This window comes from Kosakonia sp. BYX6 (genome assembly GCF_038449125.1).
GTDB classification, from domain to species: domain Bacteria; phylum Pseudomonadota; class Gammaproteobacteria; order Enterobacterales; family Enterobacteriaceae; genus Kosakonia; species Kosakonia calanthes.
Window position 1 is genome coordinate 1,832,055 of sequence record NZ_CP151800.1, and the last position, 54,912, is coordinate 1,886,966.

Sequence of the window (54,912 nt, forward strand, 5' to 3'; positions counted from 1 at the left end):
AAGGCGCTGCGCTATATCGACGCCCATTTGTCCGATGAGTTGCGGCTCGAAGACGTTGCCGCGCATGTTTATCTCAGCCCTTACTATTTCAGCAAGTTGTTTAAAAAATATCAGGGCATTGGCTTTAACGCGTGGGTCAACCAGCAACGTATGGCTAGCGCGCGGGAAATGCTCCGTCATAGCGACTGGAGCATCGCCAGTATTGCCCGTAATTTAGGTTTTTCGCAAACCAGCTATTTTTGCAAAGTTTTTCGGCAGACCTATCAGGTAACGCCGCAGGTATTTCGTTTGCAGAATAATGCAAACTATGACGGCGATTAAATTTCTGATGACAATAAATTGTTATTTGAAACGCCAGTAAGCTCTTTCTCAAGCCTTAATAGATAAGGTATTTGTGAATGGTCTGAGCAATAAATTGTTATAGCGCAACAAAATAGTGTTCATGCAAAGATAAACTGAACCAGTTTTTATTTCCCTGCTGCGATATAGTGCTTGCAGGGAAACATCGCGGGGAATAAGTACTCACCGTGATAAACAATCCAACAGGTTACGCCACGATAATGTTGTGGCAGGGAAGGGGGTGAGAATCCCCCGCAGCCCCCGCTGCTGTGAAGCTGACGACCCCGTAATCACCACTGATCGTACGATCGGGAAGGACGGGCGAGGACGACGCGAAGCCAGAAGACCGACCTGATGGACATCTATCAACAACTTCGGTGGGAAGTGGGTTGCTCAGAAGCGTACGGTCGAAAGACCGGGTAAACGCGCGTCCTGACTTCATCTTTTCCACCCGCAATGGGGCTTCAGGAATGTCAGACAGGCGCAGCGCCTTTATCCTTGCCGGAACCGGCAGCGGCTGTGGGAAAACCACCGTCACGCTGGGACTGCTTACTGCGTTGCAGCGCCGGGGCTTGCGCGTACAGCCCTTCAAAATCGGGCCGGACTATCTCGATACCGCCTGGCACAGCGCCATTTCCGGCGTGCCTTCCCGCAACCTCGACAGCTTTATGCTGCCGGAAGCCACACTGAATGCCCTCTTTACTGAACACCTGCTCGCCGCCGACGTCGCTGTGATCGAAGGCGTGATGGGGCTTTATGACGGCTACGGCACCGACCCCCACTATTGCAGCAGCGCCGCGCTGGCAAAACAGCTTGGCGTGCCGGTCATTTTATTGGTCGATGGCAAAGCGGTTTCCACCTCCATTGCCGCCACGGTGATGGGCTTTCAACACTTCGACCCGCAGTTGTCCATTGCCGGGGTGATCGTTAATCGCGTCAACAGCGACAGCCACTTTCAGTTACTCAAACTGGCCATTGAACACTACTGCGATGTGCCGGTGCTGGGTTATGTGCCGGTCGCGCCGGATGTGTCGCTGCCGGAGCGCCACCTTGGGCTCGTCACCGCCCGCGAATCGGGGGTGGCAATGCAGCCGTGGCAGAGCTTCGCGGACCTGTTGGCGCAAACGCTGGATATTGACCGCTTGCTTAATGTGAGCAAGCTTTCCTCTCTTCCCGCAGGGGAATGGCCGAAATGCCCGTCTGAACAGGCGGGCGCCGGGCTGACGCTGGCGTTAGCCGAGGATGAAGCCTTCAACTTTTATTACCCCGATAACCTGCAATTGCTGGAGCGCGCGGGCGTACGCATTGTGCGTTTTAGCCCGCTGCATGACCGCGAACTGCCCGATTGCCAGATGATGTGGCTCGGCGGCGGCTACCCGGAACTACACGCCCGCGCGTTGTCTGCAAACCAGCCGATGCTGGCGGCCATTCGCGCGGCGCACCAGCGCGGCGTGGCGATCTACGCCGAATGCGGCGGCCTGATGTATCTCGGTGATTCACTGTGCGATGCCGATGGCAACGCATGGCCAATGGTCGGTGTGATCCCCGGTCGCAGTCAAATGGGCAAACGGCTGACCCGCTTTGGCTACTGCGAAGCCCGCGCTATGCAGCAGACGTTGCTGGCCGCGCCCGGTGAAACGCTCCGCGGGCATGAATTTCACTACTCGGACTTTACCCCGGCAGTGGATGCCGTACTGGATTGCCACAAAACCCGTGATGGCGAAGAACTCAAACGCTGGCAGGGCGGTTGGCAGGTCGGCAACACCTTCGCCAGCTATTTGCATCTGCATTTTGGCCAGCGCCCGCACATGCTCAACCACTGGTTTGCCGCCGCAAGGAGTGTGCAATGACGTTGCTGGCCTGGTGTGTGGCTTTTTTACTCGATGGTCTGCTTGGCGACCCGCCGCACTGGCCGCATCCGGTGCGCTGGATTGGCGCGTTTATCAGCTTGACGCAGCGCGCCGTGCGCAAAGTGTGCCGCAGCGAGAGCACATTACGCCTTGGCGGCGGGGTGATGTGGTTGCTGGTGGTTGGTGTGACCTGGGCCGTAGCCTGGGGTGTGCTGGCGCTGGCGAATGCGATTCACCCGTGGTTCGGCTGGTGTGTGGAAGTGTGGATGATTTACACCACGCTCGCGACGCGCTGCCTGGCGGATATGGCGCGCGAGGTGGAAAAAGCGCTGCGCCACGGCTCGCTCGCCGAAAGCCGCGAAAAACTATCGTGGATTGTCGGGCGCGATACCGCGCAACTTCAGCCGCCGCAGATCACCCGCGCGGTGGTCGAAACCGTGGCGGAAAACACCGTCGATGGGGTGATCGCCCCGCTGTTCTTTTTGCTGCTCGGCGGCGCGCCGCTGGCGATGGCCTACAAAGCGGTGAACACGCTCGATTCAATGGTTGGCTACAAACACGAAAAATACCGCGCTATCGGTATGGTCAGCGCGCGGCTGGATGATGTCGCCAACTTTATTCCGGCGCGCCTGAGCTGGCTGCTATTGAGCGTGGCAGCGTGGTTTGCGCGCAACAACGCCCGCGCGGCATGGCGCATTGGTTTTCGCGACCGACGCAACCACAGCAGCCCGAACTGCGCCTGGCCGGAAGGTACTGTCGCCGGTGCGCTCGGCGTGCGCTTAGGCGGGCCAAATGACTACTTCGGCGAACGCGTCGAGAAACCCTGGATCGGCGATGGCATCCGCGCGATAGACGTGGATGACATTCCCCGAACCCTTCGATTGATGTGGCTGGCCTCCACGCTGGCGCTGGCGCTGTTTGCGCTGACGCGCTACGTACTGGCAGGAGCATGAGGATGAAAGAGATGGATTACTTACAGCAACCACAGGCTATTGAGGCCAAAAGCTTTGTCATTATCGGCGAGGAGATCCGCCGCACCCGCCCTGATTACCGCTTCGCCAGCCCGTTGCATGAGGCGGTGGTCAAACGCGTGATCCACACCACCGCCGATTTCGACTGGCTGGACATTCTCTGGTTTTCCGACGATGCGCTGGAAAGTTTATGCGCCGCCATTAAACAGGGCTGCACGCTCTACACCGACACCACGATGGCGCTTTCCGGCATCAACAAAACCCTGCTCGCGCAGTTCGGCGGCGAAGTGCGCTGCTACATCGCCGATCCTCGTGTGGCGCGCAAAGCCAAAATGGAAGGCATTACCCGTTCGATGGCGGCGGTCGACCTGGCGCTAACCGAAGAGGGCGACAAAGTGTTTGTTTTTGGCAACGCGCCGACGGCGCTGTTCCGCCTGCTGGAACATAAAGCGCAGGTCAATGGCGTGGTAGGCGTACCGGTCGGTTTTGTGGGGGCGGAAGAGTCAAAAGAGGCGCTGGTGGCGAGTTGTTTACCCGGCATTGCCGCGCGCGGGCGTAAAGGCGGCAGCAATGTGGCGGCGGCGATCATCAATGCGCTGCTCTATAAACTGCGGGAGGAACAATGAGCGAACAGGCCTTCGACGACCCGGTGTGGCACAACGGCAAAGCCTTGCGCAAGGGTTACACCACCGGCTCCTGCGCCACGGCGGCGGCGAAAGTCGCCGCGCTGATGGTGTTGCGCCAGCACATTATTCACCAGGTCTCGATTGTTACGCCTTCCGGCGTCACGCTGCGCCTTAATGTTGAATCGCCGCACATTGAAGGCCAGCAGGGCATGGCGGCGATCCGCAAAGATGGTGGCGACGATGTGGACGCCACCCACGGTATGCTGATTTTCGCCCGTGTCACCCTGAACGACGACGGCGACATCCGGCTGTGTGGCGGCGAAGGGGTTGGCACCGTCACGCGCAAAGGCATTGGCCTGGCAGTGGGGGAAGCCGCCATCAACCGCACGCCGCGCCAGACCATCGAAGCCGCCGTGCGCGAAGTGATTGGCCCGACGCGCGGCGCGCAGGTGGAAATTTTTGCCCCGGAAGGTGAAGAGCGGGCAAAGAAAACCTACAACGGCAGGCTTGGCATTCTTGGCGGGATTTCCATCATCGGCACCACCGGCATTGTCACGCCGATGTCGGAAGAGAGCTGGAAACGCTCGCTGGCGATGGAGCTGGAGCTGAAACGCGCCGCCGGGCTGGAGCGGGTGATCCTTGTGCCGGGTAATCATGGCGAACGCTTTGTGCGCGAACAAATGGGCGTGTCCGGCGAGCTGGTCGTCACCATGAGTAACTTTGTCGGCTACATGATTGAAGAGGCGGTGCGCCTCGGTTACCGGCACATTGTGCTGGTCGGCCACCCTGGCAAACTGGTGAAAATCGCCGCCGGTATTTTTCACACCCACAGCCATATTGCCGATGCGCGCATGGAAACGTTGGTCGCACATCTCGCGCTACTCGGCGCGCCGCACGATTTACTGCTGGCGGTGAGCGAGTGCGACACCACCGAAGCGGCCATGGAGCATATCGACGCCGCCGGGTTCAGCCATCTTTACGATCACCTGGCGCAACGCATTTGCCAGCGCATCGAACAGATGCTGCGCTTCACCAAAACCCCGCCGCAGTGTGACGCCATCATGTTCTCGTTTGATAACAAGGTGTTGGGCGCGAACCGCCCAATTGAGGCGATTGCCAGGGCGTTGCAATGTTGACCGTCGCAGGGATGGGGCCGGGTAACCTCGCATTAATGACGCCGATGGCGCTGGACGCCGTTTCACAGGCAGACGTGCTGGTCGGCGGCAAGCGTCACCTGGCGCAGTTCCCGGACTTTGCGGGAGAAATTAAAGCGCTGGACGCGGATATTCCGGCGTTGCTGGCGTGGCTTGAGCAACAACGCGCGCGGCGCGTGGTGGTGCTGGCCTCCGGCGACCCGCTGTTTTACGGCATTGGCACCCGCCTGGTGGCGCATTTTGGTTTGCAACAGGTGCGCATTATTCCCGGCATCAGCGCCGTGCAGTATCTCTGTTCGCGCACCGGCATTGACATGAATGATATCTGGCTAACCAGCAGCCACGGGCGAGCGGTAGATTTCGCCGCGCTGGCGAGTGTGCCCAAAGTGGCGATGGTTACCGACGCGCGATGCGGGCCAAAAACGATTGCCGATGCGCTGCTGGCGCGAGGTGCCGAAAAAAGCTGGCTGGTGATTGGTGAAAACCTCGGCATGGACAACGAGCGCATTCACCGGCTGCGCCCGGCGGATGTGCAGGCGCAATACGACATGAATGTGGTGGTGATCCTCAATGAAAGATGAGCTGTTCAAACGCACGGAAAAAGTCCCGATGACCAAAGAAGCGGTGCGCGCGCTGGCGCTGTCGAAGCTACAACTGCACCAGGCGCACCATCTGATTGATATTGGCGCGGGCACCGGCAGTGTTTGCATCGAAGCGGCGTTGATGCACCCGCAGTTGCAGGTGACCGCCATTGAGCGCAGCCCGGCGGCGCTGAGCCTGCTGGAAGAGAACTGTCTGCACTTCGATTGCCGCAATATCGCCATTGTCTCCGGCGTCGCGCCGCTGTTTGTCGACCAGCTTGCGGACGCCGTGTTTATGGGCGGCAGCGGCGGCAATCTCACACAATTAATTGACTGGTCGCTGGCGCAGCTTCACCCCGGCGGTCGGCTGGTGATGACCTTTATCTTGCAGGAAAACCTCAGCACGGCGCTGGCGCACCTCGAAAGCCGCCAGGTTGCCGCGCTGGACTGCCAGCAAATCCAGGTTTCGTTGCTGACGAAACTTGGCAGCGGTCACTACTTCAAACCCAATAATCCCGTTTTTTTGATTTCCTGCGAAAAGGAGAACACCCATGGCTGACAACATCGGGGCGCAACCCGTCTGGTTTGTCGGAGCAGGGCCAGGCGACCGCGAGCTGATCACCCTCAAAGGCTACCGTTTGTTGCAAAAAGCGCAGGTGGTGATTTACGCCGGGTCGCTCATCAATACCGAACTGCTGGAATATTGCCCGCCCGACGCCGAGTGCCACGACAGTGCCGAACTGCATCTGGAGCAGATCCTCGATCTGATGGAAGCCGGTGTGAACGCCGGTAAAACCGTGGTGCGCCTGCAAACGGGCGATGTCTCGCTGTACGGCTCGGTGCGCGAACAAGGCGAAGAGTTGACGAAGCGCGGCATCCGCTGGGAAGTGGTGCCGGGCGTCAGTGCCTTTTTGGGGGCGGCGGCGGAACTGGGTGTTGAGTACACCGTGCCGGAAGTGTCGCAAAGCCTGATTATCACGCGGCTGGAAGGGCGCACCCCGGTGCCGCCGCGCGAGCAACTGGAGTCGTTTGCCAGCCATCAGACCTCAATGGCGATTTACCTCTCCGTGCAGCGCATTCACCGCGTGGCCGAGCGCTTAATCGACGGCGGTTACCCGGCGACCACCCCGGTGGCGGTCATCTATAAAGCCACCTGGGCGGAGAGCCAGACGGTACGCGGGACGCTGGCGGATATTGCTGACAAGGTGCGCGACGCCGGGATCCGCAAAACCGCGCTGATCCTCGTCGGCGCATTTCTGGGCGAGGAGTACCACTACTCGCGACTCTATGCGGCGGACTTTAGCCATGAATACCGTAAAGCCTGAATCCATTGCGCTGTTTTGCCTGACGCCGGGCGGTGTGGCGCTGGCCGGTCGCCTGAAACAGGCGTTGCCGATGACCTGTTTTACCAGTGAAAAACTGCTGAGCGATGGCTTTCAGGCCTTTGAAGGTGGTTTCGCGCAGACATTGCGTGAAGCGTTTAGCCATTTTTCGGCGGTGGTGTTTATCGGCGCGACAGGTATTGCTGTGCGGGTGATTGCGCCGCTGGTCAATGACAAGTTTATTGACCCGGCGGTGATCGTCATTGATGAGCGCGGCCAGCATGTCATCAGCCTGCTTTCCGGGCACTACGGCGGCGCCAATGCGCTGGCGCGTTATCTGGCGGGCGTGCTGGATGCCGATCCGGTGATTACCACCGCAACGGACGTGAACGAACTGGCGGCGCTGGACACGCTGGCAAGCCAGCTTGATGCGCGCATGGAGGATTTTCGCGGCGCGGTAAAGACCATTAACCACATGCTGGTGAGCGGTAAACGCATCGGCCTGTGGTGTGAAGACGCGATGCGCGATGAACTGGCGGGCTGCGACACGCGCGGCTTTGTGGCGGTCGACTCGCTCACGGCGTTGCCGGATCTTGACGCGCTGGTCTGTATCACCACGCAGGCGCAACTGCCTGCGCTGGCGCTTCCGGTGTTCAAACTGGTGCCGAAGCGCGTCGTCGCTGGAATCGGCTGTCGGCGCGACACGCCGTTCACCTTGCTTGCGGCTTTGCTGCACCGCCAGTTACAGGCGCAAGCCCTCGACCCGCTGGCGCTGCGGGCGATTGGCAGCATCACCTTGAAGCAGGACGAGAAAGGCCTGGCGCAACTTGCCCAGTCGTTTCGCGTGCCGTTTGAAATTTTTACCGCCGACGCCCTGCGTCAGCATGAACACCGTTTTCCCGCGTCCGACTTTGTGCGACATACCGCCGGGGTTGGCAGCGTATCCGGCCCGGCGGCCTGGCTGATGAGCCAGGGGCAACTGGTTGGCGAGACTCTGCGCGAGCAGGGCGTGACTATCACTTTGGGAGTTTCACACTGATGTTAACGGTAATCGGGATTGGTCCAGGCTCACAGGCAATGATGACCATGGAGGCCATTGACGCGCTCCAGGCGGCGGACATTGTGGTCGGTTACAAAACTTACACCCATCTGGTGAAGGCGTTTACCGGTGATAAGCAGGTGATCAAAACCGGCATGTGCAAAGAGATTGAGCGCTGCCAGGCGGCGATTGAACTGGCGCAGGCCGGGCACAACGTCGCGCTTATCAGCAGCGGCGACGCCGGCATTTACGGCATGGCCGGGCTGGTGCTGGAGCTAGTCGGCAAACAGCAATTGGATGTCGAGGTGCGGCTGGTGCCGGGTATGACCGCCAGCATCGCCGCCGCCGCGCTGCTCGGCGCGCCGTTGATGCATGACTTTTGCCACATCAGCCTCAGCGACTTAATGACGCCGTGGCCGGTGATTGAAAAACGCATTGTCGCCGCCGGGGAAGCGGATTTCGTTATCTGCTTCTACAACCCGCGCAGCCGGGGGCGTGAAGGCCACCTGGCCAGAGCGTTTGAACTGCTGGCCGCCAGCAAGCACGCCGATACGCCGGTCGGCGTGGTGAAATCCGCCGGGCGTAAAAAAGAGGAAAAATGGCTAACCACCCTCGGCGAGATGGATTTTGAACCCGTCGATATGACAAGCCTGGTGATTGTCGGCAACCGCGCGACCTACGTGCAAAACGGCCTGATGATCACGCCCAGAGGTTACACCCTGTGAATGCGGGGGCGGTGCTGGTGATTGGCGGCACTAGCGATGCGCGGCAAATTTGCCAGCAACTGGACGGTGCGAACGTGCCCTACACCTTGTCGGTGGCGACGCCGACCGGGGAGCAACTGGCGGGGGATATTCGCGGGCAGGTGCGCTGTGGCCGGTTAGAGATGGACGAGATGATCGGCTGGCTGCAGCACAATCGCACCCGCTGGGTGATTGATGCGTCGCACCCCTACGCCGACATTGTCAGCCGCAATATTGCGCGGGCCTGCGAACAGGCACAGGTGCTGTTGAGCCGCTATCAGCGCCCGGAACAATTGGCAGATCTCACACATCCGCTGCTGATACACGTCGCAACGCTGGAGGAGGCCTGTGAAAAAGTGCGCGACCTTGGCGAGCGCATTTTGTTGACCACCGGCAGTAAAGAATTAGCCCGCTGGCGCGCCGGGCTGCCGGGCAAAACCCTGTTGGCGCGCGTCTTACCGGTGCCGGATGTCGTTGCCCAGTGCGCCGAACTCGGTTTTGGCGTCGGTGAAATTTTCGCCCTTTGCGGGCCGTTTAGCGCCGAGTTCAATGCCGCTTTTTATCGCCAGTGCCGCGTGGAGGTGGTGATCACCAAAGCCTCTGGCGCGGAAGGTGGTTACCAGCAAAAAGTACAGCCCGCGCTGGATGCCGGGATCCCCTGCATTGTGATTGCCCGCCCACAGCCCACAGTCACGGGTGACGAGTTACTGAACAGTCAGGAGGCCTTCGCGCGGCGGTTGCAGCGCTGGCTGGCGACACGACACGGTGAGGAAATGAGGAAACAAAAATGAAAAAAGCCCTTCTGGTGGTGAGCTTCGGCACCAGCTATCACGACACCTGTGAGAAAAACATTGTCGCCTGCGAACGTGAGCTGGCGGCCAGTTGCCCGGATCGCACGCTGTTTCGCGCGTTCACCTCCGGCATGATCATCCGCAAGCTGAAACAGCGTGACAATCTGCATATCGACACGCCGCTTGACGCCCTGCAAAAGCTGGCGGATGCCGGGTATCAGGATGTGGCGATCCAGTCGCTGCACATTATCAACGGTGACGAATACGAAAAAATCGTCCGCGAAGTACAAACCCTGCGCCCGCTATTTCAGCGGCTGGTGATTGGCGCGCCGTTGCTCAGCAGCCATGAAGATTACTTGCATTTGATGCAGGCGCTCTCGCGCCAGATGCCGCAGGTCGCCGCCGATGAACGTGTGGTGTTTATGGGCCACGGCGCCAGCCATCACGCCTTTGCCGCTTACGCTTGCCTTGACCATATGATGGCGGCGCACCGCTTTCCGGCGCGGGTTGGCGCAGTAGAAAGTTACCCGGAAATCAACATCGTTATCGACAGCCTGCGCCACGAAGGTGTTCACGCGGTTCACCTGATGCCGCTGATGCTGGTGGCGGGCGATCATGCGATTAACGACATGGCCTCTGACGAAGACGATTCGTGGAAAACCCAGTTTGAACGTGCGGGTATTGCTGCCACGCCGTGGTTGCAGGGGCTTGGCGAAAACGCCGCCATCCGCGCGATGTTTGTCGCGCATCTGCACCAGGCGCTGGCACAGAATATGGAGGCCGCAGCATGAGTGGCAAACTCTACGCGATCAGCACCGGCCCCGGTGCGGCGGATCTGATCACCGTTCGCGGCGCGCGCATTCTCGGCAAACTCGATGTGCTTTACGCCCCGGCGGGGCGCAAGGGCGGCGACAGCCTGGCGCTCTCGATCGTTCGCGAATACCTTGGCGAGCACACCGAGGTGCGCTGTTGCCACTTCCCGATGAGCGCCGACAGCGCGGAGAAAGAGGTGGTGTGGGAGGAAGTGGCCCGCGCGCTGGACGCCGAAGTACAGGCCGGTAAGCAGGTCGGATTTATCACCCTCGGCGACGCGATGCTGTTCAGCACCTGGGTGTTCTTGCTGCAACGCTTGTCGCACCCGGAGTGTGTGGAAATTGTCCCCGGCGTGACGTCGTTCGCCGCAATCGCCGCGCGCGCGCAAACCCCATTGGCGATGGAACAACAGTCGCTGGCGGTGATCGCTTGCACCGCGCTGGAAAGTGACATCCGCCAGGCACTGGCGCAACACGACAGCCTGGTGCTGATGAAAGTCTATGGCCGTTTCGCCCGCATCAAAGCGCTGCTGGATGACGCCGGGTTGCTTGATTGCGCCCTGATGATGGCGGAAGCCACGCTGCCGGGCGAGCAGTGCTGGCGGCAACTGCGTGAGGTCAGTGACGACCAGCCACTGCCCTATTTTTCGACCATTCTGGTGAATAAACAGTGGGAGAGGGTATGAAAGAGCAATTACTGAAACAGTTGTCATTCAGCGGGCTGGCCGCGGCGCTGCTGTTGATGGTGGTGCCGCAGGACGCCTTCGCGATGCACATCATGGAAGGCTTCCTGCCGCCGATGTGGGCGCTGGCCTGGTGGGTGCTGTTCCTGCCATGTTTATGGTACGGGCTGGTGCGCCTGCGCCGTATTGTGGCGGAAGATAACAACCAGAAAGTGCTGCTGGCATTGTGCGGCGCGTTTATTTTCGTGCTCTCGGCGCTGAAAATCCCGTCCGTCACCGGCAGTTGCTCGCACCCGACCGGCGTGGGATTAGCGGTGATTTTGTTTGGCCCTGGCGTGGTGGCGCTGCTTGGCGCCATCGTGCTGCTGTTCCAGGCGCTGCTGCTGGCGCACGGCGGGTTAACCACCCTTGGCGCAAACGGCATGTCGATGGCGGTGATTGGCCCGGTGGTCGGTTACCTGGTGTGGAAACTGGCCTGTCGCGCCGGGTTTCGCCGCGACATTGCCGTCTTTCTTTGCGCGATGCTGGCGGATCTGGTGACCTACTTTGTCACCTCGGTGCAGCTTGGCGTCGCGTTCCCGGACCCGCAACACGGCGCAACTGGCTCGATCGTCAAATTTATGGGCATCTTCTGTTTAACCCAGATCCCGATTGCCATCGCCGAAGGGCTACTCACCGTCATGATTTACGACCAGCTCACCAAACGTCAGTTGATTACCGCACAGGGGCATTGAGATGAAAAAGACACTGATTCTGCTGGCGATGGTGATTGCGCTCGTGATCCTGCCGTTCTTTATCAATCACGGCGGGGAATATGGCGGCTCTGACGGGGAAGCCGAAAGCCAGATCCAGGTGGTCGCGCCGCATTATGTGCCGTGGTTCCAGCCGCTGTATGAACCGGCGAGCGGCGAAATCGAAAGCCTGCTGTTCACCTTGCAAGGCTCGATTGGCGCGGCGGTGATTTTTTATATTCTCGGTTATATGAAAGGCAGACAGCGTGATAGCGAACGGTCTTGACCGGCTAAGCTACCAGAGCCGCTGGTTTTCCGTTGCGCCAGAGCGCAAGTTTGGCTGCTGGCTGGTGATGATGGTGCTGGCGTTTTCCCTGCCGCCACTCGGGCAGGGGATATTGCTGGTGCTGCTGGCGGCGTTTACCTGCTGGCTGCTGCGTGTGTCGTTCTGGCGCTGGTTACGCTGGATGGCGATCCCGATGGGCTTTTTGCTGGTCGGCGTGGTGACGATTCTGTTCAACATTACCCGCGAACCGCAGCATCTGCTGGTTGGCGTGCATCTGGGTAACGTCTGGCTGGGCGTCATGCCACAAGGGCTGGCGGCGGCGAACACCACGCTGTGGCGCAGCCTGGCGGCACTTTCCGCCACGTTCTGGCTGGTGCTTAATTTGCCGTTTCCGCAATTGATCATGTTGCTCAAACGCGCGCGCGCGCCGCACCTGCTGACGGAGCAAATCCTGCTGACCTGGCGGTTTATCTTTATTCTGCTGGAAGAGGCGGCGGCGATTCACCGCGCGCAGACGCTGCGCTTTGGCTACCGCACCTTGCCGCAGGGTTACCGCTCGCTGGCGATGCTGGTCGGCCTGTTATTTACCCGCGTGTTGCTGCGCTACAAAGCGATGGCGACGACGCTGGATGTCAAACTTTACCAGGGTGATTTTCACCTGTAAGGATGTTGCATGCTGGTCACCGAAAACCTGTGGTTCAGTTACCAGGATGAGCCGACGCTAAAAGGGTTAACGCTCGATTTTTCCCGCCAGCCGGTAACCGGGCTGGTGGGGGCGAATGGCTGCGGGAAATCGACGTTGTTTATGAACCTCAGCGGGATTTTGCGCCCGCAACAAGGCGCGGTGTTATGGCAGGGCAAACCGCTGGATTACAGCAAGCGCGGGCTGCTGGCGCTGCGCCAGCAGGTGACCACGGTTTTTCAGGATCCCGATCAGCAAATCTTCTATACCGATATCGACAGCGATATCGCTTTTAGCCTGCGCAATATTGGCGTGCCGGAGGCGGAAATCGCCCGGCGCGTCGACGATGCGCTCACACTGGTGGATGCGCAATCTTTTCGCCATCAGCCGATTCAGTGCCTGAGCCACGGGCAAAAAAAACGCGTCGCTATCGCCGGGGCGCTGGTCTTGCAGGCACAATACCTGCTGCTCGATGAGCCGACCGCCGGTCTGGACCCGGCAGGTCGCACGCAGATGATGAACATCATTCGGCGCATTGTCGCGCAGGGCAATCATGTGGTGATCTCCAGTCACGACATTGATTTAATCTACGAAATCTGTGACGCGGTGTATGTGTTGCGCCACGGTGAATTGCTGACACACGGCGAACCGGGCGCGGTGTTTGCCCGCCGGGCGTTAATTGAAGAGGCCGGGCTGACGCAGCCGTGGCTGGTGAAACTGCACAGCGAGCTGGGCTTGCCGCTGTGCAAAAGTGAAGACGAATTTTATGCCCGTATGCGGGCGATGCCGGTTAAGGAGGCGTCATGACGCAGGCCATTATGCTGCAAGGAACCGCCTCGGACGTGGGCAAGAGTGTTCTGGTCGCGGGACTGTGCCGCATTTTTCACCAGGATGGGCTGAAAACCGCGCCGTTTAAATCACAGAATATGGCGTTGAATTCCGGTATCACGCCGCAGGGCCAGGAGATGGGCCGCGCGCAAATCTTCCAGGCCGAGGCGGCAGGGATTTTGCCGGATGTGCGCATGAACCCGGTGTTGCTCAAACCGACCAGCGATCGCAAAGCGCAGGTGGTACTGATGGGCAAAGTCGCCACCGATATGGACGCGGTGAGCTATCACGAGTACAAACCCCGTTTGCGCCAGCAAATTATCCATGTCTATCAAAGCCTAGCGCAGGAGTATGACGCACTGGTGCTGGAAGGGGCCGGTAGCCCGGCGGAAATCAACCTGCGCGACCGCGATATCGTCAATATGGGGATGGCGGAAATGGCCGGTTGCCCGGTGATTTTGGTGGCGGATATCGATCGTGGCGGCGTGTTTGCCGCCATTTACGGCACGCTGGCGCTGTTGCAAGAACATGAGCGCTGGCGGGTAAAAGGGGTGATCATCAATAAATTTCGCGGCGACGTTGCACTGCTCACCCCCGGCATTAAACAAATCGAAGAATTGACCGGCGTACCGGTGATTGGCGTGATGCCGTGGCTGGACGTCGATTTAGAAGACGAAGACGGCGTGGCGTTGCAGCGCGGCAAGTACCTGCGCACCGGCGAGCGGGCGATTGATATTGCCGTGGTGCAGTTGCCGCATATTTCCAACTTTACCGATTTCAACGCGCTCGCCGCCCAGCCGGATGTGTGCGTGCATTATGTGCGTTCGCCCGACGAGATGTTGAACGTCGACCTGGTGATTCTGCCGGGCAGTAAAAATACCCTCGGCGACTTACGCTGGCTGCGCGAGAGCGGGCTGGCGAAAGCGGTGCTGGATTGCCACCGCGCGGGCATGCCGATTTTCGGCGTCTGTGGCGGTTACCAAATGCTCGGTGAAACGATTATCGACGACGTGGAATCTGGTTTAGATCAACAACCTGGGCTGGGGCTGCTGGACACGGTCACCCGGTTCGCTGCCGCCAAAACCACGACGCTTGTAGAGGCGAACTTGCAGGAATCGCTTCCCGGCTGGCTGGCGACCTGTGGCGGAATGGGGCTGCGCGGTTACGAGATCCATATGGGTGAAACCACCTTGCGCAGCGGTTGCCGCCCGGCGCTGTGGCTGCAAAAAAACGGGCAGCGCGTGGCTGACGGCGCGGTCAGTGAAGATGGTCTGGTGTTCGGCACCTATTTGCACGGGTTATTCGACAGTGATGATTTCACCCGCGCGGTGATCAATGGCCTGCGTCAGCGCAAAGGCCTGCCGACGCTTGATGTCACGGTCGATTACGCGCATTACAAAGCGCAGCAGTTTGACTTGCTCGCCAACGCCATGCGCGAGCACATTGATATTCCGCGGATTTACCAGATTATGCAGCAACATCAGGAGCTGGCATGTTAACCCTTGTTACCGGCGGTGCGCGCAGCGGCAAAAGCCGCCACGCCGAATCGCTGGTTCGCGATGCGAAAAGCGTGTTGTACATCGCCACTTCGCAAATTTTTGACGACGAAATGGCGGCGCGAGTACAGCATCATCGCGACGACCGTCCGGCGCACTGGCGCACCGAAGAGCGCTGGCAACAGCTTGGCGACATTATCACCGCGCAGAACGATCGCGACGAAGCGGTACTGCTGGAGTGCATCACCACGCTTGTCACTAATCTGCTGTTTGCTTCAGGCGCGGGTGAAGACCCGGATAACTGGGATTACGCCGCGCTGGAAGCGCAAGTGCAGCAAGAGATTGACGCGCTGATCGCCGCCTGTGCCGCGTGCCCGTCGCCCGTGGTGCTGGTCACCAATGAAGTGGGCATGGGGATTGTGCCGGAAAACCGCCTGGCGCGGCACTTTCGTGATATCGCCGGGCGCGTCAACCAGCGGCTGGCGCAGGCTGCGGACGCGGTCTGGCTGGTGGTCTCCGGGATTGGAGTCAAAATCAAATGATCAAATTGTTCTTCGCCACGCTGTCATTCATCAGCCGCTTGCCGGTGCCTGGCCGTTGGGTGCAGGGGCTGGACGTTGCGGATTATGTGCGCGGCATTGTCACTTTCCCGCTGGTCGGGCTGTTGTTGGGCACCATCAGCGGTGGCGTGTTGGTGGTATTGCAACCCTGGTGCGGCGCACCGCTGGCGGCGCTGTTTTGCGTGCTGGCGCTGGCGCTGCTGACGGGCGGTTTCCACCTGGATGGCCTGGCGGACACCTGCGACGGCGTGTTTTCCGCCCGGCGGCGTGAACGAATGCTGGAGATCATGCGCGACAGCCGCCTTGGCACGCACGGTGGCCTGGCGCTGGTGTTTGTGCTGGTGGCGAAAATTTTAGTGCTTAGCGAACTGCAACTGCGCGACACGCCGATGATTGCCGCACTGGCCGCCGCGTGCGCGGTGGGGCGGGGGGGGGCGGTGTTATTGATGTTCGGCCACCGCTACGCCCGCGAAGAGGGGCTAGGCAATTTGTTTATCGGCAAAGTGTCCGGCAAAGACACGCTGATTACCTTACTTATCACCGCGCTGGTGACGGCGGGTTTGTTGGGTGCTAAAGGGGTGATCGCGCTGCTGGTAACAATGCTGGCGATTTTCCTGCTCGGCGGGATGCTTAAACGCACCCTTGGTGGGCAGACCGGGGATACGCTGGGCGCGGCGATTGAGCTTGGCGAACTGATTTTTCTTCTGGCGCTGCTATAGCAGCCCGCAACATAACGAGAAACCGCATGCAGACATTGACGACATTACTGGCCAGTATTCCCGCGCCCGATGACGTGGCGATGGCCAACGCGCAGCTTCACCTGGACGGTTTATTAAAACCGGTTGGCAGCTTGGGACGGCTGGAATCCCTGGCCGTTCAACTGGCGGGCATGCCCGGGCTGAAAGGCGCACCGGAAGTGGGTGAAAAAGCGATTGTGGTGCTGTGCGCCGATCACGGTGTCTGGCACGAAGGGGTTGCGGTGTCGCCGCGCGTGGTGACCGCTATCCAGGCGGCGAATATGACACGCGCGACTACTGGCGTTTGCGTACTGGCGGCGCAGGCGGGCGCGAAAGTGCATGTGCTGGATGTCGGCATTGACGCCGATCCGATTGCGGGGCTTATCAATATGAAAGTCGCGCGCGGCAGTGGCAATATCGCCGCTGGCCCAGCGATGAGCGCGGAACAGGCGCAAGAGTTGCTGCTGGAAACAGTGCATTTTACCCGTGAGCTGGCATCCAAAGGCGTGAAACTGTTTGGCGTCGGGGAACTGGGCATGGCGAACACCACACCGGCGGCGGCGATTGTTAGTGTGCTCACCGGCGAAGCGCCTGAATTGGTCGTGGGGATTGGCGCGAATTTGCCGGAAAACTTGCTCGGCCATAAAGCGCAGGTGGTGCGTAAAGCGATTGCCGTCAATCAACCTGATGCGGCCGACGGGCTGGATGTGCTGGCGAAAGTGGGCGGTTACGACCTGCTCGGCATGACCGGGGTGATCCTCGGTGCCGCGTCTTGCGGTTTGCCGGTGGTGCTGGATGGTTTTCTTTCCTACGCCTCGGCGTTGGCGGCGTGCCGTATTGCGCCGCAGGTCAAACCTTATTTGATTCCGTCGCATCTCTCCGCCGAAAAAGGGGCGCGCATTGCGCTCGACCATTTAGGCCTTGCGCCGTATCTCAATATGGGGATGCGTTTGGGCGAGGGCAGCGGCGCAGCGCTGGCGATGCACCTGGTAGACGCGGCGTGCGCGATTTATAACAACATGGGAACGCTTGCGGGCAGCAATATTGTGTTGCCGGAGACGAAATAGCGGGTTGGTTTTGTTGCCGGATGCGAGTGTTCAGGGTTGATAGTTGACTATCTCACCCGTAATTTCGCCGGATGGCGGCTGCGCTTATCCGGCCTACTTTGGGGGTGCAGTACACAGCCGCATCCGGCGAAAAAAAACTTACTTCTCCTGCTGCATCACCTGCAACAACGTATCCAGCAAGCCCGGGAAGCAGATATCCAAATCTTCCCGGCGCAGCGAAATCATATTTTCTCGCCCCTGCGGACGCTGCCACACCACGCCGCTATCGCGCAAGACACGCCAGTGATGCGTCATGGTTGATTTCGCCACTTCCTGCGGGCGTAGCGTGTTGCAGCTCAGTTCACTGCCATCGGCAAGGCGCTTGATGATGGCAAGACGCAGCGGATTACCAAGGGCAAAGAGCACATTTTCAAGACGAAATTGCTCACGTTCGGGGTGGTTAGCGATCATAATCTTCCTGTGTCGGCGATTGCTCTGCTCAGTGTTGCAGGAGCCCGTATCGGCGGCTGGCCGGTACTATACGCAAACTGCATTTCTAAAGCCACGACGTCAATCGCGACTCAACCAATCGAAAGAATAGCAAAAACAGTTCGAATATACTCGTACAGTTGTACTATGATAAACGCCGTTAAACGAACTGCGGCTAATTCTGGCCGCGAACTTACAGTCAACTGACTAAGGACGCATCATGCCCCGACCCATCCCCCTCGAACGTTATCGCAACATCGGTATCTCCGCGCATATCGATGCCGGTAAAACAACCACCACCGAGCGCATCCTGTTTTACACCGGGATGAGCCACAAACTGGGTGAAGTACACGATGGCGCGGCAACAACCGACTGGATGGCGCAGGAGCAAGAGCGCGGAATCACCATCACTTCCGCCGCCGTAAGCTGCTTCTGGCCCGGGATGGATCGGGGGTTTGAACCGCATCGCATCAATATCATCGACACCCCAGGGCACGTGGATTTCACTATCGAAGTGGAACGATCCATGCGCGTGCTGGACGGCGCGGTGATGGTCTACGACTCTGTGGGCGGCGTGCAGCCGCAATCGGAAACCGTCTGGCGTCAAGCCAATAAATACCACGTGCCGCGTCTCGCGTTCGTCAACAAGATGGATCGCCCCGGCGCGGATTTTTTCCGCGTGGTACAGATGATGATCGACCGCCTGAAAGCTAACCCGGTGCCGATTGTTATCCCGATTGGCGCCGAAGAGCATTTCACCGGCGTGGTGGATTTGATCAAAATGCGCGAAATCATCTGGGATGATGCCACGCAAGGGATGTCGTTCAGCTATGCGCCGGTCCCGGACGCGTTGCTGGCAACGGCACAAGAGTGGCGGGAAAAAATGGTCTCTGCCGCAGCCGAAGCCAGCGAAGAACTGATGGATAAATACCTGGAAACCGGTGAACTGGACGAGGCGGAAATTATCGCCGGGCTGCGTAAACGCACCATCGCTGGGGAAATCCAGCCGATGTTGTGCGGCAGCGCCTTTAAAAACAAAGGCGTACAGCGCATGCTCGATGCGGTTGTTGAACTGATGCCATCGCCGCTTGATATTCCCGCCATTCAGGGCGTGGATGAAAAAGGCCAACCGGCGGAACGCCATCCTTCCGACGATGAACCGTTTTCGGCGCTGGCGTTCAAACTGATGACCGACCCGTATGTCGGCCAGTTGACCTTTATCCGCGTTTACTCTGGTGTGCTGAAAAAAGGCGATGCCGTTTACAACCCGGTGAAAGAGAAGAAAGAGCGCATCGGGCGTATCGTGCTGATGCATGCTAATGACCGCCACGATGTGGATGAATTGCGGGCGGGTGACATTGCCGCTTGTGTTGGGCTGAAAGATGTCACCACGGGCGACACCTTAAGCGACCCGAATGCGGTGATCACCCTGGAACGCATGGAGTTCCCGGAACCGGTAATTTCGCTCGCGATCGAGCCGAAAACCAAAGCGGATCAGGAAAAAATGGGTATCGCGCTGCAACGACTGGCATCGGAAGATCCGTCGTTCCGCCTGCACACAGACGAGGAGTCCGGCCAGACCATCATTTCCGGGATGGGCGAGTTGCATCTGGAAATTATTGTTGACCGCATGAAACGCGAGTTTGGCGTTGAAGCGAATATTGGTCGCCCGCAGGTGACCTACCGCGAAACGCTGCGCAAAACCGTGCAGGACATTGAAGGGAAATTTGTGCGCCAGTCCGGCGGTAAAGGGCAGTACGGCCATGTTGTGTTGACCCTCGAACCGCTGGCGCCGGGTAGCGGCTTTGTGTTTGAAGACGCCACCAAAGGCGGCGTGGTGCCGCGCGAGTACATTCCGTCGGTGGAAAAAGGGCTGCGCGAAGCCATGAACACTGGCGTGTTGGCGGGCTACCCGGTTGTCGATGTGAAAGCGACCCTGACATTCGGTTCGTATCACGATGTTGACTCATCGGAACTGGCCTTCCGCATGGCGGCGATTTTGGGCTTTAAAGAAGGCGCGCGTAAGGCGGATCCGGCAATCCTCGAACCGGTGATGCATGTTGAAGTGGAAACGCCGGAAGAGTACGCCGGGAATATTATGGGCGATCTCTCTTCCCGCCGTGGCATGGTGCAGGGCATGGAAGAGCGCTTCGGCAGCCAGATTATCCGCGCCGATGTGCCGCTCGCCGAGATGTTTGGCTACTCCACCACGCTGCGATCCATGTCGCAAGGCCGCGCAACCTACAGCATGGAGTTCCACCATTACGCGGAAGCGCCGCGTAATGTGGCGGACGAAATCATCGCCAACCGTACAAAAGCGTAACTCTCTGTTGAATTCCCAACCCCGCTGCGGCGGGGTTTTTTTATGCCGTTTTGTTGTGAGGCGGGCTGAGTTGCACCCGTTTCGAGCCAGCTCGCAAAAAAGTGTTTGCCTTACATCGTCTCTAGCGAAAGCCGGGAACCCCGCTCCCGGCATGGATTTAGCCTGTATGACAGAAGCAGTCTATGATTAGCTGACATCCGCTACGCCTGAGGGAAGGATATGAAGCGTCGAGTTAAATGGCTTTGCTCTGCTGTTCTTTTACTCTCAGCCGAAAGTGCGCTGGCGGTGAGTTATCCGTTGCCGCCAGAAGGCAGCCGCCTGGTGGGTAGCCCGCAAACCATTACCGTTCCACACGATAATATCTTCCCGCTGGAAGCGTTTGCCGCGAAATACGGGCAAGGGTTGAGCAATATGCTGGAAGCGAACCCGGACGCCGATCCCTTTTTGCCGAAAGCGGGCTCGCGGTTAGTCATTCCGCAACAAGTTATTCTGCCGGCGACTGTGCGCGAAGGCATGGTGATTAACGTGGCGGAAATGCGGCTTTATTACTATCCCAAGGACAGCAATACAGTAGAGATCCTGCCGATCGGCATCGGCCAGGCGGGGCGCGAAACACCGCGTAATTGGGTGACCGCCGTTGAGCGCAAACAGCAAGGGCCAACCTGGACGCCAACGGCGAACACGCGCAAAGCCTATGCCAAAGAGGGCAAAACGTTGCCCGCGTTTGTGCCCGCCGGGCCAGATAACCCGATGGGGCTGTACGCGATTTATATTGGCAAGCTGTATGCCATTCACGGGACCAATGCGGATTTCGGTATCGGCTTGCGTGTCAGCCAGGGCTGCATCCGTTTACGCAGCCACGATATTAAATATTTGTTCGACAATGTTCCGCTGGGGACGCGTGTGCAGATTATCGATCAGCCCGTCAAAGTCACCACCGAACCGGATGGCAGCAGTTGGGTGGAGGTTCACGAACCGCTGTCGCGCAACCGCAGTGAATTCGAGTCCACCACTAAAGTCCCGCTGCCCGCAACGCCGGTATTGAGCGCGTTAATGAAAGGCGAGGGGATTGATGTCAACCGGGCGACAATGGAACTCGAACGTCGCTCCGGGATGCCGGTAAAAATTAACTCGGCGATGGGAATGAATCAGCCATTATAAAAATCGGCCACGCCTGAAAATAAAGCACAGTTGCAGGCCGATCGGTGGGATCAAAACGTCATGCTGATTGAGCAACTCGGCGGCGGATACGACGGGAAATAGCGCGCGGGAATAAACGTCAATAAATTTGAATCATTCGGTTAAATCATTGTTATTTCTTCTGCTGAAGTATTGCGTAAAGTGGGGGCTCTGTTTCAGGCGCAATAGCGCGCCTGCTGATTTCCCTGAAATAAGGACGGTTACGTCATGAAAAAGATCGGTTTTTTGTCATTCGGACACTGGACGCCTTCACCGCAATCCGCCACCCGTTCGGCCGCTGACGCGTTGCTGCAATCCATCGATCTGGCCGTGGCTGCGGAAGAACTGGGTGCTGACGGCGCTTATTTCAGGGTGCATCATTTTGCCCGCCAACTTGCTTCACCCTTTCCATTGTTGGCCGCGATCGGCGCGAAAACCCGCAACATCGAGATTGGTACTGGTGTTATCGACATGCGCTATGAAAACCCGCTGTATATGGCGGAAAGCGCCAGCGCGGCGGATTTGATTTCCGGCGGGCGTTTGCAACTCGGCATCAGCCGTGGTTCCCCGGAGCAGGTGATTGATGGCTGGCGCTATTTTGGTTATCAGCCTGCCGAGGGTGAAAACGAGTCCGATATGGCACGTCGTCACACCGAAGTGCTGCTGGATGTGCTGCGCGGCGAAGGGTTTGCAAAACCGAACCCGCAACCGATGTTCCCGAATCCGCCAGGCATGTTGCGTGTGGAGCCGCATTCTGAAGGTTTACGCGAGCGTATTTGGTGGGGCGCGGGTTCGAATGCGACTGCGGTCTGGGCGGCGAAATTGGGGATGAATTTGCAAAGCTCTACGCTCAAAGATGATGAAACGGGCGAGCCGTTTCATATTCAGCAGGCGCAACAGATTCGTGCATATCGTGCGGCCTGGGCGGAAGCAGGGCACACGCGGACACCGCGCGTTTCGGTCAGCCGCAGCATTTTTGCCTTGATGGATCAGCGCGACCGCGCCTATTTCGGTGGCAGCCGCGATGAGGAAGATAAAGTTGGTTTTCTGGATGAGAAAACCCGCGCCATCTTCGGGCGTAGCTACGCCGCAGAGCCGGATAAGTTGATTCAGCAGTTGAAGCAGGATGAAGCGATTGCCGAAGCGGATACGTTATTGCTGACCGTGCCGAACCAGCTTGGCGTGGATTACAACGTGCATGTTATTGAAGCTATTCTGAAACATGTCGCGCCAGAAATGGGCTGGCGCTAATTGCGCTAGAATGAAAAACGCCTCGCATTTCTTTCGAAGTGCAAGGCGTTAAATTTGGCTCCTCTGACTGGACTCGAACCAGTGACATACGGATTAACAGTCCGCCGTTCTACCGACTGAACTACAGAGGAATCGTGTGGAGGCTTATCTTAGCGGCGAAAAATCTTTTGTCAAACCTCATTTCGGGTAAGTCGTGCCGGCTGGTGCTTCCGTCGGCAATTTGTCTTCAATAGCAACGATTTCTTTGGAAATGCTTTGCAGGATCAGGGTTTCTCCCCCATCATTTGAAATGTGATTTCATCTTTTACGGCTAAGGACCATCTTGAACGTCGTCACCCCCCTTCGCCAGGTTGTCATGCGCACACCCTGGTATCGAAAACGCAAAAGTTACCGTGTGCTGCTCTGGCGAGAAATCACCCCGCTTGCTGTACCTATCTTTCTGGAAAATACCTGCGTCCTGATGATGGGCGTGCTCAGCACGTTTTTGGTGAGCTGGCTCGGCAAAGAAGCGATGGCAGGTGTGGGCCTGGCCGACAGCTTCAATATGGTGGTGATGGCGTTTTTTGCCGCCATTGATCTGGGGACAACGGTCGTTGTGGCCTTCAGCCTCGGTAAGCTGGACGGCGATCGGGCGAGAGCGGCAACGCGACAATCGCTGATGATCATGACGCTGTTCGCCATTGTTCTGGCGGCGGTTATCCACTATTTCGGCACAGAAATCATCAATTTCATCGCCGGTGCGGCCACGCAGGAGGTGAAAGATCTGGCGCTCACCTACCTCGAACTGACCGTTCTTAGCTACCCGGCGGCGGCGATTGCGCTGATCGGCAGCGGTGCGCTGCGCGGAGCCGGGAATACCAAAATTCCCCTGCTGATTAATGGCGGCATGAACATTCTCAATATCCTGATCAGTAGCGTGCTGATTTATGGTCTTTTCGGCTGGAAGGGGATGGGCTTTGCCGGGGCAGGGCTGGGGCTGACGATTTCGCGCTACATTGGCGCGGTGGCGATTATCTGGGTATTGATGATTGGCTTTAACCCGGCGCTGCGTATTCCGCTGAAAAGTTACGCCGAGAAGCTCAACTTTGGCATTATCTGGGAAGTGATGGGCATCGGTATTCCGGCCAGTATTGAATCGGTGCTGTTTAACGGCGGCAAGTTGCTGACGCAAATGTTTGTGGCGGGCATGGGGACGAACGTTATCGCCGGTAACTTTATCGCATTCTCGGTGGCGGCACTGATTAACCTGCCGGGTAATGCGCTGGGATCGGCGTCCACCATTATTACCGGTAAGCGCCTTGGTAAGGGGCAGATTGCGCAGGCCGAACGCCAGTTGCGGCATGTGTTCTGGCTTTCCACGATTTTGTTGACCGTTATTGCCTGGGGCACTGCGCCGTTTGCCGGCCTGTTTGCGTCGTTTTATACCCAGGAAGAGGATGTAAAAGAGGTCGTTAAGGTGCTTTTATGGCTTAATGCCGCATTTATCCCTATTTGGGCGGCGTCATGGGTGCTACCCGCAGGGCTGAAAGGCGCGCGCGATGCCCGTTTCGCCATGTGGGTGTCGATGCTCGGAATGTGGGGTTGCCGCGTGGTGGCGGGCTACACGCTGGGGATTGTGCTGGGAATGGGCGTTGTGGGTGTCTGGCTTGGGATGTTTCTCGACTGGGCCGTGCGCGGGGTGTTCTTTTATTGGCGTATGGTCAGTGGCCGCTGGCTGTGGAAGTACCCGAAGCCGCAGAAAACTCCGGTGGAAAGCTCCCTTTCTGCGCAACATGGAGAATAATTCGGCAAACGCGCTGAAATGTGAAATCAGGCTTTGACAAGCACCAGGGGCACCGCTAATATTCGCCCCGTTCACACGATTCCTCTGTAGTTCAGTCGGTAGAACGGCGGACTGTTAATCCGTATGTCACTGGTTCGAGTCCAGTCAGAGGAGCCAAATTTAGAAAAGCCTGCTTTCGAGCGGGCTTTTTGCTTTTCTACGTCCTTGCAGCAAGCTTACTGAATCGCGTTTTCTGCTTCCCATGCGCCAAGCTGTATGACCGCAATATTGTTCTTCTTCCCTTTTTTCACGACGATCGGCAGATCTTTTCTCAGCAGATGCAACTGTGCTGGCGTAACCAAGGCTTTCGCCGAAAGCAACGTATTGTCGAGATAGAAAAAGATATCAATGAAAAAATTATTGCCGTACATCATGGTGCTCTGCTGCCACGAATCGATGCGGGTATTGTGCAGTTCGCCAGGCCAGCTGTTACGTTTGAGGAAAATTTTGGCAGCGCGGGGGCTGGTCGAATGGCTTCTGAACGTAAAATAGATCGCGATGATAAAGGCGATGGGCATCGCAATCCCGATAAGCAGGAATGTCACCTCGAAGGCTGACATGTTCATCAGCCAGTTTCTTAATGGCATTTCAATGATCCCTAGTTATGCGCATTACCCATCACGATAAGTTTTGTAGGATTATTTTCCATATATCGAATCGAGACTGTTTTTCCAGGCTTGAACTCATCGGCATGGAAGATTCGCACGAAGATTTCCCTTTGCGTATCGATCTTTTTATCGCTCGCAACGAATTCGAGAGAGAGTTTCAAATGCAACAAACCCTCGACATTCTGGTTCTTATCCTGCTCCGCATGGGTGATGAGTGCGGTTGTTTCTTTTCCACTGCTCTTGATCTCTTCATTCTCGCGTCCATCATTCACGGAATTACGAATACCGATGAAGAGGATTATTACTGCTACTACGCCGAAGATAATTGCTATCCATAATCCAATTGTCGCCATTTTCATACACTTAAATAAAGGTTGTTAAAGTACTAATAAACGCACGGAAAGTCGTCAAAGTGGTATCTACACCACTAACGAATTTGACCTTACCATTATGACGTTTCAGTTCGAACCCTTTGTTCTTCACGGCAAATGCGCCGATAGAAACTGCGAAGCCTGCGGTGCTGAGTGAAGCGGCATTTGTACTCACCGAAAGACCGGTAAAGCTCTCGGAAGCGCCCGTCATACTAAAAGAGTTGCCGGTATAGCTTTCGTTATGCGATTTGGCTTTGCTTTTGATATTCGGTGCGTCGAGATTGATCTTGGTGGTGCTTTTAAGTGTAATTTCCTGCGGGCTGTAGATGGTTATCGTCCCCGCATTAACATTCTGTTCCCAGTTCCCGCTATTAACGTTAATGACCACGCCACCTTTAATGGTTTCATTCCTGCCTTCACCGCCAATGGTGGTTTTCTGACCGAGATCGTAATCTTCGGTGATCTTCTTCGTGACGTGATGAGTTTCATCCCCGGTGATGGTGGTGCTGCGGCCTTCGTTCACTTTCACCGTGTCGCCGTTATCGATATCCAGCACGCGGCCTTTTTTAATGGTGGTGTGTTCACCGTTATTAAAGGTTTTGGTTTCCGCATTATCGACGGTGGTGGTGCGTTTTTCGTGATAGTAGAACGTCGCATCGCCGACAACTTCATCTTTCTGCTCGCGCTTAATTTTGGTGGTGCGCGTACCGTCGATATTGACGTTCTTATCGTTCTCCACCGAAATATTCATATCCTTTTCGGAGTGCAGATCGATCAGTTCGCTGCCGGGATTATCTTCAAAGAACAGGTAGCTGGAATTATCTTTATGACCATCTTTACTGCGCGTCATAAAGCCCATCACCGTTGCGGCTGCGGGCAGGTCCCACGGCGGCATACTCGATTCGTTATACACACGGCCGGTGATAATCGGGCGATCGGGGTCGCCGTTGATAAAGTCGACAACCACTTCATCGCCCACGCGCGGAATCTGCACGCCGCCAAATCCCTGGCCTGCCCAGGCACTGGAAACACGGATCCAGCAGGAGCTGGTATCGTCGCCTTTTGCCTGGCGATCCCAGTGGAACTTCACCTTCACGCGACCGTAACGATCGGTCCAGATGCTCTCTCCGGCTGGGCCAACTACGCGGGCGGTTTGCGGCCCATAAGTGCGCGGCCAGGCGGTTTTTCGCGCCGGGCGATAGGCTGTCGACGCAGAGACCACGGTAAAATCGGTGTGGTGTTCGGTACTGCCGCTATCGGAGGAGGAGTATTGATTCTCTTCGAAAAAGTAATTGGCATCGGTCACCAGGTAAGTGCCGTTGTCATCAGCAAACGGCGCATTGATCAACTGGAACGTGTGGCCTGGCGCAATGCCCGTCGCGGTTGCCGTGCCGTAGGTCTGTTGATGCTCAACCTGCCAACGCTCCTGGTGGATGCGGGCATAGTTTTCGCCCTGGTTATGCTCAACATAGCGGCCTGGCCAGTCGTAAACATCCACGGTGCCGGGTTGCGGTGAAGCCGCATTCTGTCTCGCCTGGAACAGCCACGCGTTGGGTTTGCGGAAATCGTAATCATCCAGGCTGTACAAGCCCGGTGTGACGCGGTTCTCCATTGACCACTGGCTGATCCCTTCTTCATTTGTCGTCCCACCGGTGGTGGTCTGGTGATAGGGGATCACTTCATAGCCTTCAAACGGCTGATATTGCGAACCGGAATCCGTCAGCACCAGCGTGTGGCTGTCTGCATTGTGGCGGAAGTGATACGCGATGCCTTCCTGCTCCATCAATCGGCTGATAAAGTCCAGGCTGCTTTCCTGGTACTGAACGCTGTAATCCCAGACACGAAAGTTTTCCGTTAGCTTATCGTCAACGTGCACCTGGTGCTCATTCAGCACCTCTTTGACGATTTCCGGCACGGTTTTGCCCTGGAAAATGCGCATATTGCGGTCGAGTTTCATCGGCCACAGATCCGGTTCGACAGTCAGGGTGTACGCCGCATAGCGCGAACCAGAAAGTTCCACGGGGCTAACAGCCGCGCGGGTGACTTTGCCGTTTAAGTAGCGTGTCGAAAGGGAATTTTGCGTCGGAAGGGCAATGGTGACGGATTTGCCGAGCAGATTGCTGCGATTGATACGCGCATCTTCGCCCAGCAACGTTAATGTCCAGGTAAAAGGCTCTGACACCGCTTCGCGGCCCGTCAGTTTCCAGAATCGCAGTCCTTCACCTTCAGGAAGATTTACCGATATTCGTGTCTGCATCGTTCAAGATCCCTGTTTTTTGGCGTTACTCTATCATCTCGCCCACGAAGCATTCGCCCGACTGATGGGTTTTTAAGAAAGTTCTGACTACAGATTCTGGTAGGGGGTGCCGCCAGGTCACCCGGCGGCACGTTGTTAAGGTTAACGGAATGGCGGTTCGTTGAAGGTGCGCAGCTTGCGTGAGTGCAGGCGATCGCCTTCGGCGCGCAGAAGGTCAATGGCTCGAATCCCAATTTGCAGATGCTCGGAAATCGCCCCTTCATAAAAACGGTTGGCCTGACCCGGCAGTTTGATTTCGCCGTGCAGCGGTTTATCGGATACGCAAAGCAATGTGCCGTAAGGAACGCGAAAGCGATAACCTTGCGCGGCAATGGTGGCGCTTTCCATATCGATCGCCACCGCGCGGCTCAGGTTGAAGCGCAGGGAAGAGGCGGAATAACGCAGCTCCCAGTTGCGATCGTCGGTGGTCACCACCGTACCGGTACGCAGCCGCTGTTTCACCTCCTCGCCGGGCATTTCGCTTACCGCTTTGGTTGCGTCATACAGCGCACGCTGCACTTCGGCGATGCTCGGAATCGGAATGTCCGGCGGCAGAACCGCATCCAGCACGTGATCATCACGCAAATAGGCATGTGCCAGTACGTAATCGCCAATCTCCTGGCTTTCACGCAGGCCGCCGCAGTGGCCGATCATCAGCCAGACATCCGGGCGCAGCACCGCCAGGTGATCGCAGATGGTTTTCGCATTCGACGGGCCAACGCCAATGTTGATCAGCGTGATGCCCTGGCCGTCGGCGGTGACTAAGTGCCAGGCCGGCATTTGGTGTTTTTTCCATGCCAGATCGGAAATCGCCTGCTCCGGGGCTTCGGTATCAGCGGTGATCCAGTGGCCGCCGGCGCAAGAGAGCGCAATGTACGGGCTATCGGGATCGAGAATCTGGCTGCAACCCCAGCGCACGAACTCATCAACATAACGGGTGTAGTTGGTGAACAGCACAAACGGCTGGAAATGCTCGACCGGCGTGCCGGTGTAGTGGCGCAGGCGCGCCAGCGAGAAGTCTACGCGGCGGGCATCAAAGTGCGACAGCGGATAAAGCTCGGTGGGATGGAACAGGCCGTCGGCGGTCTCATCACCAATTTGCGCCAGCTCGGTAGTCGGGAAAAAACGCGTTAGCCCGGCGCTCATCGAACGATCCAGCGTCAGTTCCGAACCATCAATCACGTACGGGTAAGGGATTTCGTGCGCCGATAACCCCACTTCGATTTGCGCACCATAGTCCTGGCACAGCAGCGTTAATTGTTCGAGTAGATAGGGGCGAAACAGCGAGGGACGGGTGACGGTGGTGGTGTAACGGCCAGAATGGGTAAAACGGGCGTAGGCGCGGGTTTTTGAAGGCTTGCTCGCGCTGCCGTTCCAGCTTACCGATAACTGCGGATAGACGAACAAGCCCTTCGCGCGGGCTTCGGCATCCGGAAGCTGACCCTTTTCGATGTAGTGACCAATCGCCTGGCGAAGGGCATCGACGGAGCGCTCATACAGCGCCTCTAACTGATCCAGCGCCTGCTCTGGGGTAAGCGTTGCACCCTTGTTATCCATTGTTATCTCCTTTTCTGCTCTACGACTGTACTCGATAGTATGTCACAGGTTTGTGAAACGAAAGTTGCGTGCAGTGGATTCAGAGAAAACGGGGGAAGGGGGAGAACCGGCGCGACAGTGCGCGCGCCGGGAAACAGGTTAGCCGTGGATTTTCACCAGCGTGCGGCCCTGGATTTTGTTGTTGAGGAAATCTGCTGCCGTGGCCGGAGCCTGTTCCAGCGCGATTTCCGTGGCGGCCTGCTGGTAGTAGCTTTCCGGCAGGATACGCGCCAGGTTTTCCCACACCGCGCCGCGATGCGCGGTCGGCATCATCACCGAATCGACACCCTGCAAACGCACGTTGCGCAGGATAAACGGCATCACCGTGGTCGGCAGATCAAAACCACCTGCCAGTCCGCAGGCCGCAACGCAGCCGCCGTAGTTGGTCTGCGCCAGTACTTTCGCCAGCACGTTGCTGCCGACGGTATCAATCGCGCCCGCCCAGAGTTGTTTTTCCAACGGACGTGTTTCTGCGAAATCGCTGCGCGGCACAATGTGATCCGCACCGAGTTGGCGCAGGAAATCATGGGTGGATTCGCGCCCGGTCACCGCCGCAACGGTGTAGCCCAACGCTTTCAACAGCACAATCGCCGTGCTGCCTACGCCGCCGCTTGCGCCGGTGACCAGCACGGTGCCGTCTTGCGGTTTAATCCCCGCGTCTTGCAACGCCATTACGCACAGCATGGCGGTAAAACCGGCGGTGCCGATGATCATCGCGTTACGCGCAGTTAAACTTTCCGGCAATGGCACCAGCCAGTCGCCTTTGACGCAAGCCTGAGCCGCCAGGCCGCCCCAGTGATTTTCACCCACACCCCAACCGGTAAGGATCACCGCCTGGCCTGCGCGAAAGCGCGGGTCGCGACTTTCACTGACGCGACCGGAAAAGTCGATACCGGGCACCATCGGGAATTGGCGAACAATCTTGCCTTTGCCGGTAATGGCGAGTGCGTCTTTGTAGTTCAGGCTGGACCAGTCGATATCGACCCGAACATCCCCTTCGGCGAGCGCGGGCAGGGCCACCTCTTTCACTTCTGCCAGGGTTTTGTTGTCAAGCTGTTCCAGAACTAATGCTTTCATAACTGCGTTTTCCTCGTCGGATGAGGTGAGTTTCGGCGCTATGCCGGCCTTGCAGGTGTTATTTATGTGTAATGCTGTGTCGGAAGAATGCCCAATATTGGTTCAGCGGTTCCACAGAGCGGAACAGCTTGGCGCGCATGACCGCGCCTTCCCAGCCAGACCAGAAAACGCTCGCCAGCGCACGGCTTTGCGCGTTTTGCGGCACATCGCCGTTGGCTTTTGCCTCATCAAGGCAACACGCAACGCGGGTTTCCCATTCATCAAGGATGGCTTTGAGCTTATCGGGGAAGGCTTCCGGTAAAAGCGGCGTTTCCTGGAGCAGGTTGCCAACCAGGCAACCGCGCCGGAAATCGTATTTCGCCATCCCCTGTCCGGCATGGTGCACAAAAGCATCCAGCCGTTGCAGCGGGGCGAGTTCAGAATTGAGTAAAAACGTGTCCAGTTTATGGGCGAAGAACGCGCCGTAGGCAGTGAGCACCGCCATGCCGAACGCTTCTTTGCTTTTAAAGCAGTGGTAGAACGAACCTTTCGGCACGGCGATATTTTTAATTACCGCGTCAATCCCTGCCGACAGATAACCGGTTTCGGTAATCACTTCGAGGCCCGAGCGGATCAGCGCCTGGCGGGTATCGGTAAAGTCGCGTTCTACTTTTGGCGGTCGCCCACGACGGAGCTTTTGCTGCACTGCATTTTCGCCATTCATAATTTAGACCGATTGGTTTTAATTCGGCAAAGGCTACGCCGGTTTGGCAGGGTAAGCAAGCGGGGAGAGACAAAAAAGCCCGCGTAGCGCGGGCAAACCAGGTTATGCGGTGGTGTTGATGGTACGACCGATAGCCGGGTTAGAGGGCAACTGCGGGATCTGCTGGATAAGATCCGTCGCAATAGATTGCTGCGTATCCAGCGCCTTCTTCAGCACCAGGGTATTCACCTGGTTATCAAGCTGATAAGAATCCAGGCTGCTGGCTAATGATGCGATCTGTATAGGGTCCATCTCGATCATCCTTTTGTTGTGAAACAAACATGCTCATTACAGCTTTATATAAAGCTGAACTCTATTATCGGCAACACCAGGTGAAACTTTAGGCGAAGCGGGTTTAGCGAGGTCGAAACGTTAGAAAAGCAAAAAGCCCGCTCGAAAGCAGGCTTTTCTAAATTTGGCTCCTCTGACTGGACTCGAACCAGTGACATACGGATTAACAGTCCGCCGTTCTACCGACTGAACTACAGAGGAATCGTGTGAACGGGGCGCATATTATCGATGACCATCCGGCTTGTCAAAGGCTGGATCGCCTTGCTGCGATCGTTTGCTGACAATTTCGGCAATTTGCTTGCCCGGCAGCCAGTTACGCGCTCCATTGCACTGGTTTGGTGCAATGTACCCCTTATGGGGCAATAACCAAACCGCTGTTTCAGTAATAATCATTCATGTGGTGATTAGAATCTCTTATTATCCAGCCTGTTAAGCATCAATAAGTTCTCCTAATGAAAACTGGCAAGCATATTGCAACTCCTCCGACTACATAACATCCGGCGTTCGCACTGGTAATTAGACAGGAGGCAAAATGAACTTAAGACGACTGAAATACTTCGTAAAAATCGTCGATATTGGAAGCCTGACTCAGGCAGCCGAAGTATTACATATTGCGCAGCCCGCGCTGAGTCAGCAGGTTGCCACTCTGGAAGGCGAGCTGGATCAGCAATTACTGATCCGCACTAAACGCGGTGTAACGCCCACGGAAGCGGGCAAGATCCTTTATACCCACGCACGCACTATTTTGCGCCAGTGCGAACAAGCACAATTGGCGGTGAACAATGTGGGTCAATGCCTGCGCGGCCAGGTTTCTATTGGCCTTGCGCCAGGTACAGCGGCCTCTTCAGTAACCATGCCACTGCTGCAAGCCGTGCGTAATGAGTTGCCTGAAGTGACGGTTTATCTGCATGAAAACAGCGGCACCGTTTTGAACGACAAACTGTTAAACGGGCAGCTGGATATGGCGGTGCTGTATGAGCGCGCGCCGGGCGCCGGTATCAACAGCCTGCCGCTGCTGAAAGAAGATCTTTATTTGGTGGGAACCCGTGATTGCCCAGGGCAGAGCGTGGATCTGACGGCGGTCGCAGAGATGAATCTGTTCCTGCCGCGCGATTACAGCGCTGTGCGTCTGCGTGTTGATGAAGCGTTCTCGCTGCGTCGCCTGACGGCAAAAATCATCGGTGAAATTGAGTCCATCGCGACGCTAACGGCAGCGATCGCCAGTGGAATGGGCGTCACAGTATTGCCGGAATCCGCGGCGCGTTCGCTGTGTAGCGCGACCAACGGCTGGATGGCGCGTATCACTACGCCGTCGATGAACTTGCCGCTGTCGCTGAACGTTTCCGCTCGCGGAAGTCTCTCGCCGCAAGCCCAGGCGGTAAAAGATATTCTTATGTCTTTAGTGAGCCGACCGACGATGGAAAACCATGAATTACAGCTGGTGAGCTAATCATTATTCCTTAATGGAATAAGATGCTGGTTTTTATTATTTGTTCTGCCTGGCCTCAGACTTTAACAATAACGTCATGTCTGATGTGCCAGGAGTGAAGGGTGAATTTCCAGCAACTTAAAATTATCCGCGAGGCGGCGCGGCGGGATTACAACCTGACCGAAGTCGCCAACATGCTTTACACGTCTCAGTCCGGCGTGAGTCGGCATATCCGCGAGCTTGAAGAAGAGCTGGGGATTGAGATTTTCATCCGTCGCGGCAAACGCCTGCTCGGGATGACCGAACCCGGCAAAGCGCTGCTGGTGATTGCCGAGCGCATCCTCAATGAGGCGAGCAATGTCCGCAGGCTCGCCGATCTTTTTACCAATGGCACCTCCGGCGTGCTGACAATCGCGACGACGCATACTCAAGCACGTTACAGCTTGCCGTCGGTGATCAAAGCCTTTCGCGCATTGTTCCCGGAAGTCCGTCTTGAGTTAGTCCAGGGTACGCCGCAGGAGATTGAATCCCTGTTGCATAACGGTGGGGCGGATATCGGTATCGCCAGTGAGCGGTTAAGTAATGACAGTTCGCTGGCAGCGTTCCCGTGGTTCCGTTGGCATCACAGTTTGCTGGTGCCGCAGGATCATCCGCTGACGCAGTGCTCACCGCTGACGCTGGAGGATATCAGTCGCTGGCCGTTGATCACCTATCGCCAGGGCATCACCGGGCGTTCGCGCATCGATGAAGCGTTTGGCCGTAAGGGGTTGATTCCTGATGTGGTGTTAAGCGCACAGGATTCTGATGTCATCAAAACCTATGTCGAGCTGGGGCTGGGCGTCGGGCTGGTGGCGGAACAATCCAGCGGGGAAAACGAAGAAGGGAAGTTGGTACGCCTGAATACGCAGCATCTTTTCGATGCCAACACCGTTTGGCTGGGGCTAAAACGCGGTCAGTTACAACGTAACTATGTCTGGCGTTTTATTGAGTTGTGTAACGCGGGTTTGTCGGTCGAGGATATCAAACGTCAGGTGATGGAACCGGACGAAGCGGTTATCGATTATCAAATCTGAGTGTAAAAAAGCCTGCTTGTGAGCAGGCTTTTTTGTTGGCGCTTATTGTGGCTGGGGTTTGATAAATATCGCCGTAATCGCCGAGAGCAAGCAACCTGCCAGCAGATAAATCGCCACCGAGTGCCACTCGCCACCGGAGAAGGTCAACAGCGCAGCGGCGATAAACGGCGTAAAACCACCGCCCACCACGCTGGCGACCTGGTAACCGACTCCCGCGCCGCTGTAGCGATAACTGGCGCCGAACATTTCCGTAAACATCGGCTGTTGTACGCAGACCACCATATCGTGGGCGATATTCGCCAGCATCAGCGAGAAGATCACCACCGCGACAATCGAGCGGGCCTCCAGTGCCATAAAAAAGGGAAACGCGCTCAATGCGCCCAATAGCGCACCGGTAATATAGATGCGCCGACGCCCGTAGCGATCGGCCATCCAGGCGAACAGAGGGATGGTCAAACAACTGATCCCACCGACCAGCAGCCCGATATTCAGAAATAATGAGCGCGGTAACCCCAGGTTTTGCGTTGAGTAATTAAGCGCAAACGCGGTGACGATATACATGGTCAGCAGTTCGCACAGGCGCAGGGCGATGATTTTCAAAAACGCGCCCGGATGGCGAACCAGCGCTTCAAACACCGGCAGGCGTTTTTTTACGTCTTGCGGCTGCTCGGCCTGCACACGTTCGAATTCCGCCGACTCTTCCATGCCGTTACGCACCCACAGCGCACCCAGCACCAGCACAATGCTGAACAGGAACGGCAGACGCCAGCCCCAGCTCAGGAACTGCTCGTTGGTGGTCAGGCTGCTAATCAGCGACACCAACCCGGTAGAGAGCAGTAAGCCGACGCCATATCCCACCTGAATCCCGCTACTGTAAAAGGCTTTTTTGCCCGAGGGGGCACTTTCAACGGCCAACAGCGCCGCGCCGCCCCATTCACCGCCCACGGCAAACCCCTGAATCGCGCGCAGCAGAACCAACAGCGCAGGCGCCCACCACCCAATGGTGGCAAAAGAGGGGAGAATGCCGATACAGGCGGTGGCGATGCCCATCATCCAGACGGTCATCATCAGCATGCGTTTGCGACCGAGGCGATCGCCAAAATGGCCGAAGACAATGCCGCCGAGTGGGCGGAATAAGAAGCCGACGCCAAAGGTGGCAAAGGCGGCAAGCGTGCCCATTGCCGGGTCGATTTGCGGGAAAAACTCACTGTTGAACACCAGCGCCGCGGTGATGCCATAAAGTAAAAAATCAAACCAGTCGACCACCGCACCGGCGAAGCTGCCCCAGGCAGCACGGCGAGCGCGGTTGAAGGAAGGCGTCTCCTCATCGGGGCGGGTTGTAATGAGCGTGGAGTCCATAGTTGTCCTGTTCGGTCCTCAGATTTCCAAAATTTTTAGTTATTAAAATAGGGAAAAAGTTACTCACATCGTACGCAGCAAAATAAAAGCCGCTATTGAGACTACAGCGACAACAGGCGGGAGAAAAGTAAAAAAAAGTGCAATGCGGTGGTATCAGAAGGGGCTATATCAGGCAGAACATCCAGAGGTACATAAACAAAACAGCTCCGACAATAATGGGAGCCGTTTTGTTGTCGCTTTTTGGCGATTGATTACTCGATTCCTGGTTTATCAGAGAGATTCCAGCTTTTGCCTTGCCTGACTGGTCAGGCGTTTGATGCCCAATGATTTAGTCATATCAGCAATCCTGTTTTCACTGGTAATACTTCGAACTAACGCCCGTAATTCTTCAACCGGGATCGCATCCACCTGGCGGATATCTTCTTCCGTTGCCGGTAAGCGGTATATGTTCCAGTCGGCTCGTTGAGTTTCAGAAAGCCATGGAGCCTTATCACTAAGGGGCCTTTCCCTTCTGTACGATAGGATAACTGCGAGGTTCCTGACGTATTGGACATACGCTTTCCTCCAAATTAACGCATCGATACAACAACCTTAACTTCTCAAGTCATTTCAGGCCGTATACAGACTAACGCGTTGAAAGGAAAGGGCTCTCCCCCCAAACTTTTAAACTTGACCACCAGGTTACGACAATCAACTGGAAGCGCGCGCCGTAAACTCTTGTTTACGTATTACGTCAACGGTTGATTGTTCAAAAAAATCACTATAGTTGTTATATTGTTGCTCATTGATTATTCACTTCTGCGGTGCCAAAAAGAACAAGATTCACCGCACCCTGGGACAATAAAATAAAATGTTAGACTACCGCTTCCCAACAGCTTTGCAGATGGTCCTCAGCGTAGCGATGGCGGAGCAATCGGGTGAGCGTTCAACGAGTACGATTCTGGCCTACGGTCTGGAAGCTAATCCGAGCTTTATCCGCAAATTAATGGTTCCACTCACGCGTGACGGCATTATCGTCTCAACGCTTGGCCGCAACGGTTCCATTCATCTTGGTCGCCCGGCGGAAAAGATCACCCTGCGCGATATCTACTTTTCCGTCATAGAAGATAAAAAGCTGTGGCCGCCGCGTCCCGACATACCGGCTCGCTGCGTGGTCAGCGCCAACGCTTGCTGGTACTTCAACGCTATCACCGAGCAAGCGGAACAGGCTTCGTTAGAGGTATTAGCTCACCATACCGTGGCAAGCGCGCTGGAAGCGGTCAAAAAAGCCGATACCAGCGGGTGCGATCCGGTGCCTGAAATTGATGCCCAGTATAAAAAAGCGCAATAATTATTCTCTTATTACGAAAAAAAACCGCCTTAACTGTTAAGGCGGTTTTTTGTTATCTGTCACAACCTACGCTGGCAAAACGTCCTTTACCGGTTTGCCGCGCGTAACGAGTTTACGCAGCGTAACGTAAAACACGGGCGTCAGGAACAGACCAAACAGCGTCACTCCCAGCATACCGGAGAACACCGTGATCCCAGTGACGCCGCGCACTTCTGCCCCCGCGCCGTGGCCGAGGATCAGCGGAATCGTCCCGGCAATAAAGGCGATGGAGGTCATGACAATCGGCCGTAAACGCAGGCGGCAAGCTTCCATCGCCGCTTCTATGATTCCTTTCCCCTGGATTTCCAGCTCGCGGGCAAACTCAACGATAAGAATCGCGTTTTTACAAGCCAGCCCCATGAGTACTACCAGACCAACCTGCACAAACACGTTGTTATCGCCACCGGTCAGCCAGACGCCAAACAGAGCCGACAGCATCGTCATCGGGACGATAAGGATCACCGTCAGCGGCAGCGTCCAGCTTTCATACAGCGCCGCCAGCACCAGGAAAGCCAGCAGAACCGCGACCGGGAAAACGATCAGCGCCGTATTGCCCTGAGTGGCCTGCTGGAAGCTCAGGTCCGTCCATTCAATATTCATCCCATTCGGCAGTATTTGCTTTGACATCTCGTTCAGTTGCGTCATTGCCTGCGCGGAAGAGAGTACGCGAGGATCGGCATCGCCAATGAGATCCGCCGCCGGATAACCATTGTAGCGAATCACGGGATCCGGCCCGTACGTGGTACTGATATTCACCATACTGCCGATCGGCACCATTTCGCCCTGATTATTACGGGTGCGCAAATTAGCAATATTTTCCACGCTGTCGCGAAACGGCCCATCTGCCTGCGCTATCACGCGCCAGGTACGCCCGAACTGGTTAAAATCGTTTACATAAGACGAGCCCAGATAGGTTTGCAGCGTACCGAAAAGATCGGTCAGCGACACGCCCTGCGCTTTCGCCTTATCACGATCGACCTGCACATCCAGCTGCGGAACGTTAGCCTGGTAGGTTGAGATTGGGAAATGCATCCCCGGCGTCTGCATAATCGCACCGGACATCGTGCTCACCGCGTTTTGCAGCGCGCCATAGCCAAGACCGGCGCGATCCTGTATGTACAGCGAATAGCCAGAACCCTGACCCAGCCCTAAAATCGGCGGCGGCAAAATGGAGAAACCAAATCCCTGCTGGATTTGTGCGATTTTAGCGTTGATCTCAGCGTTAATTTCCGCCGCAGAATGCTTACGCTGATCGAACGGTTTCAGGCCAAAAAAGACCGTCCCGGTATTCGGCGTGTTGGTGAACTGCAACGCATTAAGCCCTGGAAAAGCGACCGCATAATCCACACCTTCGGTATTCATACCGATTTCGCTCATTTTGCGGATCACCGTATCGGTACGTGCCAGCGAAGAGCCTTCCGGCATTTTCACGCCGCCAATCAAATACAGCTTATCCTGAGTAGGAATAAACCCGCCGGGTACGGCTTTAAACATGACGCCAGCGGTACAGAGCAGCAGCACATAAACAGCAAACACCGCACCACGTCGTCCGAGCGTTTTGCCAACCAGCCGCTGATAGCTGTCCGAGCTACGGTGGAAAAAGCGGTTAAACGGATGGAAAAGCCAACCGAACAGACGATCAATAAGCCGGGTAGGGACGTCTTTCGGCGCGTCGTGCGGTTTTAACAACAAAGCAGCCAGAGCAGGGGAGAGCGTCAGCGAGTTGATGGCGGAGATCACCGTCGAAATCGCGATAGTCACCGCAAACTGTTTGTAGAACTGACCAGTGACTCCGGAGAGAAACGCCATCGGTACGAACACTGCGCACAGCACCAGTGCAATAGCGATAATCGGCCCGGAAACTTCACGCATCGCCTGATGCGCCGCCTGAAGGGGAGCAAGCCCCTCTTCGATATTTCGCTCAACGTTTTCCACCACCACGATGGCGTCATCCACAACGATACCGATAGCCAATACCAGCCCGAACAAACTCAGGGTATTCAGCGAAAAGCCAAGCAGGTAGAGGATGCTGAACGTTCCCACGACTGATACCGGCACCGCGATCAGCGGAATAATCGACGCGCGCCAGGTTTGCAGAAACAGAATCACCACCAGCACAACCAGCATCACCGCTTCCAGCAGAGTTTGCACTACCGCGCGAATGGAATCGCGAACAAAAACCGTAGGATCGTAAGGTGCCGCCCATTTCATATCTTCCGGGAAACGCGTGGCCAGTTCGGCCATTTTGGCACGCACCGCGTTAGACAAATCGATGGCGTTTGCCCCCGGAGACTGGAAGATACCAATCCCAACCGCGTCTTTATTGTTAAGTTGCGAACGCAGCGCATAGCTGCCAGAACCCATTTCTATACGCGCCACGTCGCGCAGGCGCACCAGCGAGCCGTCTTGCGCCGTTTTCAGAATGATATTGCCAAACTCTTCTTCCGTGTGCAGACGACCCTGGGCGTTAATTGAGATCAGAAAATCGCTCTCTTTCGGCAGCGGCTCGGCACCGAGCTGCCCGGCGGAAACCTGTACGTTTTGCTCCTGCATCGCCGTCACCACATCCGAGGCTGTCAACCCGCGCGCCGCCGCCTTATTTGGATCCAGCCAGATGCGCATAGCGTATTCGCCCGAGCCAAAAATCTGAATCTGGCCGACGCCGGGCAGACGCGCCAGTTCATCTTTCACTTTTAGCGTGGCGTAGTTACGCATATACAGTGAATCGTATTTACCGTCGGGCGAAAACAGATGCACCACCAGCGTGAGCGTCGGCGATTGTTTCTGGGTGGTGATACCCAAACGCCGCACATCTTCCGGCAGACGCGCTTCGGCCTGGGATACCCGGTTTTGCACTTGAACTTGCGCCTGATCGGGGTCTGTACCCGGACGGAAAGTGACGGTGGTTACCAGTACGCCGTCGGAACCCGCGACGGATTTCATGTACATCATGTTTTCAACGCCGTTGATCGCTTCTTCCAGCGGCGTCGCCACGGTTTCTGCAATCACTTTCGGGTTGGCACCCGGATACTCTGTGCGCACCTGCACGCTTGGCGGTACGACGTCAGGATATTCGCTGACCGGCAACAGCGGGATGGCGATTAATCCAGTGATAAAAATCAGAATCGACAGCACAGCGGCGAAAATCGGCCTGTCGATAAAAAAGCGGGAAAAGTCCATGTAGTGGATTCTCAGGTAAGGGATCAGTTGAGGGCGGTACTGGCGGTCATGACAACGGTTTTCGCGTTAACCGGCATACCCGGCATAAACACTTTTTGTAAACCATCAACGATGACTTTATCGCCAGGGTTCAACCCTTGCTGCACGATGCGTAAACCGTCTGCCAGACGACCCGGCGTAATATCGCGGCGCTGCGCTTTGCCAGCTTTATCAACGATATAAACATATTTGCGATCCTGATCGGTCAGTACCGCTTTGTCGTCGATAAGCGTGGCTTTGAATTCAGCGCTGCCCGGCAGCCGCACGCGGGCAAAGAGTCCCGGCGTGAATTGACGCTGCGCGTTATCCAATAACGCGCGCATACGTATCGTGCCGGTACTCGGCGTTAACTGATTATCAAGAAAATCCACTTTGCCCTGATGGGGGAAGCCATCCTCGCCAACAAGGCCAATCTCAACCGGTAGCGCCAGGTGACTACTGGACGCACCTTGCCCGCTGCGGGCGAGAGTTTGATAGTGGAGGTAGGTCGACTCGTCCACGTCAAAGTAGACGTAAACCGTCTTCTGCGATACCAGTGTGGTGAGCACGCTGGCGCTGTCTCCAGCGGTGACCAGATTCCCGCTGGTGATCATCGCACGGCTGGCGCGGCCATCGATAGGCGCGGTCACTTTGGTGAAATCCAGGTTAAGTTGCGCGGCGTCAACCGCCGCCTGCGCGGCGTGAACGTCGGCCTGCGCCTGGGCCGCGGTCGAACGGCGCTGCTCCCATTCTTCACGGGATACCACGTTGGTATTGACTAATTTATCGGTACGGTTAGCCTCATTTCGCGCCAGGCTGGCCTGCGTTTTGGCTCTCGTCAACGTCGCCTGCGCCTGTTCCAGCGCGGCGCGATAGGTTCTGTCATCGATAGTGAACAGCACCTCTCCCTTTTTCACCTCCTGGCCGTCGGTGTAATTCACTTTATCAATGTAGCCAGAGACGCGGGGGCGTAGCTGAACACTTTCCACCGCTTCAATCCGACCGTTAAAGCTATCCCACTGACTAATGGATTTTACGACCACGTCGGCGGCGCTGACGGCGGGAGCTTGTGGCGCGGCGTTTTGCGCAACGCCGTCATCGCACCCGACGAGCAGTACGGAGAGCAACATCGCTCCCAGCACATGCAGATGAAAATTAACCCAAGATTTTTGCAGGCTCATTATTTTTATTCCGGTAGTTGTGCCGCCGGGCAAGACGCAGTGGGAGACGCCGCGCCATTTCCTTTGTCCGGGCTGGCTTAAGGCCATTTGTGTCGTTCATCGCCACAAAACTGTAACAGTTGCGGATACACTATTTCGGCGATTGTAGGGAGGCGCTAAATTAAGTGCAAGAATAATAGATACGCTTTATGTGCTGTTTCTGGCAGAGGCAAAAGACGCGTTTCCGGCAAGGATTTAATGCACTAGACAAAAATGCTGTTAATAGTTGTGTGGGGAAACAAGGTAAACACTGGCGCATTTATTCACGCACAAAAGCAGCAAAAATCGGTCGAGCGCTTATCCAGCACTCGGCGCATGGCGCCGCAGTTCGGCGGCGCTGAAATGTGGCAATTACGCCAGCAAGCAGGTCATCTTCAATACAATCTTTCCCTGAATGCCACCCTGTGCGGCTCGCGCATGCGCCGCTGATGCCATTGATAACGGATATGTGCTGTCAATGACCACCCGAACAACGCCTTCCTCGAGTAAACGTCCAGCTTCCTGCAATTGCGCACCGTTAGAACGAACCTGCGTTGATGACACGAGAATTCCTTTTTCGCTGGCTTCAGCGTACCCGGAGAAACCCAGAGGATTAACAAGAAACAACGCGCCACCTCGCTGGATGATGCTCAGGAAGCGCTCCATGTTAGTTCCCCCAACAGCATCAATGACGAGATCGACATCTCTCGCAACTGTTTCCACCGCGGTTTTGGTGTAATCGACAAACTCATCCGCGCCTAAACTGCGTAACAGCGCCTCATTTTTGCCTGAAGCAACGGCAATTACCCGCGCCCCTTTCCATCTGGCTAGCTGAACAGCCAGGTGACCGACTCCTCCACCAGCACCATTAACAAGCACCGTGCGACCTTCAAGTGGCACAGGTTTATGCGGATTGGGCTGGAATGGATTTGGCGCACCATGACCCAGGTCAACCAAAAACTGCCAGGCCGTGAGCAGTGACATTGGTGCAGCGGCAGCATGTATGTGGTCAATTCCCTTCGGTTTTAGCGCTAACTCAGATACAGGGACACTGACGTAATCTGCATAAGCGCCGCTTCCCTGCATAATATCTTCCGGGAAACGCACCATAGAAAAGACGTCGTCTCCAATATCAAAACCGGAAACATCTTCTCCGACCCTGGCAACCACACCCGAGATATCAGTACCCAGGATAAGAGGAAAGTTGGAGCCAGGTTGCCATTCAGGCGGCAGCGTCCTGTAACCATCACGCAGATATAAATCTGGAGGATTCAGGCTGGCGGCAAGCACCCGAACAAGGACATCATTTCTGCCAATAACCGGCAGAGGCGCTGCTTCATATTTCAGGACGTCGGGGCCACCAAAAGCATGGAGCTGAACGGCTTTCATCATATTCATCATCACAATCTCTCTCAAAATGTCATTTCGTTCGCAAATAATATGACCAATGAGATGGGTTGATAATGGGGGTGTGATTCGCTTTAATCATGCCATGAAGGAACAAATAGCATTTGAAAGACTCACCGGTTTAATCGCATTTGCCCGCGCAGGCTCGCTAGGCAGTTATACTGCCGCCGCGCGTTCGCTTTCTGTTTCTCCCTCTGCGATCAGCAAAAGTATTCAACGCCTGGAAAAACGTCTTGGCATCCGTCTGTTTACGCGAACAACCCGTTCGCTGGTCTTAACCGCTGAAGGTCGTGATTTACACGAGCGTGCGCTTCGCTTGCTGCAGGATGCTGAAGAAATTGAGCAGGTTGCCAGGAGCGCGCAAGCAGAACCTGCGGGAACGTTAAAAATTGCCGCATCATTTCCCGTTGGTCTGCACATCATCGTGCCACTTCTTCCTGCCTTTAGCGCAAAACACCCAAGGGTGACAATTGACTTACGGTTAAGCGATCGCGTGGTGAATATCGTTGAAGACAACATCGATATTGCGATACGGATGGGCGAGCTCGCTGATTCAAGCCTGATATCGCGCCGTCTTCCTCGTTATCAAATCGGCTGCTATGCCTCCCCGGACTATTTGGCGGCCCATGGATATCCTGATCATCCCGAACAATTAACGGATCACAAAACGGTAAACCTGCGTTACCAGAATACCGGACAACGCTTTCGCTGGCCGTTCCGGTTTGGCGGCAGGGAGGTAGAGATTGTGCCGTCATCCGGCGTCATCGTTGATGCGAGTGAAGCAGTGTTGGCCGCAGTGGCTGCTGGTGCCGGTATTGGCATGGTGGCAAGCTTTATGGCTGAATCCTGGGTCAAAAGAGGGGACATCATCCCTGTACTTTCTGAATTTGCAGTGAACCGGGATAATATTACGGTTTTATGGCATGAAAGCCGGCGCACTAACCCAGCCGTACGGGCATTTCTTGATTGGCTCATCGAACAGGTCTGCATCCCTCAAGTCTGAAATTGAATGTGTTCAAATCAGCAAAATAGGTAAGAGTACGTCTGTATGTCCGGCTATTCAGGCTCCAGTGCAAAATGCCCGCACTGTTACCTGATTTCCTGTCGTTAGCGATCTTAATCGGCTCATGATTTGAGCCGATTAAGGCACAGAGTTACACCGTCGGGAGGGTACCGCCATCTATCACATATTCGGTACCGGTGATGGCTGCAGCATGAGATGACGCGAGGAAGGCAATGAGCGTCGCCACTTCATCAGGCTTCGACGGACGCCCCAGCGGAATGCCACCGAGAGCATTCATGATTATCTGCTTACCGCCTTCGTAATCCGTTCCAGCCTGCTGCGCCAGTCGCTCCGCCAACGCCACCGACGCTTCGGTTTCGATCCAGCCGGGCGCAACGCGAACCACCCGAACTCCCTTAGGCGATACCTCTTTCGACAGACTTTTGCTGTACGCCGACAGCGCCGCTTTGGCCGCCGCATAGCCGGTGGTCGATTCCGGTAACGGCAGTTTACGCTGGATAGAGGTGACGTGAATGATCACCCCGCCCCCCTGTGCCAGCATCCCTGGTAACAGCGCGCGATCTAAGCGCACCGCTGGCAACAGATTAAGATTGAGTTCCTGCTGCCACACTTCTTCACTCAGCGCCGCAAAGCCACCGCCGGGTGCGGTAGAACCGCCCGCCACATGGATGATGGCGTCGACACCTCCCAGGTGCGCCTGAACGGCTTCCACCACTGAGGCACACCCCGTGATCGTCGTGAGGTCCGCTGCCACGAAGGCGTCTGCGACGCACTCTGTGGGCGCGTGGCGCGCGGTGGTTAACACCCTGGCACCCAGCTGTTTCAACAACCCGACGACCGCTTTGCCGACGCCTTTGGTACCCGCGGTAACCAGCACGCGTTTATCCTGGAAATCAAGATCCAACGGCATCAGACAATCTCCAGAGTGTTGATCTTGTCGCCGACCAGGCCGAAAGCATGCTTAAGCACTACCGGGCTGCCGGGAAAATTACCGACGACATTCGAGGTGACCGTCACCCGGTTACCTTTAGTGAGAACCTGAATCGGCTCAACGCTGTAGTCAAACGCGGCCTGCACGGCACGCTGCCATGCCTCGATCGCCGCGTGCCCCCGATGGATTTTACCTTCGTCGATCACAACGGCATCGGCGGTGAAACAGTGCTTAATTGTGGCGATATCGGCCCCGTTGCTAATTGAGAAATAGACAGAAATAGGGTGTGGTAACGATAATGGCATGGCTCTGTACTCCCGTTATTTACAGTACGGGCATTTTCAACATAGGCTGTGGAATTGACAAGTACGCACAAAAAAGTGAGTTGCTGAATTATGAGTAAGTTATATAGCCCAGAAACTGCCGCAAGCGGTGTGGAGCACGTCCTGCGGTTGCTGGAAGGCCGCTGGAAATTAATCATCCTTTTTCATTTGTTCGACGGGAAGGTACAGCGCTATTCCGATTTTGAAAAACTGATCCCCGGTATTTCTCAGAAGATGCTGGCGCAGCAACTGCGACAGTTGGAAGCCGATGGGATCGTGTCACGGACGGTGTATCCTCAAGTGCCGCCGAAAGTGGAATATCGACTCACTGAGTGGGGGCAAGCGCTGTGCCCTGCGCTTGATGCCATGCTGAAATGGGCGGAAAAACGCGAAGTTTAAGTAGCATTAAGTGAAAGCAGTTACGTTTCAACATCGGGCATTGCTAACAGCGATACAGTAACTGGCCGGTAAACCCGCGTCGCTGACCCCGCGACGCATTCAGTTCCCAGAGCTAAGTGTCGATCGGCGACATCGAAATGGTGGCATCAATTTTAGGGTTTATATGAGGTTTGAATGTTATTGAACGGGAGCCGGGATGCCGCCGGATTGATGCGTGATTACGGAAAGATGAGACGCGTGTTTATGTTGAATTTCTCAGCCAATCATCCCGCGTGAGAGAATAAAGCAGGCTAGGGGGCGCATCTTTAACATCATCGATATCTCTGATGTATTTTAGCCCCGTTTTTTGCAGCACTTTTTGCGATGCCAAGTGGTTGCCTCTCACGACGGCAGAAATCTCAGTCAATTTAATATCAATGAATCCATATCTCACCGCGCACTCAGAAAATTCAGTCGCCAGGCCTTTGCCCCATACTTTTGCGGCAAAACGATATCCCAAATTATTAATCGACATATCGGCATAGCTGAGAATGCTCAACCCGCCAAAGCCGATGATATTTTCAGGGGTAGTCCGAAGCGATATCGCCCAGTTACCAAACCCATTGTTCTCCCAATGGTTAAGCCAGCGATTCAGAACCGTTTTTGCATGGTGAATGTCCGGATAGGGCCCGGCTGGGTTGAAGAGGTTAGTGGCTGGGTCGCCATAAATTTTGAAAAGGTCGTCTGCATCGGACGCCATTACCGGACGAAGACACAGGCGTTTCGTTTCAACGCGCAAATTTACCTCCAAAACAGTCATCACAATTAGGGAAGGTCAGTACGATCGCCCCGTGTTGTCGGGTGGGAAATGACAATAAATTCAACGGGTGATTCAGTGTCATTTCTGGCTTGATGCTTTGATTTCGGCGGGATTTCGATACCCTGCAGTGCGCCGATTTCATGCTTTTTGCCTTCGAGTTCTATCTTTCAGGTACTTATAACGAAGGCGCATGCAGATTAACGTGTGGAAGCCATGCGGATCTACCACCAGATTTTGAACTATACACACTGACAAAGGGCGTCTTCGCACATCGCCCGCCTGGTACAGCCTCAAAAATTACAGCTATAATCCCCCAAATTTTCCAACGGGTTCAGAAACGAAGATGACAAAACTCACCTTACAAGAGCAGATGCTGCAAGCTGGATTAGTGACCAGCAAAAAAATGGCCAAAGTGCAAAGAACGGCTAAAAAATCCCGCGTTCAGGCTCGTGAGGCAAGAGAGGCTGTTGAAGAAAATAAAAAAGCGCAGCTTGAGCGTGATAAGCAGTTAAGTGAACAACAAAAGCAAGCGGCTTTATCGAAAGAGTTCAAAGCGCAGGTTAAGCAACTGATTGAAATGAATAGAATCACTGTTTCAAAAGGCGATATTGGTTTTAACTTCACCGACAATAATCTCATCAAAAAAATCTTTGTAGATAAGCTCACGCAAGCTCAGTTGATCAGTGGCCGTCTCGCCATTGCTCGCCTGGCTGTGGGTAATAGTGGTGAGAGTGAATACGCCATCATTCCCGCGAGCGTAGCCGATAAAATCGCCCAGCGAGATGCAAACAGTATTGTGTTAAATAGCGCGCTGAGTCAGGAAGCGCAGGATGAAGACGATCCGTACGCCGATTTCAAAGTGCCTGATGATCTGATGTGGTAATGCGCGGTTGATGCTTTTGCATTCAGAACGGGCAGGCATGACGCGCGCTGATCGGCTCGCCGCTGATGGGATGCACAAAATGCAACTCGCTGGCGTGCAGCATCAATCGTGGTGTTTGTTCGGTGCCCGGCAGCACGCGTCCACCGTACAGATCGCAACCTAAAATAGGGTGACCCAACTGCTGGCAGTGAATGCGCAGTTGATGGGTTCGCCCGGTCTCTGGGGTGAGCTGTACGCGCGTCAGCGGCAGCAATGTTCCGTTTTCCAACTTACGATAGAAACGCTCAATGACCTGATAGCGCGAGCGAGCGGGTTTGCCGTGGATTGCACAAATCGACATCAGCGGAAACAGCGCCGGTTCTTTGGCAATCGCAGCGTCGATCACGCCTTCGTTGTTGTCCAGATGCCCGCAAAGCAGCGCGCTATATACCTTGCTCACCGTGCGTTGGCTGAATTGTTGGCAGAGTGCGGCATTGATGGCTTTATTGCGGGCAACCACCATCAGCCCGGAAGTGCCAAAATCAAGGCGGTGAACCAGCGTGCAGCCAGGGAAGATCTGCACCAGCCGATGATGCACCGAATCAAGATTGTGTGGATTTTTCCCCGAAAGACTCAGCAACCCGGCGGGTTTATTGATCAGCACCAGGTGCTCATCCTGATGAAGAATGTCTATCTGGTCATCGCACGGTGGGGCAATAAAGGTATCGAAAATCGTAGACATCAGGCTGCCTGAAGGGAAAGTGGCTGCGGATAATAACGAATTTTCAGTCGACTGGCGAATCTGGATGACTCCTCGCATACCCGAAATTTATCGTCCAGACTTAAAGCAAAGACGTAGTCGGCGCAGGCATTGTGCATTACACTGCGCGCTGCAAAAAACTGAGTAGATAAACGATTAAGTAGGCGGTAATGGCGATGAACGGAACGATCACAACCTGGTTTAAAGATAAGGGTTTTGGATTTATCAAAGATGAAAATGGCGATAACCGCTACTTTCATGTGATTAAAGTCGCCAACCCTGAACTGATAAAGAAAGATGCGGCGGTGACGTTTGAACCGACCACCAATAACAAGGGGTTGTCGGCTTATGCGGTGAAAGTTGTACCGGAAAGCAAGTTCATCTACATCGCGGGCGAGCGCCTTAAGCTCACCTCGATCAAATCTTATCTCGTTTACAGCGAAGAAGTGCCGGCGGATACCCGCATTGATAAAGAAAATGCGGTGCTGTCTGTGGGTGTACTGATGAGCAGCATCCGGCCGAAATCCACGGCGAAGCCGGGTGAAATGCGCGCGTTGAAAAAACTGGCGATCACCACCTTCCAGGGCTCGACGTTAATCTTCTCGGAAGATGAAATAGACATCGACGCGACGGTGAAACTGCTCAAGGTCTGAAATCATTCGGGCTGATTCTGTACCTTCTTGAGGACAACTTATGAATAAAGAAATACCGCTAAAATTCTATGACATCGCGGATGAGTATTCGACGGAATCCGCAACGCCGGTGAGCGAGTCAGAACGTGACGCCCTGGCACACTATTTCCAATTGCTCATCACCCGCTTAATGAATAACGAAGAGATCAGCGAAGATGCGCAAAAAGAGATGGCCGCTGAAGCCGGTATCGACGAACGTCGTATCGATGAGATCGCTAATTTTCTGAATCAATGGGGCAATGAGTAGTTCCTGTTGAGAGTGTTTTGGAACGAATAAAAAAGGTTAGGGCGGTCAGGTCGCTTGTCGACCAGAACAACCCAACCTTTTTCGTTCAAGTGGATGCGGCGAACCGGCATTATCGAAGTGTGCGGGTAAACTGCTGCTCGGTTAGGCTGCTTCCCCACTGGTCTCCTTGCCACTCTTTTGCCAGCTTAAAACCGAATGATTCGTAGAGATGTCTCGCCGCCGCGAGTTTGCTGAATGTCCATAACTGAACCGCAGAGAAGCCACTTTCCTCGCAAAATTGCATCGCTTCGGCAATCAACTTTCTCCCTGCTCCGCTACCCCGGCAACTGTCTTCCAGAATGAACCAGCGCAAGTGCGCCTCATTGTTTCCGAGGTCTTCGCCGTCAATGGCGAGAGAGCCGACAATGCGCCCGTTGAGCATCGCCAGCCAAATCTGATTGCACGACTTATCCAAGCGGCCTGAGAATTCAGCCAAACCCGCAGCAACTTTGCTTTCAAAGAAAATACCGAAGTTATGCTCGCGGGCGTAATAGCTGGCATGCATTTCAGTGATGCGGCCAATCATTCCCGCATGATAGCCAGAGACAATTTGCAGACTACTTTGGTTGCTCTGGTCGGCGTCTTTTCGGCAGGCTTGTAGAGCACTGGCGTAATAGGTCAGCCCTTTGGCGATGTCTTGTTGCTGAGGGCGGGACATGTTTTCCAGCGCGGCAATAACGCCTGCGTTGGCGTAATGATTAATTTTCCCGACCGTTTCTCTGCCCTGGTCGGTCAGCCCAAGCTGCTTGATCCGCGCATCGTCAACAGACGGGCTTTCTTCCAACTCCCCGGCGCTGACGAGTTTTGCCAACATTCGGCTGACGCTGGACTTCTCAAGCCCCAGAACCTGCACCAACTGAGCCGCCGTCATTGATCCCCGACGTTCCACTTCAAGCAATGTGTGCACAACGGAAGGGGAATAGCCGGATGCCGCCAGGGTAGTGTTCATAAAACCGAGTTCCCGCACCATCAGACGTGACGCAGCGCGGATCGCTTCAATGATTTGTGGGTCAATACTCATCGCATGAATCTCTAAAATATGGTTGTATCATGCAACCATGTTTTCACGTTTGCTGTCAATTGAGCATTCAGGTCGATCAGAAATCCCTTACTGTCAAGACCACCAGAGTGACCACAAATCGACGCTGATGAGAGAATGGCTGGGATGTAGTTACTTATTGTTGGAATTGGGGATATGCTGCTGCATCAATTCAACGATCCAATCAATAAAAACGCGTAGTTTAGCGTTGACATGGCGGTTCGGCGGAAACGCCAGGTGCAGGGGCATTGGACTGATACGCCATTGTGCAAATAACGGAATTAAAGAGCCAGCAACCTGATGTGCTGCCGCCATATAGATTGGCAGCGCAATCACGCCTAAGCCAGCGAGCCCAGCTTCGAGGTAAGCATTGCCATCATCCACGGCAAGCACATAGCTGCCCATGATTTCAATATGTTCACTCTCACAGTGCAGGACCAGAGGATCAATCTTACCGGTGCGTGAGGACAAGAATCCCACTATGCGATGGTCGGTGTTTTCCAGCTCTCGCGGGTGCGCGGGGACGCCAAGGCGTTCCACATAACTCGGTGCGACGTAGACGCCGATTTGCAAATCGCCAACGTGGCGTGCGATCAGGGACTGGTCGTTGATTTCGCCACCGCGCAGCACGCAATCCACGTTGTCGCCGATCAGATCCACCACCCGGTCGCTCACGCCCATGTCGAACTGGATATCAGGGTAGCGCGCATGGAAAGCCGGTAGCGCCGGCACCAGGACGAGGCGGGCCAGCGGACTGGGTACATCCACCCGTAGCCGTCCCCTGGGCGTAATCGCCGAACTGGACAGGCTGTTTTCAGCATCTTCCATGTCCGCCAGCAAGCGGATGACGCGTTCGTAGTAAACCGCGCCATCGGGAGTGACGCCGAGCTTGCGGGTGGTGCGATGGATCAATTTAACGCGTAGACGCGCTTCCAACTGCTGAATGAGCTGCGTCACCGTGGTTTTGCTCATATGCAGCGTTTGGGCAGCCTTTGTGAAGCTACCGGCCTCCACCACGCGAGCAAAGGCGCGCATCGCATCGAAACGATCCATTCCTTATCCTCTTTTTTCACCGATTGTTTGGATTTTACAAACAATGATGGACAAAGTCGCTTGTTTATCCAGCCGATCCAGCACCTGTAAAGTGTCTTTATGTTCACCGGGCAGATTTCGCCCCCTTGCAAAGGTACAAACATGACAGCACGCGAAGCAGTTTTTCCCTTCGGTCGGCAGGCGCTCTATGAGCGCAATCGCTATTCACCGGCCATCAAATCTAACGGTTTCTTGTTCGTTTCGGGGCAGGTTGGTAGCCGCGAGGATGGTTCGCCTGAGCACGATCTAAAAGCGCAGGTCAGGCTGGCATTCAATAATCTTAATGCTGTTCTCGCATCTGCGGGCTGCACGTTCGGTGACGTGGTTGACGTTACCCTTTTTGTCGTCGATCCCGAGTCAAACCTCGACGCTATCTGGAGTATCCTGCCAGAATATTGGGGGGAAGCGCCTTACCCTACGTTGACCGGGATCGGCGTGACGTGGCTTTACGGATTCAAGTTTGAGATTAAGGTGATTGCCAGGCTGCCCTAAGCGTTACGGGTCTTTCCGCCAGTCGAAAATTCAACAGGGCAGCCCGGGCGGCCTGTAGAGGAAACAGCGAGATTTCTGACGTGCTGTATGCCGGATCGGGGTAGTTTGCCAGACTGGTCTGGATTTACTGATGAGACAGAGGAAAATTTATGAAAGCAGCGGTTTATGACGTGGAAGGCGCTCCCGGCGTCCTGAAATATGTCGATATCCCAGATCCGATCCCAGGGCCTGACGACATCCTTATTTCTGTCGAGGCTATCTCGATTGAAGGGGGAGATCTGATCAACCGCCGTTCAACTCCGCCGCCTCGTCCTTCATGGATTGTCGGCTACGCGGCCGCGGGCACGGTTGTTGCAGTCGGATCGAACGTCCGTAGTCGTACGGTTGGGGACAGAGTCGCTGCTTTTCACATGCAGGGATCACATGCGGAGCGGTGGGCTGTACCCGCGGAGCAAACCTGGCTTATACCCGATGGGGTGGATATGGCAGAAGCGGCGGTGTTGCCGATTTCTTTTGGAACCGCGCATCATTGCCTTTTCACACGAGGCATGCTCCGGCACGGAGAAACCGTCCTTATTCAGGCAGCTGCTGGTGGCGTAGGGCTAGCGGCCGTTCAGCTTGCCTCACAAGCAGGCGCAACGGTCATCGCTGTGGCAAGCGGAACGCAGCGAAGAAGCCGGTTGCTTGAACTTGGTGCCGATTATGTCGTGGATCGTGCAGAGAATAACGTCGTGGACAGTGTCCGACAGTACACCCATGGCATCGGTGTTGATCTCGTCATCGATCCGGTGGGGACGACGTTGCCTGCTTCGCTTTCTGCACTCGCTCCGGAAGGACGTCTCGTCTTCGTCGGTAATGCGGGCGGCGGCAGTCTGACTGTCGACTTGTGGCCGCCAATGCAGTCTAACCAGACACTCATGGGAGTATTCATGGGACCCCTTTTTGAAAGGCCCGGAGTTCGGACAAGTGTGGACGACATGTTGCAGGCTATAGCAGCAGGGCGTATCAGGGTTGTCATTGACCGCATCTTCCCTCTGGCTAACGCTGCCGCGGCTCACGAATTCGCCGAGACAGCGAAACCGCTTGGCCGCATCGTTATGAAGCCATGAGGCGCGTTTGACCAGTATGAGTGCGCTGGGCTAATTGACCTGCTCCCCGTTGATTAATAACAAAAAGCCCGCTTAAGTTTCCTTAAGCGGGCTTCTCGAATTTTGGCTCCTCTGACTGGACTCGAACCAGTGACATACGGATTAACAGTCCGCCGTTCTACCGACTGAACTACAGAGGAATCGTGTGAACGGGGCGCATACTACTGGCCCCGTACTTTGGTGTCAACACTAAAATTAACGTGCTGATTCAATTGGCTAATTAAAAGACAGGCCGCTGTTTTAATGAACCTGATTTGTACTTTCGCTATAGCCGCCAGGCTGACCGCGCAGACGGTTTTGTGGGTCCTGCTTGTAGAAATGGCAAAAGCGTTGCCACAACGCGGGAAAGCGCGGGGCGAACAGTTCCGGGGCGCTAAAGAAATATTCGGAAAGCACGGCGAAACACTCTGCGGGATCGGTTGCCGCGTAGGCATCAATACTGGCGGCGCTTTCGCCCACCAGATCGATCTCATCCTGAATATTATCCATCGCGGCACGCAGATCATGCTCCCAACCGGCCACTTCACGCAGCGGAATTAAGGGAATACCGCTGGCCCGATCGCCATTTCGTGTATCCAGTTTATGTGCGACTTCATGAATAATCAGGTTGTAGCCAGATGCATCGAACGAATCCTGAATATCCAGCCAGTTGAGAATAATCGGGCCTTGCTGCCAGCTTTGCCCGGATTGCACCATGCGCTGGTTATGCACCAGACCAATATCATCTTCCCACTCATCATCAACAATAAACGGGGCAGGGTAGATCAGCACTTCGTGGAAACCGTCCAGCCACTCAAGGCCAAGCTCCAGCACTGGCAGGCAAAACAGCAGGCTAATGCGCGCGCTCTTCAGGGCATCTAAATCAAATCCCTGGAGTGGAACCAATCTTTTTTGCTGTAAAAAACGGTCTGCCAGCTGAACAAGTTTGAATTGTTCATCGGGGGATAAATTCGCTAAAACCGGGGCGTTTAGCGCTTCTTCCCAGGGGAGCTCTGCGTTATCCGCGGAGTCCTTTGTTTTCCAGGGCCACTTAATCATCGTTTTGCTCGCAAACTCGCCACTTGAACCAAATTAACGGGACAGGGTCTGTTAAAATGCCAAATTACCTGGCATCATGGCAACCATCTGAACGGAGAGATGCCAGAGCGGCTGAATGGACCGGTCTCGAAAACCGGAGTAGGGGCAACTCTACCGGGGGTTCAAATCCCCCTCTCTCCGCCATTATTCAAACACTTACCCGCTTTGCTTTCCACGACTCTCGTCACAGATGTTTCCCCGCTCGTGCGTTTGCACATTTTATAACCTTCTTTTAACAACAGCGCCAGAAATGTATTTATCCAGGCGGTGAATGTTAAATATCAGAACTGCCCTATTTGTAATAAGTCTTATATCTATTTCGGCATGATTAATACAATAAACTTATAACGCCAGCGGTGCGTTTTTCTTGTTATTTTTTATGGGATTACATCAAACCGTCATCAGTGCATAACAAATTATTTGACGGGCAGTTTTATCAGCAGAAAGACGTATATATTAGTTGTGCTGATATATCTTTCAAACTCATTCTTAGACTATATGATGTGAAAGAAACCACAAAAAAATTGCAAGAGTTTCATTCTTTTCACCCTTAACACAGGGATAAATCATTATGGAAGATCGCGCGGTTCGAAGTATGGGGGGAAAACTGGCGTTGTGGGTTTTCTGGATATTCTGCGTCTATTTTTGCTGGACACTGCTTAATGATATCTGGCTGGCAAGCCAGATTAACGTACCTTCAGGGTTTGCCAACGGTGCCGTAAGTACCGCCGGAAACTGGCTGAATACGGTGTCTGGCATTATCGTTTTGGGCGTTGTGGGTGCAATACTCGGTGCGATTGCCTGGTATACTCGTCCGCGCGATCCTGATGCCTGACGCACCAGGTTACCTTTTCATCACAGGAAGTAAGAATGAATTTACTCGACTGGCAACAGCGCTTCGATCGATGGATCACGCAACACTTCAACCAGGCCGACGCCGCCCACGATGTTTCGCACTTTCGCCGGGTATGGAAAACAGCGCAAACGCTAATGGCAGGTCAGCAGGTTGATGCGCTGGTCGTTCTGACCGCCTGCTATTTTCATGACATTGTCAGCTTCGCGAAAAACCACCCGCAACGTCACCAGTCCTCAACGCTGGCAGCAGCAAAAACCGCCGAAATCCTCGCCGCCGATTTTCCCGATTTCCCGGAAGATTTAATCGCCGCCGTGCGTCACGCCATTGAAGCGCATAGCTTCAGCGCTGGTATCGCGCCGCAAACCTTGGAAGCCAAAATTGTACAGGACGCTGACAGGCTGGAGTCGCTAGGCGCGATTGGCCTGGCGCGCGTGTTCGCTGTTTCTGGTTCAATGGGCGGCGTGCTATTTGACGGTGAAGATCCGTTTGCCACGCGGCGTGAACTGGACGATAAACGTTTCGCGCTGGATCATTTTCGCTGCAAACTTCTCAAACTCCCCGCGACGATGCAGACAGCAAAAGGGCGCGAATTGGCGAATCACAATGCGGATTTTCTGGTGCATTATATGGCGAAACTGAGTGCCGAGTTGCAGGGCGACCATCAGCATCTTGACGATGAAGTGCTGCGCCTCTATAGCCCGCTCCTACCCTGACGGAGAAACAAAATGGCGGATGTGCACAATAAAGAGACGCGCAGCAGGAACATGCGCGCTATC

Annotated in this window: 57 protein-coding genes, 5 tRNA genes, 1 pseudogene and 1 riboswitch (2 of these 64 running past the window's edge); of the genes and pseudogenes, 40 read left to right on the top strand and 23 right to left on the bottom strand. The window is 55.5% G+C overall.

What is annotated here, in order from left to right:
* From pocR to cobT, 21 genes are all read left to right on the top strand, one after another.
* Nucleotides 1-321 carry the final stretch of a transcriptional regulator PocR gene (gene pocR, locus AAEY27_RS08540; RefSeq protein ID WP_342324630.1) on the top strand. 591 nt of this gene lie to the left of the window's left edge, so 321 of the gene's 912 nt are visible here — the last part of the coding sequence; the start codon falls outside the window, past its left edge; its stop codon occupies nt 319-321.
* Nucleotides 322-527: 206 nt separating this feature from the next.
* Nucleotides 528-708: riboswitch (cobalamin riboswitch) on the top strand.
* Between the two features lie 101 nt (nt 709-809).
* Nucleotides 810-2,189, top strand: a complete 1,380-nt coding sequence (locus AAEY27_RS08545) for a cobyrinate a,c-diamide synthase (protein ID WP_342324631.1) — start codon at nt 810-812, stop codon at nt 2,187-2,189.
* Nucleotides 2,186-3,142, top strand: coding sequence for an adenosylcobinamide-phosphate synthase CbiB (gene cbiB / locus AAEY27_RS08550; RefSeq protein WP_342324632.1), 957 nt, complete (start codon nt 2,186-2,188; stop codon nt 3,140-3,142). The genes AAEY27_RS08545 and cbiB overlap by 4 nt, the downstream gene beginning before the upstream one ends.
* An 11-nt stretch (nt 3,143-3,153) precedes the next feature.
* On the top strand, nt 3,154-3,786 hold the full coding sequence (locus AAEY27_RS08555; RefSeq protein ID WP_342325514.1) for a cobalt-precorrin-8 methylmutase: 633 nt from the start codon (nt 3,154-3,156) through the stop codon (nt 3,784-3,786).
* Nucleotides 3,783-4,922, top strand: a complete 1,140-nt coding sequence (cbiD, locus tag AAEY27_RS08560; protein WP_342324634.1) for a cobalt-precorrin-5B (C(1))-methyltransferase CbiD — start codon at nt 3,783-3,785, stop codon at nt 4,920-4,922. The genes AAEY27_RS08555 and cbiD overlap by 4 nt, the downstream gene beginning before the upstream one ends.
* Nucleotides 4,916-5,521 (top strand): precorrin-6y C5,15-methyltransferase (decarboxylating) subunit CbiE, encoded by a 606-nt coding sequence (cbiE, locus tag AAEY27_RS08565; RefSeq protein WP_342324636.1) that lies wholly within the window; start codon nt 4,916-4,918, stop codon nt 5,519-5,521. The genes cbiD and cbiE overlap by 7 nt, the downstream gene beginning before the upstream one ends.
* Nucleotides 5,511-6,080: a decarboxylating cobalt-precorrin-6B (C(15))-methyltransferase gene (locus AAEY27_RS08570; protein ID WP_342324638.1), complete on the top strand. Its 570-nt coding sequence runs from the start codon at nt 5,511-5,513 to the stop codon at nt 6,078-6,080. The genes cbiE and AAEY27_RS08570 overlap by 11 nt, the downstream gene beginning before the upstream one ends.
* Nucleotides 6,073-6,846 carry a cobalt-precorrin-4 methyltransferase gene (locus tag AAEY27_RS08575; protein WP_342324639.1) on the top strand — a complete coding sequence of 258 codons (774 nt, stop codon included), beginning with the start codon at nt 6,073-6,075 and terminating at the stop codon, nt 6,844-6,846. Before AAEY27_RS08570 ends, AAEY27_RS08575 begins: the two co-directional genes overlap by 8 nt.
* Nucleotides 6,827-7,882: a cobalt-precorrin 5A hydrolase gene (cbiG, locus tag AAEY27_RS08580; RefSeq protein WP_342324641.1), complete on the top strand. Its 1,056-nt coding sequence runs from the start codon at nt 6,827-6,829 to the stop codon at nt 7,880-7,882. Before AAEY27_RS08575 ends, cbiG begins: the two co-directional genes overlap by 20 nt.
* Complete coding sequence (locus AAEY27_RS08585; RefSeq protein WP_342324643.1) at nt 7,882-8,607, top strand: precorrin-3B C(17)-methyltransferase; 726 nt, start codon at nt 7,882-7,884, stop codon at nt 8,605-8,607. The genes cbiG and AAEY27_RS08585 overlap by 1 nt, the downstream gene beginning before the upstream one ends.
* Complete coding sequence (locus AAEY27_RS08590; protein WP_342324644.1) at nt 8,604-9,416, top strand: cobalt-precorrin-6A reductase; 813 nt, start codon at nt 8,604-8,606, stop codon at nt 9,414-9,416. Before AAEY27_RS08585 ends, AAEY27_RS08590 begins: the two co-directional genes overlap by 4 nt.
* Complete coding sequence (gene cbiK, locus AAEY27_RS08595) at nt 9,413-10,207, top strand: sirohydrochlorin cobaltochelatase (RefSeq protein ID WP_342324646.1); 795 nt, start codon at nt 9,413-9,415, stop codon at nt 10,205-10,207. The genes AAEY27_RS08590 and cbiK overlap by 4 nt, the downstream gene beginning before the upstream one ends.
* On the top strand, nt 10,204-10,914 hold the full coding sequence (locus AAEY27_RS08600) for a cobalt-factor II C(20)-methyltransferase (RefSeq protein WP_342324647.1): 711 nt from the start codon (nt 10,204-10,206) through the stop codon (nt 10,912-10,914). The genes cbiK and AAEY27_RS08600 overlap by 4 nt, the downstream gene beginning before the upstream one ends.
* A complete protein-coding gene (cbiM, locus tag AAEY27_RS08605; protein ID WP_342324649.1) occupies nt 10,911-11,645 on the top strand; it encodes a cobalt ECF transporter S component CbiM in 735 nt (244 codons plus the stop codon). Before AAEY27_RS08600 ends, cbiM begins: the two co-directional genes overlap by 4 nt.
* 1 nt (nt 11,646) lies before the next feature.
* Nucleotides 11,647-11,928 carry an energy-coupling factor ABC transporter substrate-binding protein gene (locus AAEY27_RS08610; RefSeq protein ID WP_342324651.1) on the top strand — a complete coding sequence of 94 codons (282 nt, stop codon included), beginning with the start codon at nt 11,647-11,649 and terminating at the stop codon, nt 11,926-11,928.
* Nucleotides 11,912-12,592 carry an energy-coupling factor ABC transporter transmembrane protein gene (locus tag AAEY27_RS08615; protein ID WP_342325516.1) on the top strand — a complete coding sequence of 227 codons (681 nt, stop codon included), beginning with the start codon at nt 11,912-11,914 and terminating at the stop codon, nt 12,590-12,592. The genes AAEY27_RS08610 and AAEY27_RS08615 overlap by 17 nt, the downstream gene beginning before the upstream one ends.
* Before the next feature lie 9 nt (nt 12,593-12,601).
* The gene (locus AAEY27_RS08620; protein WP_342324653.1) at nt 12,602-13,417 is read left to right on the top strand and encodes an energy-coupling factor ABC transporter ATP-binding protein; all 816 of its coding nucleotides are present in this window, start codon (nt 12,602-12,604) and stop codon (nt 13,415-13,417) included.
* Nucleotides 13,414-14,937: a cobyric acid synthase gene (locus AAEY27_RS08625; RefSeq protein ID WP_342324655.1), complete on the top strand. Its 1,524-nt coding sequence runs from the start codon at nt 13,414-13,416 to the stop codon at nt 14,935-14,937. Before AAEY27_RS08620 ends, AAEY27_RS08625 begins: the two co-directional genes overlap by 4 nt.
* The gene (gene cobU, locus AAEY27_RS08630) at nt 14,931-15,476 is read left to right on the top strand and encodes a bifunctional adenosylcobinamide kinase/adenosylcobinamide-phosphate guanylyltransferase (RefSeq protein WP_342324656.1); all 546 of its coding nucleotides are present in this window, start codon (nt 14,931-14,933) and stop codon (nt 15,474-15,476) included. The genes AAEY27_RS08625 and cobU overlap by 7 nt, the downstream gene beginning before the upstream one ends.
* Nucleotides 15,473-16,213 (top strand): adenosylcobinamide-GDP ribazoletransferase, encoded by a 741-nt coding sequence (cobS, locus tag AAEY27_RS08635; protein ID WP_342324657.1) that lies wholly within the window; start codon nt 15,473-15,475, stop codon nt 16,211-16,213. The genes cobU and cobS overlap by 4 nt, the downstream gene beginning before the upstream one ends.
* 26 nt (nt 16,214-16,239) lie before the next feature.
* Nucleotides 16,240-17,298: a nicotinate-nucleotide--dimethylbenzimidazole phosphoribosyltransferase gene (gene cobT / locus AAEY27_RS08640; RefSeq protein ID WP_342324658.1), complete on the top strand. Its 1,059-nt coding sequence runs from the start codon at nt 16,240-16,242 to the stop codon at nt 17,296-17,298.
* Between the two features lie 138 nt (nt 17,299-17,436).
* On the opposite strand, the gene AAEY27_RS08645 is transcribed toward cobT, so the two are convergent.
* Nucleotides 17,437-17,748, bottom strand: coding sequence for an ArsR/SmtB family transcription factor (locus tag AAEY27_RS08645; protein WP_342324660.1), 312 nt, complete (start codon nt 17,746-17,748; stop codon nt 17,437-17,439).
* A gap of 238 nt (nt 17,749-17,986) precedes the next feature.
* On the opposite strand from AAEY27_RS08645, the gene fusA reads away from it, so the two are divergent.
* The 3 genes from fusA to AAEY27_RS08660 all read left to right on the top strand — a co-directional run bounded on the left by fusA (nt 17,987) and on the right by AAEY27_RS08660 (nt 22,519).
* Nucleotides 17,987-20,089: an elongation factor G gene (gene fusA / locus AAEY27_RS08650; RefSeq protein ID WP_342324662.1), complete on the top strand. Its 2,103-nt coding sequence runs from the start codon at nt 17,987-17,989 to the stop codon at nt 20,087-20,089.
* A gap of 219 nt (nt 20,090-20,308) precedes the next feature.
* Nucleotides 20,309-21,250 (top strand): L,D-transpeptidase, encoded by a 942-nt coding sequence (ldtA, locus tag AAEY27_RS08655; protein WP_342324664.1) that lies wholly within the window; start codon nt 20,309-20,311, stop codon nt 21,248-21,250.
* A gap of 246 nt (nt 21,251-21,496) precedes the next feature.
* Nucleotides 21,497-22,519 carry an LLM class flavin-dependent oxidoreductase gene (locus AAEY27_RS08660; RefSeq protein ID WP_342324666.1) on the top strand — a complete coding sequence of 341 codons (1,023 nt, stop codon included), beginning with the start codon at nt 21,497-21,499 and terminating at the stop codon, nt 22,517-22,519.
* 55 nt (nt 22,520-22,574) lie between these two features.
* On the opposite strand, the gene AAEY27_RS08665 is transcribed toward AAEY27_RS08660, so the two are convergent.
* Nucleotides 22,575-22,650, bottom strand: a tRNA-Asn gene (locus AAEY27_RS08665).
* Nucleotides 22,651-22,838: 188 nt separating this feature from the next.
* Between AAEY27_RS08665 and AAEY27_RS08670 the strand changes: the two genes are divergently transcribed.
* The gene (locus AAEY27_RS08670; protein WP_425294674.1) at nt 22,839-24,302 is read left to right on the top strand and encodes an EmmdR/YeeO family multidrug/toxin efflux MATE transporter; all 1,464 of its coding nucleotides are present in this window, start codon (nt 22,839-22,841) and stop codon (nt 24,300-24,302) included.
* Between the two features lie 80 nt (nt 24,303-24,382).
* Nucleotides 24,383-24,458: transfer RNA gene (locus tag AAEY27_RS08675), tRNA-Asn, on the top strand.
* 59 nt (nt 24,459-24,517) lie between these two features.
* On the opposite strand, the gene AAEY27_RS08680 is transcribed toward AAEY27_RS08675, so the two are convergent.
* The 8 genes from AAEY27_RS08680 to AAEY27_RS08715 form a co-directional block, all read right to left on the bottom strand.
* Nucleotides 24,518-24,928, bottom strand: a complete 411-nt coding sequence (locus AAEY27_RS08680; RefSeq protein WP_342324668.1) for a hypothetical protein — start codon at nt 24,926-24,928, stop codon at nt 24,518-24,520.
* Between the two features lie 11 nt (nt 24,929-24,939).
* Complete coding sequence (locus AAEY27_RS08685; protein ID WP_342324670.1) at nt 24,940-25,302, bottom strand: DUF3592 domain-containing protein; 363 nt, start codon at nt 25,300-25,302, stop codon at nt 24,940-24,942.
* Nucleotides 25,303-25,312: 10 nt separating this feature from the next.
* Nucleotides 25,313-27,577 (bottom strand): type VI secretion system Vgr family protein, encoded by a 2,265-nt coding sequence (locus AAEY27_RS08690; RefSeq protein ID WP_342324672.1) that lies wholly within the window; start codon nt 27,575-27,577, stop codon nt 25,313-25,315.
* Between the two features lie 141 nt (nt 27,578-27,718).
* The gene (locus tag AAEY27_RS08695; RefSeq protein WP_342324674.1) at nt 27,719-29,173 is read right to left on the bottom strand and encodes an AMP nucleosidase; all 1,455 of its coding nucleotides are present in this window, start codon (nt 29,171-29,173) and stop codon (nt 27,719-27,721) included.
* Between the two features lie 138 nt (nt 29,174-29,311).
* Nucleotides 29,312-30,289 (bottom strand): MDR family oxidoreductase, encoded by a 978-nt coding sequence (locus tag AAEY27_RS08700; protein WP_342324676.1) that lies wholly within the window; start codon nt 30,287-30,289, stop codon nt 29,312-29,314.
* A 58-nt stretch (nt 30,290-30,347) separates the two neighbouring features.
* Nucleotides 30,348-30,992, bottom strand: coding sequence for a TetR/AcrR family transcriptional regulator (locus tag AAEY27_RS08705; RefSeq protein ID WP_342324678.1), 645 nt, complete (start codon nt 30,990-30,992; stop codon nt 30,348-30,350).
* Between the two features lie 102 nt (nt 30,993-31,094).
* Nucleotides 31,095-31,283 carry a YjfB family protein gene (locus AAEY27_RS08710; RefSeq protein WP_342324679.1) on the bottom strand — a complete coding sequence of 63 codons (189 nt, stop codon included), beginning with the start codon at nt 31,281-31,283 and terminating at the stop codon, nt 31,095-31,097.
* A gap of 164 nt (nt 31,284-31,447) precedes the next feature.
* Nucleotides 31,448-31,523 (bottom strand) — tRNA-Asn (locus tag AAEY27_RS08715).
* Nucleotides 31,524-31,854: 331 nt separating this feature from the next.
* Here AAEY27_RS08715 and nac point away from each other — a divergent pair.
* Both nac and cbl read left to right on the top strand, forming a co-directional pair.
* Nucleotides 31,855-32,772, top strand: coding sequence for a nitrogen assimilation transcriptional regulator NAC (gene nac / locus AAEY27_RS08720; protein ID WP_342324680.1), 918 nt, complete (start codon nt 31,855-31,857; stop codon nt 32,770-32,772).
* A gap of 101 nt (nt 32,773-32,873) precedes the next feature.
* On the top strand, nt 32,874-33,824 hold the full coding sequence (cbl, locus tag AAEY27_RS08725; RefSeq protein ID WP_342324682.1) for an HTH-type transcriptional regulator Cbl: 951 nt from the start codon (nt 32,874-32,876) through the stop codon (nt 33,822-33,824).
* A gap of 42 nt (nt 33,825-33,866) precedes the next feature.
* On the opposite strand, the gene shiA is transcribed toward cbl, so the two are convergent.
* Nucleotides 33,867-35,183 (bottom strand): shikimate transporter, encoded by a 1,317-nt coding sequence (gene shiA / locus AAEY27_RS08730; RefSeq protein WP_342324684.1) that lies wholly within the window; start codon nt 35,181-35,183, stop codon nt 33,867-33,869.
* Nucleotides 35,184-36,033: 850 nt separating this feature from the next.
* Between shiA and AAEY27_RS08735 the strand changes: the two genes are divergently transcribed.
* Nucleotides 36,034-36,513: an RrF2 family transcriptional regulator gene (locus tag AAEY27_RS08735; protein WP_342324686.1), complete on the top strand. Its 480-nt coding sequence runs from the start codon at nt 36,034-36,036 to the stop codon at nt 36,511-36,513.
* 66 nt (nt 36,514-36,579) lie between these two features.
* Here AAEY27_RS08735 and oqxB read toward each other — a convergent pair whose 3' ends face one another.
* The 3 genes from oqxB to AAEY27_RS08750 all read right to left on the bottom strand — a co-directional run bounded on the left by oqxB (nt 36,580) and on the right by AAEY27_RS08750 (nt 42,350).
* Nucleotides 36,580-39,732, bottom strand: coding sequence for a multidrug efflux RND transporter permease subunit OqxB (gene oqxB / locus AAEY27_RS08740; RefSeq protein WP_342324688.1), 3,153 nt, complete (start codon nt 39,730-39,732; stop codon nt 36,580-36,582).
* Nucleotides 39,733-39,755: 23 nt separating this feature from the next.
* Nucleotides 39,756-40,931 carry an efflux RND transporter periplasmic adaptor subunit gene (locus AAEY27_RS08745; RefSeq protein ID WP_342324689.1) on the bottom strand — a complete coding sequence of 392 codons (1,176 nt, stop codon included), beginning with the start codon at nt 40,929-40,931 and terminating at the stop codon, nt 39,756-39,758.
* 390 nt (nt 40,932-41,321) lie between these two features.
* The gene (locus tag AAEY27_RS08750; protein ID WP_342324691.1) at nt 41,322-42,350 is read right to left on the bottom strand and encodes an NADP-dependent oxidoreductase; all 1,029 of its coding nucleotides are present in this window, start codon (nt 42,348-42,350) and stop codon (nt 41,322-41,324) included.
* 91 nt (nt 42,351-42,441) lie between these two features.
* On the opposite strand from AAEY27_RS08750, the gene AAEY27_RS08755 reads away from it, so the two are divergent.
* Nucleotides 42,442-43,359: a LysR family transcriptional regulator gene (locus AAEY27_RS08755; protein WP_342325520.1), complete on the top strand. Its 918-nt coding sequence runs from the start codon at nt 42,442-42,444 to the stop codon at nt 43,357-43,359.
* Between the two features lie 151 nt (nt 43,360-43,510).
* Here the strand turns inward: AAEY27_RS08755 and AAEY27_RS08760 are convergent, their stop codons facing one another.
* On the bottom strand, nt 43,511-44,290 hold the full coding sequence (locus tag AAEY27_RS08760; protein ID WP_342324692.1) for an SDR family oxidoreductase: 780 nt from the start codon (nt 44,288-44,290) through the stop codon (nt 43,511-43,513).
* Nucleotides 44,290-44,616 carry a nuclear transport factor 2 family protein gene (locus tag AAEY27_RS08765; protein WP_342324694.1) on the bottom strand — a complete coding sequence of 109 codons (327 nt, stop codon included), beginning with the start codon at nt 44,614-44,616 and terminating at the stop codon, nt 44,290-44,292. Before AAEY27_RS08765 ends, AAEY27_RS08760 begins: the two co-directional genes overlap by 1 nt.
* Nucleotides 44,617-44,706: 90 nt before the next feature.
* On the opposite strand from AAEY27_RS08765, the gene AAEY27_RS08770 reads away from it, so the two are divergent.
* Nucleotides 44,707-45,033, top strand: coding sequence for a winged helix-turn-helix transcriptional regulator (locus AAEY27_RS08770; RefSeq protein ID WP_342324695.1), 327 nt, complete (start codon nt 44,707-44,709; stop codon nt 45,031-45,033).
* A gap of 241 nt (nt 45,034-45,274) precedes the next feature.
* Here the strand turns inward: AAEY27_RS08770 and AAEY27_RS08775 are convergent, their stop codons facing one another.
* Nucleotides 45,275-45,811 (bottom strand): GNAT family N-acetyltransferase, encoded by a 537-nt coding sequence (locus AAEY27_RS08775; protein ID WP_342324697.1) that lies wholly within the window; start codon nt 45,809-45,811, stop codon nt 45,275-45,277.
* Between the two features lie 26 nt (nt 45,812-45,837).
* A pseudogene (locus AAEY27_RS08780) lies at nt 45,838-45,996 on the bottom strand (cupin domain-containing protein); the annotation flags it as partial.
* 179 nt (nt 45,997-46,175) lie between these two features.
* Between AAEY27_RS08780 and AAEY27_RS08785 the strand changes: the two are divergent.
* Nucleotides 46,176-46,715, top strand: a complete 540-nt coding sequence (locus tag AAEY27_RS08785) for a DUF2058 domain-containing protein (RefSeq protein WP_342324698.1) — start codon at nt 46,176-46,178, stop codon at nt 46,713-46,715.
* 22 nt (nt 46,716-46,737) lie between these two features.
* On the opposite strand, the gene AAEY27_RS08790 is transcribed toward AAEY27_RS08785, so the two are convergent.
* A complete protein-coding gene (locus tag AAEY27_RS08790; protein WP_342324700.1) occupies nt 46,738-47,436 on the bottom strand; it encodes an RluA family pseudouridine synthase in 699 nt (232 codons plus the stop codon).
* Nucleotides 47,437-47,624: 188 nt separating this feature from the next.
* Between AAEY27_RS08790 and AAEY27_RS08795 the strand changes: the two genes are divergently transcribed.
* Entirely contained in the window at nt 47,625-48,107 is a 483-nt protein-coding gene (locus tag AAEY27_RS08795; RefSeq protein WP_342324702.1) for a cold-shock protein, read from the top strand.
* A 40-nt stretch (nt 48,108-48,147) separates the two neighbouring features.
* Nucleotides 48,148-48,393 (top strand): YmjA family protein, encoded by a 246-nt coding sequence (locus AAEY27_RS08800; protein ID WP_342324704.1) that lies wholly within the window; start codon nt 48,148-48,150, stop codon nt 48,391-48,393.
* Nucleotides 48,394-48,502: 109 nt separating this feature from the next.
* Here AAEY27_RS08800 and AAEY27_RS08805 read toward each other — a convergent pair whose 3' ends face one another.
* Nucleotides 48,503-49,453 carry a bifunctional helix-turn-helix transcriptional regulator/GNAT family N-acetyltransferase gene (locus AAEY27_RS08805; RefSeq protein WP_342324706.1) on the bottom strand — a complete coding sequence of 317 codons (951 nt, stop codon included), beginning with the start codon at nt 49,451-49,453 and terminating at the stop codon, nt 48,503-48,505.
* A 150-nt stretch (nt 49,454-49,603) separates the two neighbouring features.
* Nucleotides 49,604-50,524, bottom strand: coding sequence for a LysR family transcriptional regulator (locus AAEY27_RS08810; RefSeq protein ID WP_342324707.1), 921 nt, complete (start codon nt 50,522-50,524; stop codon nt 49,604-49,606).
* A gap of 141 nt (nt 50,525-50,665) precedes the next feature.
* Here AAEY27_RS08810 and AAEY27_RS08815 point away from each other — a divergent pair, with 141 nt between their 5' ends.
* Both AAEY27_RS08815 and AAEY27_RS08820 read left to right on the top strand, forming a co-directional pair.
* Nucleotides 50,666-51,055 carry a RidA family protein gene (locus AAEY27_RS08815; RefSeq protein WP_342324708.1) on the top strand — a complete coding sequence of 130 codons (390 nt, stop codon included), beginning with the start codon at nt 50,666-50,668 and terminating at the stop codon, nt 51,053-51,055.
* Nucleotides 51,056-51,204: 149 nt separating this feature from the next.
* Nucleotides 51,205-52,164 carry a quinone oxidoreductase family protein gene (locus AAEY27_RS08820; RefSeq protein ID WP_342324709.1) on the top strand — a complete coding sequence of 320 codons (960 nt, stop codon included), beginning with the start codon at nt 51,205-51,207 and terminating at the stop codon, nt 52,162-52,164.
* A 103-nt stretch (nt 52,165-52,267) separates the two neighbouring features.
* Here AAEY27_RS08820 and AAEY27_RS08825 read toward each other — a convergent pair.
* Both AAEY27_RS08825 and mtfA read right to left on the bottom strand, forming a co-directional pair.
* Nucleotides 52,268-52,343, bottom strand: a tRNA-Asn gene (locus AAEY27_RS08825).
* 100 nt (nt 52,344-52,443) lie between these two features.
* On the bottom strand, nt 52,444-53,241 hold the full coding sequence (gene mtfA / locus AAEY27_RS08830) for a DgsA anti-repressor MtfA (RefSeq protein WP_342324711.1): 798 nt from the start codon (nt 53,239-53,241) through the stop codon (nt 52,444-52,446).
* Between the two features lie 93 nt (nt 53,242-53,334).
* Here mtfA and AAEY27_RS08835 point away from each other — a divergent pair.
* From AAEY27_RS08835 to AAEY27_RS08850, 4 genes are all read left to right on the top strand, one after another.
* Nucleotides 53,335-53,424 (top strand) — tRNA-Ser (locus AAEY27_RS08835).
* A 427-nt stretch (nt 53,425-53,851) separates the two neighbouring features.
* Nucleotides 53,852-54,115 carry a cell division protein DrpB gene (gene drpB, locus AAEY27_RS08840; protein WP_342324713.1) on the top strand — a complete coding sequence of 88 codons (264 nt, stop codon included), beginning with the start codon at nt 53,852-53,854 and terminating at the stop codon, nt 54,113-54,115.
* A gap of 35 nt (nt 54,116-54,150) precedes the next feature.
* On the top strand, nt 54,151-54,849 hold the full coding sequence (locus AAEY27_RS08845) for a phosphohydrolase (RefSeq protein ID WP_342324715.1): 699 nt from the start codon (nt 54,151-54,153) through the stop codon (nt 54,847-54,849).
* A gap of 12 nt (nt 54,850-54,861) precedes the next feature.
* Nucleotides 54,862-54,912: the 5' portion of a very short patch repair endonuclease gene (locus tag AAEY27_RS08850; RefSeq protein ID WP_342324716.1), read on the top strand. Its footprint extends 438 nt past the window's final position; only the first 51 of its 489 coding nucleotides appear in the window; it begins with the start codon at nt 54,862-54,864; its stop codon lies beyond the right edge, outside the window.

What these genes read in the sequence shown, in the direction of transcription:
- AAEY27_RS08815 (WP_342324708.1), top strand. Translation starts at nt 50,666, where the DNA reads ATGACAGCACGCGAAGCAGTTTTTCCCTTCGGTCGGCAGGCGCTCTAT.
- AAEY27_RS08710 (WP_342324679.1), bottom strand. Translation starts at nt 31,283, where the DNA reads ATGGACCCTATACAGATCGCATCATTAGCCAGCAGCCTGGATTCTTAT.
- cbiG (WP_342324641.1), top strand. Translation starts at nt 6,827, where the DNA reads ATGAATACCGTAAAGCCTGAATCCATTGCGCTGTTTTGCCTGACGCCG.
- AAEY27_RS08575 (WP_342324639.1), top strand. Translation starts at nt 6,073, where the DNA reads ATGGCTGACAACATCGGGGCGCAACCCGTCTGGTTTGTCGGAGCAGGG.
- cbiD (WP_342324634.1), top strand. Translation starts at nt 3,783, where the DNA reads ATGAGCGAACAGGCCTTCGACGACCCGGTGTGGCACAACGGCAAAGCC.
- cbiE (WP_342324636.1), top strand. Translation starts at nt 4,916, where the DNA reads ATGTTGACCGTCGCAGGGATGGGGCCGGGTAACCTCGCATTAATGACG.
- AAEY27_RS08645 (WP_342324660.1), bottom strand. Translation starts at nt 17,748, where the DNA reads ATGATCGCTAACCACCCCGAACGTGAGCAATTTCGTCTTGAAAATGTG.
- nac (WP_342324680.1), top strand. Translation starts at nt 31,855, where the DNA reads ATGAACTTAAGACGACTGAAATACTTCGTAAAAATCGTCGATATTGGA.
- AAEY27_RS08770 (WP_342324695.1), top strand. Translation starts at nt 44,707, where the DNA reads ATGAGTAAGTTATATAGCCCAGAAACTGCCGCAAGCGGTGTGGAGCAC.
- AAEY27_RS08800 (WP_342324704.1), top strand. Translation starts at nt 48,148, where the DNA reads ATGAATAAAGAAATACCGCTAAAATTCTATGACATCGCGGATGAGTAT.
- AAEY27_RS08735 (WP_342324686.1), top strand. Translation starts at nt 36,034, where the DNA reads ATGTTAGACTACCGCTTCCCAACAGCTTTGCAGATGGTCCTCAGCGTA.
- drpB (WP_342324713.1), top strand. Translation starts at nt 53,852, where the DNA reads ATGGAAGATCGCGCGGTTCGAAGTATGGGGGGAAAACTGGCGTTGTGG.
- AAEY27_RS08790 (WP_342324700.1), bottom strand. Translation starts at nt 47,436, where the DNA reads ATGTCTACGATTTTCGATACCTTTATTGCCCCACCGTGCGATGACCAG.
- AAEY27_RS08750 (WP_342324691.1), bottom strand. Translation starts at nt 42,350, where the DNA reads ATGATGAATATGATGAAAGCCGTTCAGCTCCATGCTTTTGGTGGCCCC.
- AAEY27_RS08765 (WP_342324694.1), bottom strand. Translation starts at nt 44,616, where the DNA reads ATGCCATTATCGTTACCACACCCTATTTCTGTCTATTTCTCAATTAGC.
- AAEY27_RS08700 (WP_342324676.1), bottom strand. Translation starts at nt 30,289, where the DNA reads ATGAAAGCATTAGTTCTGGAACAGCTTGACAACAAAACCCTGGCAGAA.
- fusA (WP_342324662.1), top strand. Translation starts at nt 17,987, where the DNA reads ATGCCCCGACCCATCCCCCTCGAACGTTATCGCAACATCGGTATCTCC.
- shiA (WP_342324684.1), bottom strand. Translation starts at nt 35,183, where the DNA reads ATGGACTCCACGCTCATTACAACCCGCCCCGATGAGGAGACGCCTTCC.
- AAEY27_RS08810 (WP_342324707.1), bottom strand. Translation starts at nt 50,524, where the DNA reads ATGGATCGTTTCGATGCGATGCGCGCCTTTGCTCGCGTGGTGGAGGCC.
- AAEY27_RS08755 (WP_342325520.1), top strand. Translation starts at nt 42,442, where the DNA reads ATGAAGGAACAAATAGCATTTGAAAGACTCACCGGTTTAATCGCATTT.
- AAEY27_RS08820 (WP_342324709.1), top strand. Translation starts at nt 51,205, where the DNA reads ATGAAAGCAGCGGTTTATGACGTGGAAGGCGCTCCCGGCGTCCTGAAA.
- AAEY27_RS08585 (WP_342324643.1), top strand. Translation starts at nt 7,882, where the DNA reads ATGTTAACGGTAATCGGGATTGGTCCAGGCTCACAGGCAATGATGACC.
- cbiM (WP_342324649.1), top strand. Translation starts at nt 10,911, where the DNA reads ATGAAAGAGCAATTACTGAAACAGTTGTCATTCAGCGGGCTGGCCGCG.
- cbiB (WP_342324632.1), top strand. Translation starts at nt 2,186, where the DNA reads ATGACGTTGCTGGCCTGGTGTGTGGCTTTTTTACTCGATGGTCTGCTT.
- AAEY27_RS08805 (WP_342324706.1), bottom strand. Translation starts at nt 49,453, where the DNA reads ATGAGTATTGACCCACAAATCATTGAAGCGATCCGCGCTGCGTCACGT.
- AAEY27_RS08705 (WP_342324678.1), bottom strand. Translation starts at nt 30,992, where the DNA reads ATGAATGGCGAAAATGCAGTGCAGCAAAAGCTCCGTCGTGGGCGACCG.
- AAEY27_RS08545 (WP_342324631.1), top strand. Translation starts at nt 810, where the DNA reads ATGTCAGACAGGCGCAGCGCCTTTATCCTTGCCGGAACCGGCAGCGGC.
- mtfA (WP_342324711.1), bottom strand. Translation starts at nt 53,241, where the DNA reads ATGATTAAGTGGCCCTGGAAAACAAAGGACTCCGCGGATAACGCAGAG.
- cobU (WP_342324656.1), top strand. Translation starts at nt 14,931, where the DNA reads ATGTTAACCCTTGTTACCGGCGGTGCGCGCAGCGGCAAAAGCCGCCAC.
- AAEY27_RS08625 (WP_342324655.1), top strand. Translation starts at nt 13,414, where the DNA reads ATGACGCAGGCCATTATGCTGCAAGGAACCGCCTCGGACGTGGGCAAG.
- AAEY27_RS08785 (WP_342324698.1), top strand. Translation starts at nt 46,176, where the DNA reads ATGACAAAACTCACCTTACAAGAGCAGATGCTGCAAGCTGGATTAGTG.
- AAEY27_RS08680 (WP_342324668.1), bottom strand. Translation starts at nt 24,928, where the DNA reads ATGCCATTAAGAAACTGGCTGATGAACATGTCAGCCTTCGAGGTGACA.
- oqxB (WP_342324688.1), bottom strand. Translation starts at nt 39,732, where the DNA reads ATGGACTTTTCCCGCTTTTTTATCGACAGGCCGATTTTCGCCGCTGTG.
- cbiK (WP_342324646.1), top strand. Translation starts at nt 9,413, where the DNA reads ATGAAAAAAGCCCTTCTGGTGGTGAGCTTCGGCACCAGCTATCACGAC.
- AAEY27_RS08690 (WP_342324672.1), bottom strand. Translation starts at nt 27,577, where the DNA reads ATGCAGACACGAATATCGGTAAATCTTCCTGAAGGTGAAGGACTGCGA.
- AAEY27_RS08555 (WP_342325514.1), top strand. Translation starts at nt 3,154, where the DNA reads ATGGATTACTTACAGCAACCACAGGCTATTGAGGCCAAAAGCTTTGTC.
- AAEY27_RS08610 (WP_342324651.1), top strand. Translation starts at nt 11,647, where the DNA reads ATGAAAAAGACACTGATTCTGCTGGCGATGGTGATTGCGCTCGTGATC.
- AAEY27_RS08695 (WP_342324674.1), bottom strand. Translation starts at nt 29,173, where the DNA reads ATGGATAACAAGGGTGCAACGCTTACCCCAGAGCAGGCGCTGGATCAG.
- cobT (WP_342324658.1), top strand. Translation starts at nt 16,240, where the DNA reads ATGCAGACATTGACGACATTACTGGCCAGTATTCCCGCGCCCGATGAC.
- AAEY27_RS08570 (WP_342324638.1), top strand. Translation starts at nt 5,511, where the DNA reads ATGAAAGATGAGCTGTTCAAACGCACGGAAAAAGTCCCGATGACCAAA.
- ldtA (WP_342324664.1), top strand. Translation starts at nt 20,309, where the DNA reads ATGAAGCGTCGAGTTAAATGGCTTTGCTCTGCTGTTCTTTTACTCTCA.
- AAEY27_RS08795 (WP_342324702.1), top strand. Translation starts at nt 47,625, where the DNA reads ATGGCGATGAACGGAACGATCACAACCTGGTTTAAAGATAAGGGTTTT.
- AAEY27_RS08760 (WP_342324692.1), bottom strand. Translation starts at nt 44,290, where the DNA reads ATGCCGTTGGATCTTGATTTCCAGGATAAACGCGTGCTGGTTACCGCG.
- AAEY27_RS08620 (WP_342324653.1), top strand. Translation starts at nt 12,602, where the DNA reads ATGCTGGTCACCGAAAACCTGTGGTTCAGTTACCAGGATGAGCCGACG.
- AAEY27_RS08845 (WP_342324715.1), top strand. Translation starts at nt 54,151, where the DNA reads ATGAATTTACTCGACTGGCAACAGCGCTTCGATCGATGGATCACGCAA.
- cobS (WP_342324657.1), top strand. Translation starts at nt 15,473, where the DNA reads ATGATCAAATTGTTCTTCGCCACGCTGTCATTCATCAGCCGCTTGCCG.
- AAEY27_RS08600 (WP_342324647.1), top strand. Translation starts at nt 10,204, where the DNA reads ATGAGTGGCAAACTCTACGCGATCAGCACCGGCCCCGGTGCGGCGGAT.
- AAEY27_RS08745 (WP_342324689.1), bottom strand. Translation starts at nt 40,931, where the DNA reads ATGAGCCTGCAAAAATCTTGGGTTAATTTTCATCTGCATGTGCTGGGA.
- AAEY27_RS08660 (WP_342324666.1), top strand. Translation starts at nt 21,497, where the DNA reads ATGAAAAAGATCGGTTTTTTGTCATTCGGACACTGGACGCCTTCACCG.
- AAEY27_RS08685 (WP_342324670.1), bottom strand. Translation starts at nt 25,302, where the DNA reads ATGGCGACAATTGGATTATGGATAGCAATTATCTTCGGCGTAGTAGCA.